At 71.0% G+C, this 49,013-nt stretch carries 42 protein-coding genes, 3 tRNA genes and 3 pseudogenes (1 of these 48 cut by a window edge); 23 read left to right on the top strand and 25 right to left on the bottom strand.

Translation table 11 applies throughout. The annotated features are described in order from the left end of the window. The coding region (locus tag ABT342_RS05335) for an IS701 family transposase (RefSeq protein ID WP_351567267.1) at positions 1–823 on the top strand (823 nt) is incomplete at its 5' end. A gap of 224 nt (positions 824–1,047) precedes the next feature. Continuing rightward, positions 1,048–1,563, top strand: coding sequence for a hypothetical protein (locus tag ABT342_RS05330; protein ID WP_351567264.1), 516 nt, complete (start codon positions 1,048–1,050; stop codon positions 1,561–1,563). On the opposite strand, the gene ABT342_RS05325 is transcribed toward ABT342_RS05330, so the two are convergent. Next, on the bottom strand, positions 1,560–2,498 hold the full coding sequence (locus ABT342_RS05325) for a YncE family protein (protein WP_351567261.1): 939 nt from the start codon (positions 2,496–2,498) through the stop codon (positions 1,560–1,562). The genes ABT342_RS05330 and ABT342_RS05325 overlap by 4 nt on opposite strands. Before the next feature lie 470 nt (positions 2,499–2,968). Between ABT342_RS05325 and ABT342_RS05320 the strand changes: the two genes are divergently transcribed. Continuing rightward, positions 2,969–3,559: an SMI1/KNR4 family protein gene (locus ABT342_RS05320; protein WP_351567258.1), complete on the top strand. Its 591-nt coding sequence runs from the start codon at positions 2,969–2,971 to the stop codon at positions 3,557–3,559. A 15-nt stretch (positions 3,560–3,574) separates the two neighbouring features. Here ABT342_RS05320 and ABT342_RS05315 read toward each other — a convergent pair. The 4 genes and pseudogenes from ABT342_RS05315 to ABT342_RS05300 form a co-directional block, all read right to left on the bottom strand. Beyond that, positions 3,575–3,682: pseudogene (locus ABT342_RS05315) on the bottom strand (IS5/IS1182 family transposase); the annotation flags it as partial. 108 nt (positions 3,683–3,790) lie between these two features. Next, complete coding sequence (locus ABT342_RS05310; protein ID WP_351567255.1) at positions 3,791–5,569, bottom strand: reverse transcriptase/maturase family protein; 1,779 nt, start codon at positions 5,567–5,569, stop codon at positions 3,791–3,793. 530 nt (positions 5,570–6,099) lie between these two features. After that, a pseudogene (locus ABT342_RS05305) lies at positions 6,100–6,843 on the bottom strand (IS5 family transposase); the annotation flags it as partial. 33 nt (positions 6,844–6,876) lie between these two features. After that, positions 6,877–7,215 carry a hypothetical protein gene (locus ABT342_RS05300; RefSeq protein ID WP_351567252.1) on the bottom strand — a complete coding sequence of 113 codons (339 nt, stop codon included), beginning with the start codon at positions 7,213–7,215 and terminating at the stop codon, positions 6,877–6,879. Between the two features lie 65 nt (positions 7,216–7,280). Here ABT342_RS05300 and ABT342_RS05295 point away from each other — a divergent pair. Then, positions 7,281–7,598 (top strand): annotated as a pseudogene (locus ABT342_RS05295) (IS110 family transposase); the annotation flags it as partial. A 408-nt stretch (positions 7,599–8,006) separates the two neighbouring features. On the opposite strand, the gene ABT342_RS05290 reads toward ABT342_RS05295, so the two are convergent. The 3 genes from ABT342_RS05290 to ABT342_RS05280 form a co-directional block, all read right to left on the bottom strand. Continuing rightward, positions 8,007–8,083 (bottom strand) — tRNA-Ile (locus ABT342_RS05290). A 189-nt stretch (positions 8,084–8,272) separates the two neighbouring features. Continuing rightward, a tRNA-Asn gene (locus ABT342_RS05285) sits at positions 8,273–8,345 on the bottom strand. 5 nt (positions 8,346–8,350) lie between these two features. Continuing rightward, positions 8,351–8,423: transfer RNA gene (locus tag ABT342_RS05280), tRNA-Asn, on the bottom strand. Positions 8,424–8,592: 169 nt separating this feature from the next. Between ABT342_RS05280 and ABT342_RS05275 the strand changes: the two genes are divergently transcribed. From ABT342_RS05275 to ABT342_RS05255, 5 genes are all read left to right on the top strand, one after another. After that, positions 8,593–8,895, top strand: coding sequence for a YtxH domain-containing protein (locus tag ABT342_RS05275; protein WP_351567249.1), 303 nt, complete (start codon positions 8,593–8,595; stop codon positions 8,893–8,895). 369 nt (positions 8,896–9,264) lie between these two features. Next, entirely contained in the window at positions 9,265–10,704 is a 1,440-nt protein-coding gene (locus tag ABT342_RS05270) for an FGGY family carbohydrate kinase (RefSeq protein ID WP_351567247.1), read from the top strand. 162 nt (positions 10,705–10,866) lie between these two features. After that, positions 10,867–12,600 (top strand): ABC transporter ATP-binding protein, encoded by a 1,734-nt coding sequence (locus ABT342_RS05265; RefSeq protein WP_351567245.1) that lies wholly within the window; start codon positions 10,867–10,869, stop codon positions 12,598–12,600. Next, positions 12,600–14,525: an ABC transporter ATP-binding protein gene (locus tag ABT342_RS05260; RefSeq protein ID WP_351567243.1), complete on the top strand. Its 1,926-nt coding sequence runs from the start codon at positions 12,600–12,602 to the stop codon at positions 14,523–14,525. The genes ABT342_RS05265 and ABT342_RS05260 overlap by 1 nt, the downstream gene beginning before the upstream one ends. Positions 14,526–14,561: 36 nt before the next feature. Then, positions 14,562–14,780: a hypothetical protein gene (locus tag ABT342_RS05255; RefSeq protein ID WP_351567240.1), complete on the top strand. Its 219-nt coding sequence runs from the start codon at positions 14,562–14,564 to the stop codon at positions 14,778–14,780. An 82-nt stretch (positions 14,781–14,862) separates the two neighbouring features. Here ABT342_RS05255 and ABT342_RS05250 read toward each other — a convergent pair whose 3' ends face one another. From ABT342_RS05250 to ABT342_RS05225, 6 genes are all read right to left on the bottom strand, one after another. Further along, the gene (locus ABT342_RS05250; RefSeq protein WP_351567237.1) at positions 14,863–16,074 is read right to left on the bottom strand and encodes an RNA polymerase sigma factor; all 1,212 of its coding nucleotides are present in this window, start codon (positions 16,072–16,074) and stop codon (positions 14,863–14,865) included. Between the two features lie 551 nt (positions 16,075–16,625). Further along, a complete protein-coding gene (dnaG, locus tag ABT342_RS05245) occupies positions 16,626–18,524 on the bottom strand; it encodes a DNA primase (protein ID WP_351567234.1) in 1,899 nt (632 codons plus the stop codon). Positions 18,525–18,533: 9 nt separating this feature from the next. Continuing rightward, positions 18,534–19,805 carry an NAD(P)/FAD-dependent oxidoreductase gene (locus tag ABT342_RS05240; RefSeq protein ID WP_351567232.1) on the bottom strand — a complete coding sequence of 424 codons (1,272 nt, stop codon included), beginning with the start codon at positions 19,803–19,805 and terminating at the stop codon, positions 18,534–18,536. A gap of 143 nt (positions 19,806–19,948) precedes the next feature. After that, entirely contained in the window at positions 19,949–21,259 is a 1,311-nt protein-coding gene (locus ABT342_RS05235) for a deoxyguanosinetriphosphate triphosphohydrolase (RefSeq protein WP_351567230.1), read from the bottom strand. Positions 21,260–21,295: 36 nt separating this feature from the next. After that, on the bottom strand, positions 21,296–22,243 hold the full coding sequence (locus ABT342_RS05230) for a sirohydrochlorin chelatase (protein ID WP_351567228.1): 948 nt from the start codon (positions 22,241–22,243) through the stop codon (positions 21,296–21,298). Positions 22,244–22,360: 117 nt separating this feature from the next. Continuing rightward, the gene (locus tag ABT342_RS05225) at positions 22,361–23,077 is read right to left on the bottom strand and encodes a hypothetical protein (RefSeq protein WP_351567226.1); all 717 of its coding nucleotides are present in this window, start codon (positions 23,075–23,077) and stop codon (positions 22,361–22,363) included. Between the two features lie 236 nt (positions 23,078–23,313). Between ABT342_RS05225 and ABT342_RS05220 the strand changes: the two genes are divergently transcribed. Continuing rightward, complete coding sequence (locus ABT342_RS05220) at positions 23,314–23,994, top strand: SanA/YdcF family protein (protein WP_351567223.1); 681 nt, start codon at positions 23,314–23,316, stop codon at positions 23,992–23,994. 98 nt (positions 23,995–24,092) lie between these two features. Next, entirely contained in the window at positions 24,093–26,237 is a 2,145-nt protein-coding gene (locus tag ABT342_RS05215) for a molybdopterin oxidoreductase family protein (RefSeq protein WP_351567220.1), read from the top strand. A gap of 250 nt (positions 26,238–26,487) precedes the next feature. Here ABT342_RS05215 and ABT342_RS05210 read toward each other — a convergent pair whose 3' ends face one another. From ABT342_RS05210 to ABT342_RS05180, 7 genes are all read right to left on the bottom strand, one after another. Beyond that, positions 26,488–26,940, bottom strand: coding sequence for a gamma-glutamylcyclotransferase family protein (locus ABT342_RS05210; protein ID WP_351567217.1), 453 nt, complete (start codon positions 26,938–26,940; stop codon positions 26,488–26,490). Beyond that, positions 26,937–27,269: a divalent-cation tolerance protein CutA gene (gene cutA / locus ABT342_RS05205; RefSeq protein WP_502965462.1), complete on the bottom strand. Its 333-nt coding sequence runs from the start codon at positions 27,267–27,269 to the stop codon at positions 26,937–26,939. Before cutA ends, ABT342_RS05210 begins: the two co-directional genes overlap by 4 nt. 24 nt (positions 27,270–27,293) lie before the next feature. Continuing rightward, a complete protein-coding gene (locus ABT342_RS05200) occupies positions 27,294–29,243 on the bottom strand; it encodes a zinc ribbon domain-containing protein (RefSeq protein WP_351567214.1) in 1,950 nt (649 codons plus the stop codon). After that, positions 29,240–29,848, bottom strand: coding sequence for an IS607 family transposase (locus ABT342_RS05195; RefSeq protein WP_351567211.1), 609 nt, complete (start codon positions 29,846–29,848; stop codon positions 29,240–29,242). The genes ABT342_RS05200 and ABT342_RS05195 overlap by 4 nt, the downstream gene beginning before the upstream one ends. 115 nt (positions 29,849–29,963) lie before the next feature. Next, positions 29,964–31,811 carry an ABC transporter ATP-binding protein gene (locus ABT342_RS05190; protein WP_502965461.1) on the bottom strand — a complete coding sequence of 616 codons (1,848 nt, stop codon included), beginning with the start codon at positions 31,809–31,811 and terminating at the stop codon, positions 29,964–29,966. After that, on the bottom strand, positions 31,808–33,544 hold the full coding sequence (locus ABT342_RS05185; RefSeq protein ID WP_351567334.1) for an ABC transporter ATP-binding protein: 1,737 nt from the start codon (positions 33,542–33,544) through the stop codon (positions 31,808–31,810). The genes ABT342_RS05190 and ABT342_RS05185 overlap by 4 nt, the downstream gene beginning before the upstream one ends. Positions 33,545–33,559: 15 nt before the next feature. After that, on the bottom strand, positions 33,560–34,171 hold the full coding sequence (locus ABT342_RS05180) for an NADPH-dependent FMN reductase (RefSeq protein WP_351567208.1): 612 nt from the start codon (positions 34,169–34,171) through the stop codon (positions 33,560–33,562). Positions 34,172–34,226: 55 nt separating this feature from the next. On the opposite strand from ABT342_RS05180, the gene soxR reads away from it, so the two are divergent. From soxR to ABT342_RS05165, 3 genes are all read left to right on the top strand, one after another. Then, a complete protein-coding gene (gene soxR / locus ABT342_RS05175) occupies positions 34,227–34,682 on the top strand; it encodes a redox-sensitive transcriptional activator SoxR (protein ID WP_351567205.1) in 456 nt (151 codons plus the stop codon). Positions 34,683–35,059: 377 nt separating this feature from the next. Then, on the top strand, positions 35,060–35,587 hold the full coding sequence (locus ABT342_RS05170; RefSeq protein WP_351567202.1) for a GVDTG sorting domain-containing protein: 528 nt from the start codon (positions 35,060–35,062) through the stop codon (positions 35,585–35,587). A 229-nt stretch (positions 35,588–35,816) separates the two neighbouring features. Continuing rightward, positions 35,817–36,434 carry a class F sortase gene (locus tag ABT342_RS05165; RefSeq protein WP_502965466.1) on the top strand — a complete coding sequence of 206 codons (618 nt, stop codon included), beginning with the start codon at positions 35,817–35,819 and terminating at the stop codon, positions 36,432–36,434. 44 nt (positions 36,435–36,478) lie between these two features. Here ABT342_RS05165 and ABT342_RS05160 read toward each other — a convergent pair whose 3' ends face one another. Beyond that, positions 36,479–37,258 (bottom strand): sulfite exporter TauE/SafE family protein, encoded by a 780-nt coding sequence (locus tag ABT342_RS05160; protein WP_351567199.1) that lies wholly within the window; start codon positions 37,256–37,258, stop codon positions 36,479–36,481. Positions 37,259–37,455: 197 nt separating this feature from the next. Between ABT342_RS05160 and ABT342_RS05155 the strand changes: the two genes are divergently transcribed. Genes ABT342_RS05155 through nirD form a run of 3 tightly spaced genes read left to right on the top strand, consistent with a single transcriptional unit; the run spans position 37,456 to position 41,700 of the window. Continuing rightward, positions 37,456–38,793 (top strand): NAD(P)/FAD-dependent oxidoreductase, encoded by a 1,338-nt coding sequence (locus ABT342_RS05155; RefSeq protein WP_351567196.1) that lies wholly within the window; start codon positions 37,456–37,458, stop codon positions 38,791–38,793. 1 nt (position 38,794) lies between these two features. After that, positions 38,795–41,311, top strand: coding sequence for a nitrite reductase large subunit NirB (nirB, locus tag ABT342_RS05150; RefSeq protein ID WP_351567193.1), 2,517 nt, complete (start codon positions 38,795–38,797; stop codon positions 41,309–41,311). After that, positions 41,308–41,700, top strand: coding sequence for a nitrite reductase small subunit NirD (gene nirD / locus ABT342_RS05145; protein ID WP_351567190.1), 393 nt, complete (start codon positions 41,308–41,310; stop codon positions 41,698–41,700). Before nirB ends, nirD begins: the two co-directional genes overlap by 4 nt. Here nirD and ABT342_RS38195 read toward each other — a convergent pair. Further along, on the bottom strand, positions 41,618–41,866 hold the full coding sequence (locus ABT342_RS38195) for an EamA family transporter (protein ID WP_502965460.1): 249 nt from the start codon (positions 41,864–41,866) through the stop codon (positions 41,618–41,620). The two genes, nirD and ABT342_RS38195, sit on opposite strands and share 83 nt — an antisense overlap. A 113-nt stretch (positions 41,867–41,979) precedes the next feature. On the opposite strand from ABT342_RS38195, the gene ABT342_RS05135 reads away from it, so the two are divergent. From ABT342_RS05135 to ABT342_RS05115, 5 genes are all read left to right on the top strand, one after another. Continuing rightward, positions 41,980–42,393 carry a helix-turn-helix domain-containing protein gene (locus ABT342_RS05135; protein ID WP_502965459.1) on the top strand — a complete coding sequence of 138 codons (414 nt, stop codon included), beginning with the start codon at positions 41,980–41,982 and terminating at the stop codon, positions 42,391–42,393. 32 nt (positions 42,394–42,425) lie between these two features. Then, positions 42,426–43,010, top strand: coding sequence for a TetR/AcrR family transcriptional regulator (locus ABT342_RS05130; protein WP_351567184.1), 585 nt, complete (start codon positions 42,426–42,428; stop codon positions 43,008–43,010). 77 nt (positions 43,011–43,087) lie between these two features. After that, positions 43,088–44,620, top strand: coding sequence for an MFS transporter (locus tag ABT342_RS05125; protein ID WP_351567181.1), 1,533 nt, complete (start codon positions 43,088–43,090; stop codon positions 44,618–44,620). A gap of 142 nt (positions 44,621–44,762) precedes the next feature. Next, positions 44,763–45,521, top strand: a complete 759-nt coding sequence (locus tag ABT342_RS05120) for an SDR family NAD(P)-dependent oxidoreductase (RefSeq protein ID WP_351567178.1) — start codon at positions 44,763–44,765, stop codon at positions 45,519–45,521. 72 nt (positions 45,522–45,593) lie between these two features. Further along, the gene (locus ABT342_RS05115) at positions 45,594–46,529 is read left to right on the top strand and encodes an oxidoreductase (RefSeq protein ID WP_351567176.1); all 936 of its coding nucleotides are present in this window, start codon (positions 45,594–45,596) and stop codon (positions 46,527–46,529) included. 18 nt (positions 46,530–46,547) lie between these two features. Here the strand turns inward: ABT342_RS05115 and ABT342_RS05110 are convergent, their stop codons facing one another. Beyond that, positions 46,548–46,958, bottom strand: coding sequence for a VOC family protein (locus ABT342_RS05110; RefSeq protein ID WP_351567174.1), 411 nt, complete (start codon positions 46,956–46,958; stop codon positions 46,548–46,550). Between the two features lie 357 nt (positions 46,959–47,315). Between ABT342_RS05110 and ABT342_RS05105 the strand changes: the two genes are divergently transcribed. Continuing rightward, a complete protein-coding gene (locus ABT342_RS05105) occupies positions 47,316–48,476 on the top strand; it encodes an alkaline phosphatase PhoX (protein ID WP_351567171.1) in 1,161 nt (386 codons plus the stop codon). Here the strand turns inward: ABT342_RS05105 and ABT342_RS05100 are convergent. Further along, a protein-coding gene (locus ABT342_RS05100; RefSeq protein ID WP_351567168.1) for an ArsR/SmtB family transcription factor crosses the window boundary here: on the bottom strand, positions 48,442–49,013 show its 3' portion. The gene runs 550 nt beyond the window's last position; only the last 572 of its 1,122 coding nucleotides appear in the window; its start codon lies beyond the right edge, outside the window; the stop codon is at positions 48,442–48,444. The genes ABT342_RS05105 and ABT342_RS05100 overlap by 35 nt on opposite strands.

Genomic DNA, 49,013 nt, shown 5'->3' with positions numbered 1-49,013 from the left:
GTTCCTCCCCGAGACCTGGGATGCGTCCTCGCCGAAAGCCGATCCTGCCAAGGTCGCCCGCCGCACCAAGTGCGGCATCCCCGCCGGAACCGGCCATGTCGAGAAGTGGCAACTTGCCCTGGACATGATCGACGAGACACGGTCCTGGGGCCTGGACGTCCCGCTGGCCATCGCCGACGCCGGATACGGAGACACCGCTGCGTTCCGCCTGGGCCTGCAGGAGCGAGGACTCCATTACGTGGTGGGCATCTCCAGCAGGGTGACCGCCCACCTGGGCAGCGCAGTGCCGTCCATCCCGCACTACAGCGGAACCGGCCGCCCGTCGGCAGCGCGATACCCCGACCCGGCCCAGAGTGTGAAGCAACTGGTCATCGATGCCGGGCGGGATGCGGCCAAGGGGGTGCAGTGGCGCGAGGGCTCCCGTTCGGGCTCCGGCCGCAGTGGTCTCAAGCGGATGTACGGGCGGTTCGTCGCCTTGCGAGTCCGTCCCGCCGGCCGGGAGATCCGCAAGGCCGTCGACGGTCCGGAACTGCCCGCTTGCTGGCTGCTGGCCGAATGGCCCGCCCAGGAACCGGAGCCGGTCCAGTTCTGGCTCTCGGACCTCTCTGCGGACACCGCGCTGACCACGCTGGTGCGGCTCGCCAAGCTCCGGTGGCGGATCGAGCACGACTACCGCGAGATGAAACAGGCCATGGGCCTGGCCCACTTCGAAGGCCGCACCTGGACCGGCTGGCACCACCACGTCACCCTCGTCTCCGCCGCCCACGCCTTCTGCACCCTCCAGCGACTGGCCAGAGCCCCAAAAGGAACGGCGCCGGCCTGACCCTCTACCGGATCGTCCGCGAACTGCAGACCCTCCTCGCCACCTGGACCGGCGCCTGCCCCACCTGTCACCGCGACATACCCGCCCCAATGCCAACCTGACCAAGCCCTACTAGTGCGTGTCCGGTGAGTCACTCATGCCCCACCGGACAGCCCCTAGCTAGGCCGCCGTCCAACGGCAACCCCAGTTGATGTGGACACTTCGTGAAGCGCGATCATGGGGGCATGAGGAACGAAGAGGCGAACGGCCCGGTGGCGTGCCCCGGATGCCAGACGCGGGAGAACGTGCCAGTGGCCGAGGCACGTACAGACAAAGGGGGACGGCGCGAGGACCTGACGACCAAGCTCGCTTCGGCACCGAAGGACACCGGTAACGGCTGCATGCACGTCGTCGAGGGCATCGTGCTCGCCTTGGTGGCCGGCCTCGCCGGGAAGTATTTTGCCGACGAACGGGACCTGCCGTGGCTCACGGCAGTTGGCGTCGTCGTCGGGGTACTCATCGTGGTGGCCACGATCGCCATCGTCCGTGGCGAGACCCAGAACGCACGGCGAGCTCCAGACGGAGCGGCCCGTGCGGCCGCACTCACCGCCGAGGCACGCTTCTGCTACACCTGCCAGGGCGTATTTTACCCGTCCGGGCAGCCATCGCCGGGGATCGTGACGCCGGAGCAGTTCCGCCAGCATGTGCGGACGGCAGCCGGCCAGGGTCTGTCCGCCCCTGACCCATCGGACAGACCCTAGCCGACGACGGCGATGCCGAACGGGCCGTTGCTGCCGCTGAGGGAAATCGTGGCGTAGAGCGTGCCGTCTGCGGTGTTGATCACCGACACCGTGCTGTCGGAGAAGTTGGTCACGTAGGCGCGAGGGCGACGCTGTTCCAGCGCCACGAACTGCGGGCCGTTGCCGACACCGAACGTTCCGATCGCCTGGTTGGTTCGGGTGCTGAACACCGACACGTTGTCGTCGCCGATGTTGGCCACGACGGCGCGGGAGCGGCGCTGGTCCACTGCCACCCCCTGCGGGCCGTCCCCGACGTTGATGGAGAGCGGAAGCACCTGGTTGGTGTTGGTGTCGATGACCGACACGCTGTCGTTGTTGAGGTTGGTCACGTAGAGGCGGGCACGGCGCCGGTCCTCCGCCACCCCGGCAGGTCCGTCGCCGGCGCCGGTGATGGTCGTGACCAGCGCGTCGGTGCTGGTGTCGATCACCGTGACGTCATCCGAGCCGAAGTTGCCCACGTAAGCGCGTGCGCGGGCCGGGTTCACCTCGATCGCGGTCGGCCCGTCGCCGGCGTTGAGGGTGCCGATCACCTGATCGGTGCTGGTGTTGATCACGGACACGGTGTCGACGTTGCTGTCGGTCGTGTAGGCGCGGTTTCGCCCCGGGTCCAGTGCGATCGCGTTCGCGCCGCTGCCGACACCGGTGATGGTCAGGTCCACCTGGTTGGTGAGGGTGTTGATCACCGACACGCTGCTGGGAGCACCGCCGTTCGCCACATAGGCACGGGCGCGGGACACGTCCACCGCCACCCCCTGCGGGGCGTCGCCGACGTTGATGGTGGTGATCAGCTGATTGGTCCTGGTGTTGATTACCGACACGGTGTCCGAATCGCGGTTGGCCACGTAGGCGCGATCGCGCGGCGATTGGGTCTGAGTCGCCGAGGCGCTCGAGGCCACGGCGGGGAGGGTCGCGGTGCACAGCACCATCAGGGCCCCGACCGCCCAGGTGCGTCGCCGGTGGCGCGGCTGCCTCGATCTCTGGTTCGCGGGTCCTTCGGGAACAGACGTGGTGGTGTGCCCATCCGAGGTGGGGGGCATGGGCGTCTCCTTGCTGTCGCGTCTCGCCTTTCGACAGCATCCTGAGACGGCGATGCCGCGCCCCGCCGCCCGGCGGCGGCCGAACGGCCGCGCTTCGCGGCCGAACGTGTAACGCGAGAGCCCCTCGGGATCTCTCCCGAGGGGCTCTCGTCCGTGTCCCACTCGCCAGGACGGCCTGCTAAGCCGTTCTTTAGAACTCCCGCCTGGCCCACGACGCCAGTTCTAAAACACGGCCTAGGGCCTGTCTCTTGGATCAGTCTCACTCCGCCTTGGCGCTGGCATCTGTGTGAGCGGGCCGATGGTCTGCACGACACCTTTAGGCTCGTCCCATGACAGAGTCGCCCCTCACCGAAGCTGAGATCGTCGAGGCCGAACGGGAACTCGGTGTTTCCTTTCCCGATGAGTACCGGGTGTATCTGCGCGAGGTGAGCGCCGGCGGGGCACTCTTCCGGCTTGAGCGGACCGGGCGTGGTTGGTGGTGGGCTGGGAACGATGAGGGGCGGCGCGAGCTGCTGGCTACTCCCTTTCCGCATCCCGACTCCTACGTCGGCGCGGACGACGAGCTGATGGCGCGTGAGCCACAGCCTGAGGCGTTCGAGGACGATGCCGCGTACCGAGAGGCTCGGTGTGCCTGGGACGACGAGGCCGACAGGTTCGAGGACCTGAAGACGGCCGGTGCGGTCGTCATCCAGGAGCATGGCTGCGGCTTCTCCACCTTGTTGGCCCTGACCGGCTCTCTGGCTGGCACGGTTTGGTGGGATGGACGGGCTACCTGTGACCTGATCGTCCCGCTGTCCTTGGATCACGTCGGCGGCGCCCAGCCCGTTCAATTCGGGCAGTGGTTGGATTACGGTTCCTGGGCACTCTTGCCGCCGGGCTGGGGGCCATACGTTCCCCCAAGTCCTGTTATTCACCGTTAAGTTTTGAGTTTGTGGTCAGCGTCGGCTCCAGATAAGGATGCCTGCGAGGTGCAGTGCGGCCTGGTAGGCGATCGCGAGCTTGTCGGTTCGTGTGGCCAGGCCGCGCCACTGCTTGAGGCGGTTGGTTGGGTAGGCCGCGCGACGAGGTACCTGCCATGTGCAGGCCCTTTTCCGCACGGCCCCCCTCCGAACCCGCCGTACGAGTTTCCCCGTAACGGGCTCTCCAGTGACCTATTTCGTGACGCTACCGGTTGGCTTTCCTGAGTGGATCGTGTCATGGCAGCCGGTGCAGACAACCAGAGTCTTGCGCCGTTTCTTCACCATCGCCTGATGCCATTCGGTAGGCGGCTCTACCCTGTCGAGGTCAGCGAGTTTTCGGATGTGATGCACCCGCACGTCTTCCGACGTCCCGCATAGCTCGCACTTCCCCTTCAAGAGCCGGGTAATAAGCTCTTTTCTGGGGTGAGGGTTGGCCGCTTGACGGTCCGTGAGGACCGCTGCCTTCTGTCGCGTCAGTGAGATTCCGCCGAATCGTGCGACCAGTGGCTTCCTGCCTGTGCTGCGGGGGACCTTAGCTTCGAAGCATGTGCGGGGCCCATTCGGTGTCTCGATCTTGGCCTTGTAACGGGCCGCCATCTTGGAGACCGTCGAGCCATGCTTCGCTGCCAGTGTCTTGAGCAACGAGGTTTCCATGGCCCAACGCAGCCGATGCAATCGGCATACGTTGCCGGCCAGGAGGTAGTACTGGACGATGCCCCGGTATTCGGCCCCGTAGACGTTGACGATGGTGTAGTCGTCGTCATTCAAGAGTTGGGGCCGGTGCGCGGGTTTTCCGCGACTGAGGTATGGGGCTGCCTTGTCTCGGATCACCTTTGCTGGCACACGCAGAGCAATCGAACCGTTAGCCGTCCTGCGGCCTCGGGTTGCCTGCCTGTCGTTGTGTTGCACGGTGATCTCGTATCCGAGGAACGATGTCGCACCCTTACGGGCATGGGTGATCAGTGTCTTCTCTGGCGATAATTCCAGCTTGAGGTCTTCACGAAGGAATACCGCGAGACGACGTTTGATCTCCTCGGCCTCGGATCTCGGCCCGATGAACCCTAGAAGGGTGTCATCGGCGTATCGCACATAGCGCAGTCTCCGGAAGCCCGGATCGTTCGGATCCACGCTGGGGATACTGCGCTGCTGCTTGCGAAGTGACCGGACCTCGGCCCGGTCTCCGCGCCTGCGGGCGCGTGCAATCGCGTTGACCACCTCCAGGTAGGCAGGGTTTCGCGCCCTGCTTCGCCCTCGGGTGTAGTGCGGAATTAGAACCTTCTCGACAAAGCTGTCCAGTCGGTGCAGGTAGATATTGGACAGCAGCGGAGAGAGTACTCCGCCTTGAGGTGCCCCGCTGAGCGTGGCACCCCAGGTCCAGTCTTCCATGTACCCGGCCTCAAGCATGTTGCGCACGAGTCGAAGAAACCGGCCATCGTGAATTCGTTCTGCCAGCGTCTCGATGACGACTTGATGGTCGATCGAGCCGAAGCAGTCAGAGATATCGCCTTCGATGAACCAGGTTGTACCCGTCCAGGTATTGCCCACCTCCGTCAAGGCGGTGTGGCAGCCCCGTTTGGGTCGGAACCCGTGGGAGCGGTCGGAAAACTGCGGCTCGAAGTACGCCTCCAGGAGGAGCCGCATCACCTCTCCGACGAGCTTGTCCGACCAGGTTGGCAGTCCAAGCGGCCGGGTCTTCCCATTCTTCTTGGGAATGTTGACTCGCTTGACCGGGCTGAACCGATAGCGCTCGTGACGCATCGCATCAATGATGCGACCGATCTTGCCCAGCGACATGCCATCCACGGTTCCTTGCGTAACTCCCGGCGTCATCGCTCCCTTGTTGGAGTAGATGCGGCCGTAAGCCACCAGATACAGCTGGTGATTGAACATTTGTCGATACAGTTCACTGCACGGCAGACCACGTCTGCCGCGCTCACGAAGGATGCCTAACACCGTGTCGGCACTCTGCATTTCGCATACCTCCCGGTCTCGTTCGCATCCAGTCACCTGTGCCCCTTCGCCCTGCGAGCGGCTTTCCCGCTCTCCTTGGCAAGTCGTTACTCCTGCGACTACTACGGGCACTCCGTCGCCCTAGGGTTCGCACCCCGTAGGCGATCCCACGTTCGTCCTTGTTGTACGTCATAGCGTGACGTAGGCGCCCCACTCATCTCCTTCAATGTCCTCATTGGACATCGTCCCATGTCTCGGAAGGTATGTCGGCCATGCATCAAAGCCGTCACAGGACATGGCATCGGTTTCAGTAGCCTTTCCGATGGATGCGAACTTTCATCGACTGGAGATTGGGGTTCAGGCAATCCAGCTTTCGCCTTATCACGCGGGCCCCTCAGCGCACCGTCCCTGGCAACTGAGCCCGATCGCTGATTCTCTGGCATGCTCTGGTCCCCATCACCTTTCGGATCCAGGTGAGCCATCAGGCCCAGGAATATCCCTCCAATTCCTCCCGGCTGAGCCGGGGATACAACAAGGCGCCTCGTGGCGCACATGCACCGTTCGACGGTGTTGCGCCGCTTGTATGCCTCGCGGTCCAAGGCGGGTGGGCGGCCTCCGTGGCGGCCCTTGCGCTTGCGGTTGGCGATCTGGTCGGCGGGCTGCGGGATCACCGCCCGGATGTTGCGCCTGCGCAGGTACTCTCGGATGGCCCGCGACGAGTAGGCCCGGTCCGCCAGGACCACGAGGGGCCGGATGCGCGGTCGGCCGACCGCTCTGGGCGCAGTGCGGCCATGACGTGCTCGAACGAGGGTGCGTCGTCGGCCTGGCCCGGCGTGAGGACAAAGCACAACGGGTGGCAGCGGCCGTCGGCGGCGAGGCGGATCTTGGTGCTCAGGCCGCCGCGGGAGCGCCCGATCGCATGGTGCCGGGCTCGCCGGCCGGGGCCCCTTCTGACGGGCCCCCGCCGCGCCCTGGTGCGCGCGCACGATAGTCGAGTCGACGGAGACGACCCAGTCCAGATCACCCTCGGCATCGGCCTGGGCGAGCAGGGCGGTGACGACGCGCCCCCAGGTGCCGTCGATCGCCCAATTCCGCAGCCGGGTGTAGACGCCCTTCCAAGAGCCGCATTCGGCGGGCAGGTGCACCCACTGCGAGCCGGTCTGAAATTTCCACGCGATCGCGTCGATCACCTGCCGGTGATCGCGCCACCGCCCTCCCCGCTTCGGTGTCCGGTTCGGCAACAACGGCTCTATCCGCGCCCACTGCGCGTCCGTCAACGGCACGACCGGACCAATGATCGCATGGTCGGATCGGCGCGGCCGGGAGGATCAGCCCAGCCCTGAAGGCCGGTCAAGGTCGAGCGCCGGGGCTGGCCCCAGGTCGAACTCACAGATCTCCATCCCGGCGAACGAAGTACTGTCCTGGCCGAATTGAAGCCACACGCGGGGCGCCTCGTCGTCGAGATGAATCCAGGTGCTGTCAGCACAGTCAGCCGGAGCCGTTCGAAGGTAAGTGCAGGTCGGACTGCACCCGCACCACCCGTGGAAACGCAACCCCACCACGGCCTGGGCCATGGCGGACTCACCCTCAGAGACCAGCGCCGCATCGAGGAACGACACCAGCGCGGGATAGACGTCCGCAAGCAGCGGCGGCTCAGTCTCGGTCACATAGTCAGGCCAGCTGTCCCCAGCGCGCCCCAGTCTCGTCAGCACCTAGATCCATAAGAAAGGCCCTAGACCCGCGCATCCAGCACCCGGCCGTGCTCACGCTGCTGGAGCGGTTCGGTTTTCCGACCCAGATCCGCAAGGCGGGACGGCGACGGCTGACCAGCCTGCTCCGGCCGAAGGCACCGCGGATGGCCGGGCGGCTGGTGGAGGACATCTTCACCGCGCTGGACGAGCAGACCGTCGTCGTCCCGGGAACGGATGCTGCCGCGCTGATCGTCCCGAGCCTGGCCGGCTCACTGACCTCCGTTCTCGAGCAACGCAAGCTGCTGGCCGGGCGGATCGAGGAACTGCTGGAGAGCCACCCTCTTTCGACGAGGCTCTCCTGAAAAACCTGGCTCAGGGCTCGCGCGTGCATCGGGTGGACGCCTTCGAGGAGGGCGAACGGACGCGCCGACTGTGGCGGATCACCCAGACCAAGCGATAGCCGACGGCGTTGTACGGCGGCGTGTGCGCCGACGGAGCCTTCGGTCAGGCCACCCAGCCTCCTGCGACCCTTCCATTTCCTCGTGTCCCCTGAGCGTCCACTGGATCTTGCTTTTTCGGCTCCGCTGCGTAACTTCCAGCGGCCGAGCTTGTTCTGCATCGCCGCAGGTCAGAGCCTTGGCAGGAGCGTCCACGCGCCCGCCGGGACGCCTCAAGCGGTACTCGTGAGCAGCGGATTCTCTCCGTTGGACCCGAGTTTGTGACTCAGAGCCACCGGAGAGACGTTTCTGCAGGTCAGGGCACATTACTGGTGGGGCGGGTGGGACTCGAACCCACGGCCGACGGATTATGAGTCCGCTGCTCTAACCGGCTGAGCTACCGCCCCTAACGGCGCGTCGCGCACATTTGTGCGCGCCGTCTGCCGCAGCATAGCCGCTCATACGATCTCCTGCCTCAGCTGGTCGGCGTCGCACGACCATGAGGACTGCGCTGCCGCCTGCCCGGTTCCACCGGCAGTCGAAAACATGGGAAAAAATGGAAAGAGGACCCCGAGGGGTCCTCTGTTCCGCTTCCGCTCCCCCGGCTGGACTCGAACCAGCAACCCTCCGGTTAACAGCCGAATGCTCTGCCAATTGAGCTACAGGGGATCGCGCTCCCCCGACTGGACTCGAACCAGTAACCTGCCGGTTAACAGCCGGCTGCTCTGCCAATTGAGCTACAGGGGATTGCTGCGTGTGCACCGAACGTACCTACCTGGGGCTTCCCGGGCGGCGCTCGCTCGCTGCGACACATACATTAGCGCAAGCAGGGGGGTGCTCCGCCAATCGGTTCCCCTCGTGACCTCGTGACCTCAGATCCCGGCGCCGGGGACGGCGCAGGCGAAGGGTGGCAGCGATGCGGTACCGGCTCACGTTCATCACCGGAGTGGCACTCGGGTACGTGCTCGGGACGCGGGCCGGCCGGGAGCGTTATGAGCAGCTGAAGAAGTCCGCACGGGAGTTCACGCGGAATCCCGCCGTCCGCAACGCCGCCGAGACGGCGGCGATGACGGGCCGCGAGGTCGCCGGCAAGGCGTACCACGCGGTGAGCGAGAAGGTCGGCGACCGGATGCCCGACTCGGTGGCGTCGCGGGTGCGGTCCCTGCGCGAACGGAGCCAGGGCGGCGGCGAGGACGACTGGGGCACGAGCAATACGTAGGCCCTTGGCCGGGCCGGGGGCGGTGGAGGATCGCGGGCCACGGGCCCGGGGGCGGATCCGTGTGGGCCTGGGGGATCCTGGCCCCGGCCGCGCCGACACGGGACGTGGTCCCGGGTCGGGCCTGTGTACGCCGCCCCGGCAGGCCCGGGACCACCCCGTGCGCGATCCCGGGCCCGGGTCAGTGATCCCGGTACCCCCCGCGTCACCCATCCGGACCTCCGGGCGGGACCTTGGGGGGTGGGACCAGGGGAGTCCCGGACAGGAGCGCGACATCTATCGGCCGACCCTTGGCCAGGAGCTGGCCGGAACCTGGTCAGTTACCCGGGCCGGGCCCGGAGCAGCGGCGGGCGTGGGGCAGAATCTGACGGCATGGGGATAGTCGCCGGGCTGGACAGTTCGTCCGCATTCACTCGCATCATCGTCTGCGACACCGACACGGGCGCCGTGCTGCGCCAGGGATACGCGCCACATCCCATCGAGGCGAAGGCGAGCGACGTCGATCCACAGGCGTGGCTGCTGTCGCTGGGTGAGGCGGCGTCGGGCGGACTGCTGGAGGGCGTGCAGGCCATCGGCGTGTCCGCGCAGCCGCACGGGCTGGTTCCGCTGGACGCGGCGGGGAGCCCGGTGCGGGGCGCACTGGTCGGGAACGACAAGCGGGCGCAGGTCGCGGCGGCGGATCTGATCGAGGGGTTCGGCGGGCGGCAGGCCTGGGCCGAGGCCGTCGGGTGTGTGCCGCAGTCGGGGCATCCGGTGGCGAAGCTGCGCTGGCTGGCGCGGACCGAGCCCGAGGCGGCGCAGCGTACGGCGGGACTGATGCAGCCCCACGACTGGCTGGTCTGGCAGCTGCTGGGCCGCCCGGCGCGCAGGACCACGGACCGGGGCGCGGCGTCCACGACCGGCTACTGGTCGACGGGTACGGGGGCGTACCGGCCGGATCTGGTGGAGCTGGCGCTCGGCCACCAGGCGGCGCTGCCCGAGGTGCTGGGTCCTTCCGATGCCGCCGGGACGACGCCGGAGGGGCTGCTGATCTCGGCGGGCACGGGCGAGACGATGGCGGCCGCGTTCGGGCTCGGGCTCGCGCCGGGGGACGCCGTCGTGTCGCTGGGCGCGTCGGGTTCGGTGATGGCCGTGCACCACGAGGCGCTGGCCGATCCGTCCGGGATGATCACGTCCCTCGCGGACGCCACGGGGATGCATCTGCCGGTCGTGTACACCCTCAACGCGGTACGGGCGTTGCGCGGCACCGCCGAGCTGCTGGGCGTGAGCGACCTGGAGGAGTTGTCGGCGCTCGCGTCGAAGTCGACTCCGGGCGCCTCCGGGCTCGTTCTGCTCCCCTATCTGGAGGGTGAGCGCACCCCGCACCTTCCGCACACCGCGGGCACCCTGACCGGGCTGCGGCGCGAGTCGATGAAGCGCGAGCATCTGGCGCGGGCGGCCTTCGAGGGCATGCTGTGCGGGCTCGCCGACGCGCTGGACGTGCTGCGCGGGCGGGGCGTGGAGGTGCGGCGGGTGTTCCTGCTCGGGCAGGCGGCCGAGCTGCCGGCGGTGCAGGCCGCGGCCCCGGCGATCTTCGCCGCGCAGGTCGTCGTACCGCAGCCCGCCGACTACGCCGCCCTCGGCGCGGCCCGCCAGGCGGCCTGGGCGCTGGGTGTGGCACAGGGGACGCTCTCCCCGCACACCCCGCCGGCCTGGCAGGGCGCAGCCGCTCAGGTCTTCGAGCCGGGCGATGAGCTGGCGGTGGGGCAGGCGGTGCGTCAGCAGTACGTGGCGACGCGGGATCAGGTGCACCCGGGGGCGTTCGGCGCATGACCCGGGCGGCGGCGTAAGGCGTCCGGGGCGGCGGCGTGCGGCGTCCGACCGCCCCGGACTCTTGACCGGGGTTTGGCGTAATCCCTTGGGCGCCGACGAGCGTGGTGTCGGAAGATTGGGGCGACTCCACGATTTCGCCGACCCGACCGAGAGACACGACGCGTGCTCATCAGACTCCTCCGGACGTTCCTGCGTCCGTACCAGAGACCGCTGGCCCTGCTGGTGGCGCTGCAGCTGTTGCAGACCAGCGCCACCCTCTATCTGCCCACCCTCAACGCGGACATCATTGACAACGGTGTCCTCACCGGCGACACCGGCTACATCCTCACGTACGGCGCCCTCATGATCGGCGTCAGCGTGATCCAGGTGGTGTGCAACATCGGGGCCGTGTTCTACAGCGCCAGGACCGCCGCCGCGCTCGGGCGGGACGTGCGGGCCGCCGTCTTCGACCGGGTGCAGTCGTTCTCGGCCCGCGAGGTGGGGCACTTCGGCGCGCCGTCCCTCATCACCCGGACGACCAATGACGTCCAGCAGGTCCAGATGCTGGTACTGATGGCGTTCACCCTGATGGTCTCCGCGCCCATCATGTGCGTCGGCGGCATCCTGATGGCGCTCGGCCAGGACGTGCCGCTGTCGGCGGTGCTGCTCGCGGTCGTGCCGGTCCTCGGCATCTCCGTGACGGTGATCGTGAAGAAGATGCGGCCGCTGTTCCGGACCATGCAGGAGCGCCTCGACACGGTGAACCGGGTGCTGCGGGAGCAGATCACCGGCAACCGGGTGATCAGGGCGTTCGTGAAGGACACCTACGAGGAGAAGCGTTTCCGCGTCGCCAACTCCGAGCTGACCGACGTCTCCATGTCGACCGGCCGGCTGATGTCGCTGATGTTCCCGGTCGTGATGACGGTCGTGAACGTGTCCAGCGTCGCGGTCGTCTGGTTCGGTGCGCACCGCATCGACAGCGGCGGGATGGAGATCGGCGCGCTGACCGCGTTCCTCGCCTATCTGCTGCAGATAGTGATGGCGGTGATGATGGCCACCTTCATGTTCATGATGGTGCCCCGCGCCGAGGTCTGTGCCGAGCGCATCGAGGAGCTCCTCGGGACCGAATCGAGCGTCGTACCGCCGGTGCGGCCGGTGCGGGAGCTGGCCCGGCGGGGGCATCTGGAGGTGCGGGGCGCGCACTTCCGCTACCCGGGCGCCGAGGAGTCGGTGCTGCGCGATGTGGAGCTGGTGGCCGTGCCCGGTGAGACGACCGCGATCATCGGGTCGACGGGCAGCGGCAAGTCGACGCTGCTCGGGCTGGTCCCGCGGCTGTTCGACGTGACCGGCGGGGAGGTGCTCGTGGACGGTGTGGACGTACGGGAGCTGGATCCGGCGCTGATGGCGCGGACGGTCGGGCTCGTGCCGCAGAAGCCGTATCTCTTCTCGGGGACGGTGGCGACGAATCTGCGGTACGGGAATCCGGACGCGACGGACGACGACCTGTGGCACGCGCTGGAAGTGGCCCAGGCCGCCGACTTCGTACGCGACCTCGACGGCGGGCTGAACGCGCCCATCGCGCAGGGCGGTACGAACGTGTCGGGCGGTCAGCGGCAGCGGCTCGCGATCGCGCGGACGCTGGTGCAGCGGCCCGAGATCTACCTCTTCGACGACTCGTTCTCGGCGCTGGACTACGCCACCGACGCGGCCCTGCGCGGCGCGCTCTCGCTGGAGACGGCACAGTCGACGGTCGTGATCGTCGCCCAGCGGGTGTCGACCATCCGTGAGGCCGACCGGATCGTGGTCCTCGACGAGGGCCGGGTGGTCGGGACCGGACGGCATCAGGAGCTGATGGCGAGCAACGAGACCTACCGGGAGATCGTGCTCTCCCAGCTGACCGAGGCGGAGGCTGCCTGATGGCCGGTCCTGGCGGACGCATGATGATGGGACAGTCCGGCGAGCGGTCCATGGACTTCAAGGGCTCGGCCAAGCGGCTGCTGCGGCAGCTCGCGCCGGAGAAGCGCACGCTGTGGGCGATGCTCACGGCCGCTGTGCTGAGCGTGGCGCTGTCGGTGGCCGGGCCGTGGATCCTGGGCAGGGCGACGGACCTGGTCTTCGCGGGGGTTGTCGGGCGCGGGATGCGGGAGGGCGCGACGAAGGAGCAGGCCCTCGCGCGTATGCGGGAGAGGGGCGACGCGAGGCTCGCCGACATGTTCTCCGGCGTCGACTTCACCCCGGGCCAGGGCATCGACTTCGACGCGGTGGGGAGCGTGCTGCTGGCGGCGCTCGCGGCGTTCGTCACCGCGGGGCTGCTGATGCTGGTGTCGACGCGGCTGTCGATCAGGGTGATCAACCGGACCGTGTACCGGCTGCGTGAGGACGTGCAGACGAAGCTGTCGCGGCTGCCGCTGTCGTACTTCGACAAGGCCAAGCGCGGCGAGGTGCTCAGCCGCGCGACGAACGACATCGACAACATCTCGCAGACCATGCAGCAGTCGATGGGCCAGCTGATCAACTCGCTGCTGACCATCGTGGGCGTGCTGGCGATGATGTTCTGGGTCTCGCCGCTGCTGGCGCTGGTGGCGCTGGTGACGGTGCCGTTGTCGGTGTACGTGGCGGCGAAGGTCGGCAAGCGCTCGCAACCGCAGTTCGTGCAGCAGTGGAAGTCGACGGGCAAGCTCAACGCGCACATCGAGGAGATGTACACCGGCCATGCGCTGGTGAAGGTCTTCGGGCGGCAGGAGGAGTCCGCGAAGGGCTTCGCCGAGCAGAACGAGGCGCTGTACGAGGCGGGGTTCAGGGCGCAGTTCAACAGCGGTGTCATGCAGCCGCTGATGTTCTTCATCTCGAACCTCAACTACGTGCTGGTGGCCGTGGTCGGCGGGCTGCGGGTCGCCTCGGGCTCGCTCTCGATCGGTGACGTCCAGGCGTTCATCCAGTACTCGCGGCAGTTCTCGATGCCGCTGACGCAGGTGGCGTCGATGGCGAACCTGGTGCAGTCGGGCGTGGCCTCGGCGGAACGGATCTTCGAACTGCTGGACGCGGACGAGCAGGCGCCCGACCCGGTCGTCGGGGGCCGCCCGGCCGAGCTGCGCGGCGCGGTCGCGCTGGAGAACGTGTCGTTCCGCTACGAGCCGGAGAAGCCGCTCATCGAGGATCTGTCGCTGGCGGTCGAGCCGGGCAACACGGTCGCGATCGTCGGCCCGACCGGGGCCGGAAAGACCACGCTGGTCAATCTGCTGATGCGGTTCTACGAGGTCACGGGCGGCCGGATCACCCTCGACGGCGTCGACATCGCCACGATGACCCGGGACGACCTGCGCTCCGGGATCGGCATGGTGCTCCAGGACACCTGGCTGTTCGGCGGGACGATCGCCGACAACATCGCCTACGGGACCGCCCGTCCGGTCTCCCGCGAGGAGATCGAGGAGGCGGCACGGGCGGCCCACGCCGACCGTTTCATCCGGACCCTGCCGGACGGCTACGACACCGTCATCGACGACGACGGCGCCGGGGTCAGCGCCGGCGAGAAGCAGCTGATCACGATCGCGCGGGCGTTCCTGTCCGATCCGGTGATCCTGGTGCTGGACGAGGCCACGAGCTCCGTCGACACGCGTACGGAGGTGCTGATCCAGAAGGCGATGGCACGGCTCGCCCACGGGCGTACGTCCTTCGTGATCGCGCACAGGTTGTCCACGATCCGAGACGCAGACGTGATCTTGGTGATGGAGAATGGTGCGATCGTCGAGCAGGGGACGCACGACGAGCTGCTGCTCGCGCGGGGGGCGTACGCACGGCTGTACGCGGCGCAGTTCGCGCAGGCGGTGGCCGAGGTCGACTGACCGTCGACCGACCAACAGGAAACGGGGAGGACGGACATGGGGAAGATCACGGACGGCGAGGGCGGCGGCGCTTCGGCGGGTACGGGGATGGCGATGGGGCTCTCGATCGGCCTGGCCCTGGGGGTCAGCTTCGGGCTGATGTACGACAACCTGGGGATGGGACTCGGGATCGGGATGGGACTCGGTGCCGCCGTCGGCGCCGGCATGGACGCCGCCCGCACGAAGAAGCAACGCGCGGGCGGCGACGACGCCTGAGGGGTGTGACGCCTGAGGGGTGTGACGCCTGAGGGGTGTGACTCTTGAACGGGAGCGGGAGCGGGAGCGGCAGCGGTCCCGCTCAGTCCAGGTAGCCGCGGAGCTGGTCGGCGAAGGCGTGGTCCCGCAGCTTGTTGAGGGTCTTGGACTCGATCTGGCGGATGCGTTCGCGTGTCACGCCGAAGATCCGTCCGATCTCCTCCAGGGTGCGGGGCCGCCCGTCGGCCAGCCCGTAGCGCAGCTGGACGACCTTGCGTTCACGCTCGCCGAGCGTGGAGAGCACGGCTTCGAGGTGCTCGCGCAGCAACAGGAACGCCGCGGACTCCACCGGGGACGCGGCGTCGCCGTCCTCGATGAGGTCGCCGAGGGCGACATCGTCCTCCTCGCCGACGGGCGCGTGCAGGGACACCGGTTCCTGGGCCAGCCGCAGGACCTCGCCGACCCGTTCGGGCGCCAGGTCCAGCTGTGCGGCGACCTCCTCGGCGGTCGGTTCGTAGCCGCGCTCCTGGAGCATGCGGCGCTGGACGCGGACGACGCGGTTGATGAGTTCGACGACATGGACCGGGACGCGGATCGTCCGGGCCTGGTCGGCGAGGGCCCGGGACATGGCCTGGCGGATCCACCAGGTCGCGTACGTCGAGAACTTGTAGCCGCGGGCGTAGTCGAACTTCTCCACGGCCCGGATCAGGCCGAGGTTGCCTTCCTGGACCAGGTCGAGCATGGTCAGACCGCGGCCGACGTACCGCTTGGCGACGGAGACGACGAGGCGGAGGTTGGCCTCGATGAGGCGGCGCTTGGCCATCCGGCCCATGACGACGAGTTTGTCGAGGTCGACGGCGAGCTGTGAGTCCAGGTCCGGGGTGTTGCCGAGCTTCGCCTCGGCGAACAGGCCCGCTTCGACGCGGCGGGCCAACTCGACCTCCTCCACGGCGGTGAGCAGCGGGATCCGGCCGATCTCGCGCAGATACTGCCGGAAGAGGTCGGACGAGGGGCCGGTTCCGGTGTCCGCGCGGCTCTGTGGCCCGGGTGGCTCCGGTGGCTCGGGAGTCTCGGTCAACTCCGGCGGCTCGGCCTCCGGGTGGTGCGCGGCCCGGCTCTGCGGTGGTACGGCCGCGACCGTTTCGGCTTCCGACTCTGTCAGGGTCTGGGTCTGCACGGGGGCGACCTCCAGGGCAGGCGGCAGCGGAACGGCGAAGGCGGCCGGGCCGCTGTCCGTCCCGTACACGATGAGCGGATCCGCGGGGGTGAGTGGCCCACCTTCGGTGAACCGGCCGCGCTCCGGGGACTCAGGCACCGCCACCCAGTGTGGGGTACGACACATCTCTCCCACGAGGGGCGTGCGGTGACTTTTTGGGGGCGGTCCGTGACGGGCCGGTTACGCCGGGCGGGGCCTCCGGGTCCGGTCCGAGCGACCGGGCCCCGAGGCCACGTCCGGGTCGGCTCTGGGCCCCGACTGGGGCGGGGGCCGACCCGGGGGCCGGGGCGCGCCGAGGCGTGGGCCCGACCTGTGGCTGGGGCCGACCCGGGGCTGGGGCCGGGGCGGGGCGGTCGGCGCCAGGGTCCGACCCGTCGCCGGGGGCGCGGGGCCAGGGTCAGGGCCCGGTGGCGCCTGCGGCGGGCCTTCCCCCACCCCTCCCCTTCCGGGAACTGGGGGCTTCGCCCCCAGACCCCCGCACGGCCTTCGGCCGTGTCCTCAGCCGCCCCCTATGCCCTGCAGGCATGGGGGACCGGGAGCCCGGGGTCGAGGATCCGGCCAAGGGGTCCGGGGTGTCTCGGGCGCGGCGCTGGGTCAGAGGGCCTCGGCGCCGCGGTTGCGCAAGGGGCCCGGGGCGCGGCGCCGGTGGGTCAGAGGGCCTCGGCGCCCCGGTTGCGCAGGGACTGGCCGTACTGCTGGAGCACCCACAGCTCGTTCTGGACGGCCGCGAGGTGCTCGGGGTCCGCGTGGGGGCCGAGGCGGGCCAGGGTGCCCTGGACGTCGCGGATGCGGCGGTCGACCGCGCGCAGGCGGACCTGGACGAGCTGGTCGCCCGCGTAGGTCTCGTCGATCGTGCGGCCGTGGACGGCCTCCACCGCGAGCTCGGTGATCATCGCGCGGACGGTGTCGTTGGGCGCGGCGTCGCGGACCCGGGCCAGGTACTCGGGCGGCTCCGGGACGCCCGCTTCCGCTCCCCCGGCGTCCAGGATCGCCTGGCGCACGGCGGCGTAGGGCGGGGCGGTGAACTCGTCGACCCCGTACGCGTCGAACGCCGGGGACACCAGCTGCGGGTACTGGAGGGCGAGCTTGAGCAGCTCGCGCTCGGTGCGGTGGGCGGGGCTGCGGAGGTTGAGCGCGGGGCCGCTGGGGGCCGGCTGCGGCGCCGGGACGTTGTCGTACGACCTCGCCGGGCGCGCCGGGCCCTGGCCGCCGCGGTCGCGCGCCCAGCGGGCGAGCTGGGCGACCCGCTTGACCACGAACTGGGTGTCGAGGATGCCCAGCATCCCCGCGAGCTGTACGGCGACCTCGTGCTGCGAGGCGCTGTTCTTGATCCGGGCGACGATCGGCGCGGCTTCGTCGAGCGCGGCGGCGCGGCCGACGGGGGTCTCCAGGTCGTAGTTCTTCACAATGTGGCGGATCGCGAACTCGAACAGCTGGTTTCGCGGCTCCGCCAGCTCCCGCACGGCCTCGTCGCCCTTGGCGAGGCGCAGCTCGCACGGGTCCATGCCGTCGGGGGCGACCGCGATGAAGGTCTCCGCGGCGAACTTCTGGTCGTCCTCGAAGGCCCGCAGCGCGGCCTTCTGTCCGGCCGCGTCACCGTCGAAGGTGAAGATCACCTTCGCGCTGCCGTTGTCCATGAGCAGCCGCCGGAGAATCTTGATGTGGTCGCCGCCGAAGGCCGTGCCACAGGTCGCGATCGCCGTCGTCACCCCGGCGAGATGGCAGGCCATCACGTCCGTGTACCCCTCGACGACCACGGCGCGGCTGGACTTGGCGATCTCCTTCTTCGCCAGGTCGATCCCGTACAGCACCTGGGACTTCTTGTAGATCGCCGTGTCGGGGGTGTTCAGGTACTTCGGGCCGTTGTCGTCGTCGCGCAGCTTGCGCGCGCCGAAGCCGACGACATCGCCGGAGATGTCGCGGATGGGCCACATCAGCCGGCCGCGGAAGCGGTCGATGGGGCCGCGGCGGCCCTCCTGGGAGAGCCCGGAGAGGACGAGCTCCTTGTCGGAGAAGCCCTTGCCGCGCAGGAAGCGGGTCAGGTGGTCCCAGCCCGCCGGGCTGTAGCCGACGCCGAAGTGCTGGGCCGCGGCCTGGTCGAAGCCGCGCTCGGCCAGGAACTTCCGGCCGATCTCGGCCTCGGCCCCGTTCTCCAGCTGCTCGATGTAGAACTGCGCCGCGGCCTGGTGCGCCTCGACCAGGCGGATGCGCTCGCCGCGCTGGTGGCTCGGGTTGTACCCGCCCTCCTCATAGCGCAGCGTGATGCCCGCCTTCGCGGCGAGCCGCTCGATCGCCTCGGAGAAGGAGAGGTGGTCGATCTTGCGGACGAAGGCGATGGTGTCCCCTCCCTCCTGGCAGCCGAAGCAGTGGAAGAGACCCTTGCTGGGGCTGACCTGGAAGGAGGGGGACTTCTCGTCGTGGAAGGGGCACAGGCCCTTGAGGTTGCCTCCGCCCGCGTTGCGCAGCTGGAGGTACTCGGACACGACGGAGTCGATCGGGACCGCGTCCCGGACCGCCTTCACGTCGTCATCATTGATCCGTCCTGCCACCCGTAAAGCTTAAGGGGAAGGAGTGACAGCGCTGAGCGGCGTCGCCGGGTTCGCGAGCGCCTCCGGGTCCACCGGCCTGCCCGAGCGGATGAGCTGCTGGATCTCCTCGGTGACGTCCCACACGTTGACGTTCATCCCGGCCAGGACCTTGCGGTCCTTGAGCCAGAAGGCGATGAACTCGCGCTTGCCGACGTCGCCGCGGAGGACGACCTGGTCGTACGTGCCCGGCGGCGCCCAGCCCGAGTACTCCATCCCGAGGTCGTACTGGTCGGAGAAGAAGTACGGGATCCGGTCGTAGGAGACCTCCTGGCCGAGCATCGCGCGGGCGGCGGCCGGGCCGCCGTTCAGCGCGTTCGCCCAGTGCTCGACGCGCAGCCGGATGTCGAGGAGCGGGTGGTGCACGGCGGCGACGTCACCGGCCGCGTAGATGTCGGGGTCGGAGGTGCGCAGCGAGGCGTCGACGGCGACGCCTCCGCCGTGCGCCCGGTCGACCAGGGCGAGTCCGGCGGCCTCGGCGAGGCCGGTGCGCGGGGCGGCGCCGATGGCGGCGAGGACGCTGTGGGCGGGGTGCTCGTCGCCGTCGTCCGTCCGGGCGGCGAGGACCATGCCGTCCTGGCCCAGGATCTCCGTGAGGCGGACACCGAAACGGAAGCGGACGCCGTGATCCTGGTGCAGATCGGTGAAGATCTGGCCGAGCTCGGGGCCGATGACCTGGTGCAGCGGGGTGGGCAGGGGCTCGACGATGGTGACCTCGGCGCCGTAGAGGCGGGCGGCGGCCGCGACCTCCAGGCCGATCCAGCCGGCCCCGGCGATGAGGAGGTGACCGTTGTCGCGGCCGAGGGTGGTGAGCACCTGCTTCAGCCGGTCGGCGTGGGCGAGGCGGCGCAGATGGTGCACGCCCGCCAGGTCGGTGCCGGGGATGTCGAGGCGGCGCGGCTCGGCGCCGGTGGCGAGCAGCAGCTTGTCGTAGTGGATGACGGTGCCGTCGCCGCCGAGCCGCACCGATTTGCCCGCGCGGTCGATGGAGGTGACGGGCTGGCCGAGGTGCAGCTCGACGTCGTGCTGGGCGTACCAGGCGGGCTCGTGGACGAAGACGCTCTCGCGCTCCTCCTTGCCGGCGAGGTAGCCCTTGGAGAGGGGCGGGCGCTCGTACGGGTGGTCGCGTTCGTCACCGATCAGGATCACCCGGCCGCTGAAGCCCTCGGCACGGAGGGTCTCCGCCGCCTTGGCCCCGGCGAGTCCACCGCCCACGATGACGAATGTCCGATGCGCGTCGACCACTTGATGCCTCCTCTTAAGTTGCCCGCCACGCTACGGCGTCTGCTCTGCGAGCTTCCCGCACGCAGCGTGATCGCGAAAGAGGGAGAACCGCGACGGGCGTGTCGGCTCCGGGCACCCCCAGGGCCTGTCTTGTGGATCAGGCCCTAGGCCCGGCGCCTCGTCGTCAGGCGGGCGTGCAGCGTGCGGGCCGAGGCGTCCGTGAGCGACGCGATCTGGTCGACGATCACGCGCTTGCGGGCCCGGTCGTCGGGCGCGGCGTCGAACAGCGCGCGGAACTGCGGGTCCAGGCCCTCCGGTGCGCGGGTGGCCAGGGCGTCGGCGAGCTCGGCGACGACGACGCGCTGGTCGGCGCGGAGCACCTCCTGTTCGGCGCGCTGCATCACATAGCGGTCGGCGACGGCCTTGAGGACCGCGCACTCGGCGTGGGCCTCGCGGGGGACGACCAGCTCGGCGGCGTACCGGGTGAGCCGCCCGGTGCCGTACGCCTGCCGGGTGGCGGTCTCGGCGGCGAGGCAGAACCGGCCGATGAGCTGGCTCGTCGCGTCCTTCAGGCGCGCCTGGGCGATGGCCGTGCCGTCGTAGCCGTGCGGCCACCACTCCTCGTCGACGAGCCGGTCGAGGGCGTCGGCCAGCTCCTGCGGGTCCGTGTCGTCGGGGACGTAACGGCCGATGGCGACGTCCCAGATCTCCTGGCGCTCGTGGTCGGAGAGGAGGACGTTCGGGTCGATGTGGCCGGCGTGCAGGCCGTCCTCGAAGTCGTGGACCGAGTACGCCACGTCGTCCGACCAGTCCATGACCTGGGCCTCGAAGCATTTGCGGTGCGCCGGGGCGCCCTGGCGGGCCCAGTCGAAGACCGGCAGGTCGTCCTCGTACACCCCGAATTTCGGCGAACCGGGGTCGGTGGGGTGACCGCCGCGGGCCCACGGGTACTTGGTCGCCGCGTCCAGCACCGCGCGGGTGAGGTTGAGGCCCACGCTGACCAGTTCGCCGCTCTCCCCGTCGTGCACGAACCGCTTGGGCTCGATGCGGGTGAGCAGCCGCAGCGACTGGGCGTTGCCCTCGAAGCCGCCGCAGTCCTTGGCGACGTCGTTGAGGGCCTGTTCGCCGTTGTGCCCGAAGGGCGGGTGGCCCATGTCGTGGGCGAGGCAGGCGGCCTCCACCAGATCGGGGTCGCAGCCGAGCGCCGCGCCCAGCTCCCGGCCGACCTGGGCGCACTCCAGGGAGTGGGTGAGGCGGGTGCGCGGACTGGGGTCCCAGGCGGCGCTGCGCGAGCCGGGGGTCACCACCTGGGTCTTCCCGGCGAGGCGGCGCAGGGCCCCGGAGTGCAGCACGCGTGCGCGGTCGCGCTGGAAGGCCGTGCGGCCGGGGCGTTTGTCGGGCTCGGCGGCCCAGCGCTCGGTGGCGGTGTCGTCGTATCCGGGATCGGCCGAGGTGGTGCCAGTGGTGCCTTCCATGCTCCTGACGTTAGCCGCTGCCGCCGACCGTGTGACTCAGGCGGTGACGAGTTGACGCCCTCTGCGCATGGTCGCGGTGGCCGTAGCGGTGCGCGCCAGCGTCTCGTCGTAGCGGTGCAGTACGAGCCGTGCGAGCGCGGGATGCGCGCCCAGCGGGGCGGCGGCGAGGTGCGCGGTGGCGTTCGCGGCCGCCGTCGCGAACCGTCCGGGCGCGGTGAAGTACGAGGCCACGGCGGTACGGTGACGGCCGCGCGCGGCCAGGGCGCGCAGCGCGTCGGGCACGGTGGGCGCGGCGGCGGAGGCGTACGCCGGGAGGACCGGCACCCCGCCCAGGCGCTCGCCGAGCAGCGCGGCGGTGCGTCGGGCGGCGGCGGCCGACTCGGGGTCGCGCGAGCCGGCGGCCGCGAGGACCACGCCCGCGCTGCGGCTGCCGTTGTCCTCGGCGCGCCATCCGGCTTCGGTGAGCCGGTCGTACAGCGCCTCGACGAGCAGCGGGTGCGGGCCGAGCGGCGCGGCGATCCGGGCCCGCAGGCGGGGCGCGGCGGCGACGGCGTCGGGGATGTCCCGCTTCACGTGGTGGCCGGGTCCGAGCAGCAGCGGTACGAGGACGGCGTCGCGGGCGCCGAGGGCGGCGAGGGTGTCGGGCAGGAGCGGTTCGTCGAGCTCGATATGCCCGAGTCGTACGTCGAGCCCGGGGCGCAGCTCCCGGACCCGGTCGAGCAGCTGGTTCACCGTGCGCGGGGCGCGTGGATCGCGGCTGCCGTGCGCGACGGCGACGAGGGCGGGCGCGGGAGCGGAAGCGGACTCGGGGGCGGGGAGGGCATGTATCTCGGGAGAACTCATGGGCCTGCGCACTCCATTGAGCCGGACATGACTGAGCTGTGCCCCGAGCTCCGTGGTGATGCGGGTGAGCAGTTGCGCGGTGCTGTCGAGGAACAGCGGGTTCGGGGCCAGGGACGCGTGAGGGTGTACCGACTCCGTCATGAACCGATCCTGGCGGGCGCAGATTGCCGCGTGATTGCGTGGGGGTGACGGGTGTTTTCCGGGCGCTCACCGGTCCCGGCCGGGCGCTGTCAGACCGCCGCCTCCCGCATGGAGGGACTACGCCGCCAGCCAGACCCGGAGCACCCCGCCGGGGACGCAGCCCTGGCGGGTCGCGGCGGCCAGGGAGTCGCCGTGCTCGTAGCCGACGACCGGCATTCCGGGCCACAGGTGGGCGACGGTCGCGAGGCAGCCCGCCCAGGCGCTGTCGAGGTCGCCGTCCGAGCCGAAGAGGTTCGAGACGCCGACGACGGACTCGCTGCGGGTCACCACCGCACCGGCGACGGTGCGACCGTCCTTCGCGGTCCCGGCGAGCACCGTGGTCGCCCGGTCGGCGAGGAGCTCGGGCCGGAAGAGTCCGGCCAGGGAGTCGTCGCCGTCGCGCCACGCGGTCGCCCACGCGGCCAGGCTCCGCGCCGTGCGCACGGGCCTCCAGGTGACGTCGTCGGGTGAGACGGGCGCGATGAGGACGGCCGGCCGGTGCAGCCACCGGGCCTCGAAGAGGACGTCGAAGCCGTCCGCCGACAGGTCCAGCTGCCCGAAGCTGTCCTTGACCGAACAGCCCGGCGCGTCGCGGTCGATCTCGCCCAGTACCTCGCCCGCCGTGGCGCCCTGCGTCAGGGTCACGGCGTCCGGGTAGAGCGGTGGAGTCCGCCGCTCGCTGCTCCAGACCCGCTCGCCGAACACTCCCGGGGTCCCGTGGGCCCGGCACATGGCGTCGCACCACTGCGCGTTGTTCCGTGCGGCGGCGTAGATGTCGTGCGACTGACTGATCATGAAACCGATGATGCCGGATCACCCGCTCGGAGCGGCACCACACGAGCATTCCCTTACGCATGCTTTGTCCGGCAGGAGTTCGTGCCCTTTCCCATCCGTACGCCCACAAGACGCCCCTCGAACGAGTGATCCGAGTCTTCCTGATCACATCCGCGCCCCTCGGTGAACCATTGCGCCCCCTGGGGCGTCGGACGGGGTGAACCATCGAACGGGGTACGAAGACCAGGGGGCAGTCCATGCGCAAGCTCACGCTCGTGCCGAGGAGCCGGCGCGGCAAGCGCCGTGCCGTGCAGGCCGTGATGCTCGGGTGCGTGCTCGCGCTGGCCCCGGCGACCTGGATGCACGCGGTCGCGGACAGCCGGATCCGTACCGTCGCGGACGTGCCCGCGCAGGACGTCGCCGTCGTCTTCGGCGCCGGCCTGTGGAACGGGAGGCCGACCCCGTATCTGGCGCACCGCCTCGACACGGCCGCCGAGTTGTACCGGGCGGGGAAGGTCAGGGTGGTCCTGGTGACGGGGGACAACAGCCGGGCCGAGTACGACGAGCCCGACGCGATGCGGACGTATCTGACCCAGCGCGGCGTGCCGGACGGGCGGATCGTCAGCGACTACGCCGGCTTCGACACCTGGGACTCGTGCGTCCGCGCCAAGAAGATCTTCGGCGTGGACCGGGCGGTGCTGGTGACGCAGGGCTTCCACATCCGCCGCGCGCTCGCGCTGTGCGACGCGGCGGGGGTCGAGTCGTACGGCGTAGGGGTCACCGAGCCGCACGACTCGGTCTGGTACTACGGCGGGGCGCGGGAGCTGGTCGCGGCGGGGAAGGCGGCGCTGGACGCGGCGATCGAGCCCGATCCGACGTTCCTGGGCCCGCGGGAGCCCGGGGTCACCGAGGCACTGGCGTCGGCCGTCGGGCCCTGAGGGCTCACCGCTCCACCGGCGGCGGGCGGAGGTGCGTGTACCGGGCCCGTAATACGACGAGGCCGCATCCGTAACACCGGCGACGCACGCTGGGTGCCATGTCCCACGCACCGTCCCACGCCCCCGCCCCCGCCCCCGCGCTCGTTCCGACGCACTGCCCGTACTGCGCCCTGCAGTGCGGCATGAATCTGCGCGGGTCCGGGACCGGGACCGGGACCGGCTCCGGAGACGCGGTCGAGGTCGAGGTCGTCGAACGCTCGGACTTCCCCGTGAACCGGGGCGCCCTGTGCGGCAAGGGACGTACGGCACCCGCCGTGCTCTCCTCCCGGGTGCGGCTGACCGGGCCCCTGGTCCGACACCCCGCCACAGGCAGGCTCGAACCGGCCACCTGGGAGGAGGCCCTGCGGGCGACGGCGGAGGGTCTGCGGCGGACGAGGGAGCGGTACGGCGCCGACGCGGTCGGTGTCTTCGGCGGCGGGGGCCTGACGAACGAGAAGGCGTACGCGCTCGGGAAGTTCGCCCGGGTCGTGCTCGGCACCTCGCAGATCGACTACAACGGGCGCTTCTGCATGTCGTCGGCCGCGGCCGCGCACCAGCGGGCGTTCGGTCTCGACCGGGGGCTGCCGTTCCCGCTGGAGGACATTCCGCGGACCGGCTGCGTGATCCTCGTCGGGTCGAACCTCGCCGAGACGATGCCGCCCGCGCTGCGCTATCTCACCGAGCTGAAGGCGAACGGCGGCACGCTGATCGTCGTCGACCCGCGGCGTACGAAGACGGCCGAGCAGGCCGATCTCCATCTGGCGCCGCGCCCCGGCACCGATCTGGCGCTCGCGCTCGGGCTGCTGCACCTGGTGGTGGCGCAGGGGCGTACGGACGAGGAGTTCATCCGGGAGCGTACGACGGGGTGGGAGGAGGCCAGGGCGGCGGCGATGGCCCACTGGCCGGAGCTCGTGGAGCGGATCACGGGCGTCGGCGTGCCCCAACTGCGGGCGGCGGTGGAGATGTTCTGCGACGCGACCGCCGCGATGGTCCTCACGGCGCGCGGGCCCGAGCAGCAGTCGAAGGGCACCGACACGGTCGGCGCCTGGATCAATCTCGCCCTCGCGACGGGGAACGCGGGCCGGCCGCTGTCCGGTTACGGCTGCCTCACCGGGCAGGGCAACGGCCAGGGCGGCCGCGAGCACGGCCAGAAGGCGGACCAGCTGCCCGGGTACCGGAAACTGGACGACCCGGCGGCGCGGGCGCACGTGGCCGGGGTGTGGGGCGTGGACCCCGACTCGCTGCCGGGGCCGGGGCGCAGTGCGTACGAGCTGCTGGACGCGCTCGGGGGTGATGTGCGGGCGCTGCTGCTGATGGGCTCGAACCCGGTGGTGTCCGCGCCGCGCGCCGCGCACGTCGAGGAGCGGCTGCGCGCGCTGGACTTCCTCGCGGTCGCCGATGTGGTGCTGTCGGAGACCGCCGAGCTGGCCGATGTGGTCTTCCCGGTGACCCAGTGGGCCGAGGAGACGGGGACGATGACCAATCTGGAGGGCCGGGTGCTGCTGCGGCGGCGCGCGGTCACTCCGCCGACGGGGGTACGCAGCGACCTGGAGGTCCTGGAGGCGCTGGCCGCGCTGCTGGGGTGCGAGAAGGGGTTCCCGGCCGACCCGGAGGAGGTCTTCGAGGAGCTGCGCCGGGCGTCGGCGGGCGGCCTCGCGGACTATGCGGGGATCAGCTACCGGCGGCTGGAGGAGGAGCAGGGCGTCTTCTGGCCGTGCCCGGAGGAGGATCGTCCCGGGACCCCCCGGCTGTTCCTGGACCGCTTCGCGACGCCGGACGGGCGGGCGCGGTTCGTGCCCGTCGTGCACCGGGAGGCCGGGGAGTCGACGGACGCCGAGTACCCGGTGCTGCTGACCACCGGGCGCGTCGTCGCCCAGTACCAGTCCGGTGCCCAGACCCGCCGGGTGCCCGAGCTGAACGCCGCCGCGCCGGGCCCCTTCGTCGAGCTCCACCCGCGCCTCGCCGCCCGGGTGGGCGTCGCGGACGGCGACCCGGTCGCGGTGGTGTCGCGGCGGGGGCGGGCGGTGGCGCCGGCGCGGGTGACGGACGCGATCCGGCCGGACACGGTGTTCATGCCGTTCCACTGGCCGGGGGCCGGCCGGGCCAACACCCTGACGAATCCGGCCCTCGACCCGACGTCGCGCATGCCGGAATTCAAGGTGTGCGCGGTCCGCCTGGAGCCGGGTGCGGGTGCGGGGGGCTGACGGGGCGCGGGTGGGGGCGGGGGGGGCGCCTGCGGCGGGCTTGTTCCCCTCCCCGCCCCTTCCCGAACTGGGGCTCCGCCCCAGAACCCGCGCCTCAAACGCCGGCGAGGCTGGATATGAGGCTGCGCCCCATTCCAGCCCGTCCGGCGATTGAGGACACGGCCGAAGGCCGTACCGGGGGTCTGGGGGCTTGCCCCCAGTTCGGGAAGGGGCGGGTAGGGGAAAGGCCCCGCGCAGCGGCCCCCCACCGTCACCCCGTCGCCCGCGCCGCCCAGTCGCCGCCCGGGATCGGCGTGCCGTGGGCGCGTAGGGCGCGGGCCGTCGGGGGTGAGGCCACGTACACCCACGCCGCGACCGTCCCCGTGGCCGTGCGGACGTCCCGGGCGACCCGTTCGTAGAGGTTGCGCGGGTCGCCGGGAGCCACGTACTCCTCCAGGTGGTCGAGGACCGCGAGGAGTTCGGCGTAGTGGGCGGGGGCCGCCGTGACGAGGTCGCCCAGGACCTCGCCGGGGGCCTCGACCGCGTACGGATAGCCGGGGCCCTCGTAGAGGACGGCCCCGCTCAGCCAGGCCGGCTGCTCCGCGGCGGTGCGGCCGCGCAGGAAGAGGTCGTGGTTGGGTTCGCCGGGGCGCAGCGTGCCGTAGACGAAGAAGGGGAGGAGAGGGGCGCCCCCCGCCTCACCCCCCGCCGCACCATCCGTCACGACGTCTCCGCCGCGACCCACTCCAGATACGCCTCGCTGCCGCGCACCACGGGCGTCGCGATGATCTCCGGCGTGTCGTAGTCGTGGTGCGCCCGCAGATGCGCCTCCAGCGCGTCGTAGCGGGCCTCGGTGGTCTTGAAGAGGATCTGCCACTCCGCGCTCGTCTCGATGGCGTCCTGCCAGCGGTAGACGGAAGTGACGGGCCCGGAGATCTGCGCGCAGGCGGCGAGGCGGGCGTCCACCGCGCCGCGTGCCAGTTCCCCGGCCTTCGCCTCGCTGTCGGTCGTCGTCAGGACGGTGATGGCGGTGATGACGGTCACGTGGGTCACGCCTCCAACCTAAAGCGTCTCTGATCAGCTAAGCGATCCCATGTGAACCGTAGGGCCCGATGTGGGTTCTGCCCACCTGGGCGGGGAAGCGTGAGCGTGGAGGTGGAATCCCGCGCCTCGTGCTGCTCCGCGTGGCCGGTGGCCGGTGGTGGGTGTGCTGATCGTGGCCGCGCTCTGGTGCCGGTGGGCCGCACGGGGCAGCCGGGTCCGGTCCGTTGGTGCGTGTCCCTCCGGACGCTGGCCAGCGCGACCCGAAGGCCGTGCTGGGGAGGGAACCTCACGTCGCCTGGGCGTGAGGCGGTTGGTTCGTGGCCGGGTGGGGCCGGTCTTGGACCGGTCTGTCCGGCTGGTCTTCTCGGTGGCCACGATGACGGCCTTGGTCTCCATGGCTTCGACTACCGAGCGGATGGCCATGGTGCCGGTGGCGCGGTCTGTGACGGTCTTGGTCTGGTGGGCGAGGCCGCGTGCTGCGATCCGCCGCCAGGCTCCTTGGTCGCGGTCGCCCTGCCACGCGCAGCCGGGACAGATGGCCCACTTCCATCCGGCGGTGGTGGGTCGGTCCGGGGCTTTGCGGTGACGGAGCGGGGTGAGACACATGGGGCAGTGCTTGGAGGTGTCGCGCGGCGGCACGATGACGACGGCTATGCCCGCTTCGGCCGCCAGGTGGCGGATGCGGTCGGTGATCTGGCCGCGCACCGTCTGGGACAGACGCGTGTTCATCGTGCGGCTCATGCCGCCTGCTTCCATCGACCGCAGGTCTTCCAGGTAGATGGCCGTGGCTCCGGCCGCGACGGCTTGGTCCACGGTCCAGCGGGCAGCCGACCAGGCCAGGGCGTCGTTGAGGTTGGAGCGGCGTGCCGAGACGCGCCGGATCTCCTCCGCCAGGATCGCGGCCTTGCTGTCCAGGGCGGGGCTGGCGAGCCGGGCGTACTGGTCGGCCTTGGCGTGGAGGCGTTCGGAGTCGCGGCGGAGCCGGTATTGCTTGGCCAGAACGCCGCCGGCGCGGAACTGCGCACCCGTTCCGAGGGCGGTGATCCGGCCGTCTTCGTGGAGCTGGGCCGCGCCTGCGCTGAGGAGAGTGTTCAAGCCCCAGTCCACACCCAACGCCACGGCGTGGCCAGTGCGCTGAGCTTTGGGCACGGGGTGGGTGTAGGCGAGATCGGCGCGTACCTTCCCGCTCGTGATGCGCAGGTTGGGCAGGTGGATCACCGCGCATCCGGGAACGGTCGGGGGCAGGGTGACGGGGCAGGACACCCAGGTCCAGTCCCGGTACGCCTGGGGGTCGGGCCGGACGGGGAGCTGGAGCCGAAGCAGTGCCCGCTGTCCGTCGTCGGAGCGTTCGATGGTGGCCTGCTGCCCGTCGCAAGCGGCGAGCAGCAGCATGCGCGGTACACGCGGTGTGGCCTCCAACTCGAACACATCGGCCGGGAGCCGCCCGTTCTTGCGCGCGAATGCGGTGATCTGCCGGGTGCGGGAGCGGATCACGCTGGAAGGCAAGGACTCCCCGCCCGGTATCGCGGCCCGTACCGCGTCCCACTCCGCTGCGGTGCGCTTGTCCGGATCGGCGGGCCAGACCGCCAGGACCCCGGCGACCAGGTCGGCACGCCACTTGACCAACCGCAGCGCCCGCCCGGCAGTCTCCTGCGCCATGCGCACGATCCGGTCGTTCACCTTCACCGGGGCGGCGACGGTCCATCCGAGGCGGCGCAGCGCCATCCAGGCATTCGAGGGGAGCTTGCGGCCTGCGGCGTCCTCACCGGATGCCAGGCTGTCGACGTCTTCGGTGTTCCAGTGCTCGGCGATGAGACGCCCGGCCATGCCGGAGGCGAGATCAAGGCACCACCCGATCCGCTCCGCCAGCGCGGCGGCGGGGATGATCTCGCCTGTCTTCTCGTCCACGCCCGATCGGATCAGGGCGCGGGCGCAAGCGGTGCGGTAGGTCTCGCCTTCTGCGAGCGGCAGTTTCCGGCTCACGCGGCCCTGCCCTCGTTGTCACACTGACCGGACTCGGCCAGCAGACGGCGACGGTTCTGCGCGCTACGCATCCCGTACAACCGGCCGGCGAACGTGGTCACCAGGGAGATGAAGTCTTCCAACAGTTCATCCCGGCCGCCGAGCTTCTTCGGGTGCAGCACCTCCACAGTGACCCCATACACGGCGAACAGGCGCTTGAGCCAGCCGACCCCGAACCGGGCCAGCCGGTCCTCGTGGGTGACGCGCACGACGGTCACGGAGCCGTCCGACACCATCGTCAGCACCCGGTTCAGGCCAGGCCGGTTCTCCTTCAAGCCCGAGCCTCGGTCCTTGACGACCTTGACGACCTCACCGGTCGCAGTGGCCCGTAGCTCGGTCTCCTGGGCCTCCAGAGAGGACTCCTGCCCGGACGAGCCGGACACGCGTACATACAGCAACTCCAAGCGCGGACGGGCAATCGAGGAGGAGCCACGCTTCATGTTCTCGATATCCACGGAGGAGAACCGGCGCTCGCGACCGACCCACGTGAACGGAATCTTGCCGTCCAACGCCCACTGACGAAGCGTCATCGGGTGTATCCCGAGACGCTTCGCGGCCTTGGACATACGCAGCAACTCCATGCGCACAACAATACATGCACAACACTATTGATAACTAAGGAAGTTGATGAGCCTGTCCGGCGGATCTCCACGGGCTCGGGCCCGATCCGTAGGACGCCCCCTAGGCCACCGCCGCGAACTGCGCCTCGTACAGCCGCGCGTACGCCCCGCCCGCCGCCAGCAGTTCCTCGTGCGTGCCCTGCTCGGCGATGCGGCCCTCCTCCATCACCAGGATCACGTCGGCGTCCCGGATCGTGGAGAGCCGGTGTGCGATCACGAAGCTCGTGCGGCCTGCGCGCAGCGAGGACATCGCCCGCTGGATCAGCACTTCGGTGCGGGTGTCGACCGAGCTGGTCGCCTCGTCGAGGACGAGGATCGACGGTTCGCCGAGGAACGCCCGCGCGATGGTGAGGAGTTGCTTCTCGCCCGCGCTGAGCCCGCCGCCGTCCTCCTCCACCACGGTGTCGTAGCCGTCCGGCAGGGTCCGGATGAAGCGGTCGGCGTGGGCCGCCATCGCCGCCTCGACGACGCGCTCCCGGGAGACCTCGCCCGGCACTCCGTAGGCGATGTTGTCGGCGATCGTCCCACCGAACAGCCAGGTGTCCTGGAGCACCATGCCGATGCCGGAGCGCAGGTCCTCGCGCGACATCGCCGCGATGTCGGCGCCGTCGAGGGTGATCCGGCCGCCCGTGGCCTCGTAGAACCGCATCAGCAGATTGACCAGCGTGGTCTTTCCGGCCCCGGTGGGGCCGACGATCGCGACGGTCCGGCCCGGCTCGACCGTCAGCGACAGGTCGTCGATGAGCGGCTTGGCGGGCTCGTAGCGGAAGGACACGTTCTCGAACGTGACCCGTCCGGCCCGCCTCCCGGTGCGGCCGGGAAGACGGGTGGCGACCGGCCCCTCGGTCTCCTCCTCCGCGTCCAGCAGGTCGAAGACCCGCTCCGCCGAAGCGACTCCCGACTGGAGCAGGTTGGCCATCGACGCGACCTGGTTGACGGGCCCGTTGAACTCGTACAGGTACTGGACGAAGGCCTGGACGTCGCCGATCGACAGCGAGCCCGACGCGACCCGCAGTCCGCCGACGACGGCCACCAGCACGTAGTTGAGGTTGCCGACGAAGCTCATCGCGGGCTGGATGACGCCGGAGACGACCTGGGCGCGGAAACTCGCCGCGTACAGCTCGTCGCCCAGCGCGTCGAAGGTCTCCACGGCCTGTCGCTGCCGGCCGAAGACCAGCACCTCGGCGTGCCCGCTGTACATCTCCTCGACATGGCCGTTGAGCTTGCCGGTGACGGCCCACTGCTTGACGAACTGCGGCTGGGCCCGCTTGCCGATCGCGACCGCCAGCAGCAGCGACACCGGCACGCTCGCCAGGGCGACCAGCGCCAGCAGCGGCGAGATCCAGAGCATCATCACCAGCACGCCGACGATGGTCAGCAGCGCCCGCATCATCTGGCTGAAGGCCTGCTGCATGGTCTGGGTGATGTTGTCGATGTCGTTCGTGGTGCGGGAGAGGATCTCGCCGCGCGGCTGCTTGTCGAAGTACGACAGCGGCAGCCGCGCCAGCTTCGCCTCGGCGCGCTCGCGCAGCCGGTAACCGGCCCGCTGGACGACGTGCGTGGCCAGCCGCAGCTGCGCCCAGGTGAGGGCGGCGGAGCCCGCGACCACCCCGAGCACGACCGCGAGCACCTCCCCCACGGCGCGGAAGTCGACGCCACCGGGGCTCCTGGCACCCGCGACGACCAGGTCCGTCGCGTGGCCGAGGAGCTTCGGGCCGAGTACGGCGAGGGCGACGGCGGCCGTCGCGGCGGCGACGACGGCGAGGAGCAGCGGCCGGTCCGGTCCCATCGTTCGCAGCAGCCGCAGACCGGAGCGGCGGAAGTCCAGGGACCGTTCGAGGGACGGGGTGGTGGATGCCATGCCCGGTCCGCGCTGCTGCGGCGGTCCCTTCCGCTCGGGCGCTGTCATGACGCCTCCTCCTCGGTCAGCTGGGAGAGCACGATCTCCCGGTAGGTGGGGTTGTCCCGCATCAGTTCCGTGTGGGTGCCGCTGCCGGCGATCCGGCCCTCGTCGAGGACGACGATCCGGTCGGCGCCGCGGATCGTGGCGACCCGCTGGGCGACGATGACGACGGTCGCGTCCGCGGTCTCCTCCGCGAGCGCCGCGCGCAGCGCCGCGTCGGTGGCGTAGTCGAGGGCCGAGAAGGAGTCGTCGAAGAGGTAGATGTGCGGCCGGGCGACGAGTACGCGGGCGATGGCGAGCCGTTGGCGCTGGCCGCCGGAGAGGTTGCCGCCGCCCTGGGCGACCGGCGCGTCGAGCCCGTCCGGCAGGGCTTCGACGAAGTCGCGGGCCTGGGCGATGTCGAGCGCGTGCCACAGTTCCCGGTCCGTCGCGTCCGGGTTTCCGTAGCGCAGGTTGGTGGCGACGGTCCCGGAGAAGAGGTACGGCTTCTGCGGTACGAGGCCGACGGTGCGGGACAGCACGGCCGGGTCGATGTCCCGTACGTCCGTGCCTCCTACCAGGACCTGCCCCGCGGTCGCGTCGAGCAGCCGCGGCACCAGGCCCAGCAGGGTCGTCTTGCCGCTGCCGGTGGAGCCGATGACGGCGGTGGTGCGGCCGGGGCGGGCGGTGAGGTCGATGGCGCGCAGGACGGGTTCCTGGGCGCCGGGGTAGCTGAAGTCGGCGCCGCGGATCTCCAGATGGCCGGGGGCGCGCAGCTCGCGTACGACGCCGGAGCCCGCTGCCCGGGTGTCCTGTCCGGTGTCGAGGACCTCCTTGATCCGTTCGGCGCTGACCTCGGCGCGCGGCAGCTGCATCGCGAGGAACAGCGTCATCATCACGGCCATCATGATCTGCATGAGATAGCTGAGGAACGCGATCAGTGAACCGGGCCGCATGGCGCCGGAGTCGAGCTGATGGCCGCCGAGCCAGATGACGGCCACGGTCGCGAGCTCCCACACCAGCAGGACCGTCGGGAACATCAGTGCCTGGAGCCGGCCGGCGCGCAGCGCGACGGTCATCAGATCGCCGTTGGCCTCGGCGTACCGGCGCTGTTCGTGCTCGTCCCGCACGAAGGCGCGGATGACGCGGATGCCGGTGATCTGCTCCCGCATCATCCGGTTGACCTGGTCGACACGCTCCTGCATGCCCCGGAACAGCGGTCGCATCCGGCGGATGATCAGGGCGACGGGGACGGCGAGCAGGACGGCGAACAGGAGCAGGAGCAGGGACAGCGGTACGTCCTGGCTCAGCGCCATCGCGATGCCGCCCAGGGCCATCAGCGGGGCGGCGACGAGCATCGTCAGGACGAGGACGGTCAGCGTCTGTACCTGTTGTACGTCGTTGGTGGTGCGGGTGATCAGCGAGGAGGCGCCGAAGCGCCCCATCTCGCGGACGGAGAACCGCTGTACGTGGCGGAAGACGTCGCCGCGCAGATCGCGGCCGATTCCCATGGCGACGCGGCCGCCGAACCAGACGGCGGCCGCGGCGCTCCCGACCTGGAGCAGGGTGAGGGCGAGCATCCGGCCGCCGGTGGCGAGCACATGGCCGGTGTCGCCGGCCAGGACGCCGTTGTTGATGAGATCGGCGTTGAGGGTGGGCAGGGAGAGCGACGCGAGGGTCTGGACGAGCTGGAAGAGGACGACGAGGGCGAGGGGGACGGTGTACGGGCGCAGCCGGGGCCCGAGGAGTCGTAGCAGCATCATGGTCCGCCGCCGTCAACCGGCGTAGGGGCGGCGGGCCTTGGCCTCGCGCAGCGCGGTGGCCCACCAGGCGAGCTGGTCGAGCATGGTCTTGGCGGCGGCGTCGGGGCCCGCCGGGTCCTTGTGCTGTCCGTCGGCGTCGAACTGGGAGTGGGCGTTGGGGAAGGGGACGCCGTCGCGCATGGTGACGGCGTGCATCTCGGCGAACACCTGGCGGAGCTGTTCGACGGCGCGCAGACCGCCGGAGATACCGCCGTAGGAGACGAAGCCGACGGGCTTGGCCTGCCACTGGGTGTAGTGCCAGTCGATGAGGCTCTTGAGGGGGGCGGGGAAGGAGTGGTTGTACTCGGGGGTGATGACGACGAAGGCGTCGGCGTCCTCGAGCCGGGGCGAGACCTTGGCGAGTTCGGCCTTCACGTCGTCGTCCGGCCGGTAGGAGAGGGCAACGGGCAGGTCGACGTCGGCCAGGTCGATGACGTCGATGGTGAAGTCGTCGTGGGTGGTGGCCCGGGAGAGGAACCAGTCGGTGATGACGGGCGCGAAGCGGCCCTCGCGGTTGCTGGCGACGATGACGGCGAGCTTGAGGGATGCGTGAGAAGACGCCTGCTCGGGCGTGTTGATGTCCATGTCGAAGAGCCTCTTACCTCAACCATGGTTGAGGTCAAGCGCTACTCTGGAGAACATGACGCATCTCGCCTGGGACGCCAAGGAAGCCACTGTCGGTGAGCTGGCGGAACGCAGCGGAGTCGCACCCTCCGCACTGCGTTTCTACGAACGCGAGGGGCTGATCAAAAGCCGCCGCACCTCGGGCAACCAGCGGCGCTACAGCCGGGACACGCTCCGCCGGGTGGCCTTCATCCGCACCTCCCAGCGACTCGGCATCCCGCTCGCCACGATCCGCGAGGTACTGGGGCTGCTGCCGGACGACCGGACGCCCACGCGGGAGGACTGGGCGCGGATCTCGGAGTGCTGGCGCGAGGATCTCGACAAGCGGATCCGCACACTTGAGCGACTGCGGGACAATCTCACGGACTGCATCGGGTGCGGGTGCCTGTCGATCGACCGGTGCGTCCTGTCCAACCCCGCCGACGAGCTGGCCTCGCACGGGCCGGGCCCGCGACGACTCATCGAGGACTGACCGGGCCGGCCCCGCCGGGGCTCCGACCCGCCCGACCGCGTCGGGCGCGCCGACCGGATCCGGCGAGCCCGGCCGGGTACGGGAAGCCCTGCCGAGCCCAGGAGCCCGCGCCGAATCCGGCACGCCCGACGGGCCCGGCGCGCCCGTCCGGTGGCGGCGTCACCCTTGTGGCAGCGCGGCCCCCACGAGTGGGCCGCGTCCGCTCGTACGCCCGTGACCTGCGAGGACGCGTGCTGTCCAGGGCGACACACCACGCGATACGAGGGAATCTGATCACCCATCAGCAGGCGTGGACGGCGCGCTGCCTTTTACCTCGGAGTTGAGGATCCGTCCGCCGCCGCCGAGCGGCGGACGCCATCGCCCCGGAGGACGACGACATGCGCACCACCGCCCGCCTGCTGACCGGCCCCGCGCTGGTGACCGCGGCCGTCTGTCTCGGCAGTGTGGTCGCCGCCCCGGCGCCGGCCGCGTACGCCGAGGACTTCGCGGTGCTGGAGATCTACCCCCAGGCCGCCGGACCCGGCGAGACCGTCACGGTGAACACCACCGCCTGCGGCAAGAACGCCCACGGCACCGGTGACGCGCACTCGCTCGGCGCGGGTGACTTCAAGGCGGCGCCCGCGACGCACAAGGAGGTCGTGGTGGGCCAGTTCAAGGTGCCCAAGGGTGCCAAGCCGGGCACCTACAGCATCGGCCTGCTGTGCGACAACGGCAAGGAGGCCACCGGCGACCTCGTGGTGCGGTCCCACGGGCAGCAGCCGAGCGGCCATGTACAGACAGGGGTCGGCGGCAGCGTCGGCCCCGACACCACCCAGATCGCGGCGGGTGTGGCCGTTGTGGCCGCGGCCGCCGTCGGCGGGACCTGGCTCCTGCGCCGTCGGGCGAGCGGCGCGCAGGGCAGCTGACGGGCGGCTGCCGGGCGGCCTCCACCGCCTCGTACGCCGGTCCGATGTCCCGCCCTCCCCCGCCTCCGTCATGCGTTGCGCTGACGGAGGCGGGACGTATTTGCCCGTCGGATGCCGCCCGTCGGGTGTCGTCCGTCGGAAGTCGTCCTCGGACGCCGCCCCGTCGGGTGTCGTCCGTCGGGTGTTGTCCGTCGGGTGTTGTCTTCGGATGTTGTCGGAGGGTGTGCGGATGAAGGCCAAGGGCTGGCTGATAGCCATCGCCTTCTGTATCGGAGCGTGGCTGATACAGAACGGCTCGCAGCACATCACCCCGCCGACCCCCTCCGCCGCCCAGGCCTTGGCGGCCTTCTCGGCCGGCTGGCACACGGAAGCGGCCGCCGACCCGCTGCCACCCTCCGAACCGGTCCGTTTCCGCATCCCCCGGCTCGACGTGGACGCCCCCGTGATGGGGCTCGGGCTCGCCCCGGACAACAGTCTCGTCGTACCGCCCGCGGCGGACCCCGATCTGACCGGCTGGTACGAGGACGGCACCGCCCCGGGCGCGAAGGGCACCGCGATCGTCGTCGGCCATGTCGACAACGCGGACGGCCCCGCCGTCCTCTACCACCTGGGCACGCTGAAGAAGGGCCACCGGATCGAGGTGCTCCGCAAGGACGGCCGCACCGCCGTGTTCACCGTCGACGCCGTGGAGGCGTACGAGATCGACGACTTCCCGGACCAGAAGGTGTACGGGCCCGCCGACCGGGCCGAGTTGCGCGTGATCACCTGCGGCGGCCGCTTCGACGCCAGGACCGGCTACCAGGGCAATGTGGTGGCGTACGCGCATCTCATCGGCGTACGCGAGTAGGCCGTCTGGTCACGCCCGCCGGACCGCGCCGCTGCGCCGCCTGGTCACGCCCACTGGTCGAAGGCCAGCTTCGCCACCAGCGAGAACACGACCACGAGCAGCACCCCACGCACGAACTCCGCCCCCTTGCGCAGCGCCATCCGCGCCCCGAGCTGGCCGCCCGCCAGATTGAACACCGCCATCAGCACGGCCAGCTGCCACAGCACGCTGCCCTGGTAGGCGAACATCGCGAGCGCCCCGGCGTTGGTGCAGACGTTCACGATCTTGGCGGTGGCGGAGGCCGTGACCATGTCGAGGTGGAGCACGGCCGTGAGCGCGAGGACCAGGAAGGTGCCGGTGCCGGGCCCGAAGAGCCCGTCGTAGAAGCCGAGCCCGCCACCGACGAGGACGATCGCGGTGACGACCCGGGCGCGGGTGACCGGGCCCCGGGCCTCGGTCGCCGTACCGAAGGCCGGACGGAACAGCACGAACGCGGCGACGCCGAGCAGCACCACCATGATCACGGGCCGTAGGACGTCGCTGCTGATGCCCGCCGCGAAGAACGCCCCTCCCATCGACCCGGCGAGGGCGAAGAGCCCGATCCGTACCGCCGTCTTCACACTGACCGGGGCCTTGCGGACGTACGTCACCGCCGCACCGGTCGTGCCGACGATGGCCACCGCCTTGTTGGTACCGAGCGCGTGCGCGGCCGGGACCTGCGGCAGCCCGAGCAACAGCGCGGGGATGAGGAGCAGCCCGCCACCGCCCACCACCGCGTCGATCCAGCCGGCCAACGCGGCGGCGAGGCAGAGGAGCAGCAGGGTGGTCAGCGATATGTCAGGCATGCATGCGAGCTTAGCCCCTTACATGATCTCCCGTCCGGCAAGATCGGGAAGGCGGACGGGAAGGTGAGCGGGCAGCCGGACGGGAAGACGGACCCGCCCGGCCCTCACACTCCGGCGGGCCGTCCGCTGAGGGCAGCGTTCCTCGCGGGAAACAGCCGGGATGCGGGCGGGTAACAGCAGCGGCGCAGGCTGCCTGCATGGACTCCAGGATCGTGGTGATCGGCGCCGGAATGGCGGGGACGCGGCTGGCGCGACAGCTGTCCGCGTCGTCCCCGTCGTCCTCCCCGTCGTTCGACGTCACGCTGCTCGGCGAGGAACCGCACGACCCGTACAACCGGGTGCTGCTGGCGGAGGTCCTCGCCGGGCGGTACGGGCCCGAGGTGGTCGCCCTGCCGCCGGTGCCGGTGCGGCGCGGCGTCCGGGCGGTCTCGATCGACCGGGCGGCCCGGGTGGTGCACTGCGCGGACGGCGCGGAGGCTTTCGAGCTGCCGTACGACCGGCTGGTCCTGGCGACCGGCTCGAACCCGGTGCTGCCGCCCTTGCGCGGCATCGGCGGCGGGCGCCTCCCGGACGGCGTCCACCCCTTCCGCACCCTCGACGACTGCCTGGCCCTCGCGGCCGCCGCCCTCCCCGGCACCCGCGCCGTGGTCGTCGGCGGCGGCCTCCTGGGCGTCTCGGCGGCCCGCGCCCTGGCCGAACGCGGCGCGGACGTGGTCCTGGCCCACCAGGGCCCCCACCTGATGGACCGCCACCTCGACGCGGCGTCGGGCGAGCTGGTCCGGCGCCACGTGGAGGCCCTCGGGGTGGAGGTCCACACGGAGTGCCACGCCCGTGGCCTGCGCGCCGACGGGGCCCGCGTGTGCGGCGTCGAACTCGCCGACGGCTTCGTCCTGGACGCCGAAACCGTGGTCCTGGCCTGCGGCGTCCGCCCCCGCACGGGCCTCGCGGCGGAGGCGGGCCTGGAGGTCCGTCAGGGCATCGTGGTCGACGACGAGCTGCGTACGTCGGACCCGTACATCCACGCGATCGGCGACTGCGCGGAACACGGCGGGCGGGTGTACGGGCTGGCGACTCCCGCGCTGGAGCAGGCGGACGCGCTGGCGGGCATCCTGGCCGGTGACGGGCAGTCGACCCGCACAGGAGTGACGCACCCACCGGCCCGCACGGGTGGCTCCATGCCCGCCCCCGAGGCATCCGGGCCCGCCCCCCGAACCGAGCCCCCCCGCTACACGGGCACGCGCGCCCTCACCCGCCTCACCCTCTCGGGCCCCGTCCCGGACCACGCCCCCTTCGACCTCGCCACCTTCGGCGAGCCGACCCCCCGCCCCGGCGACGACGTCGTCCAACTGACCGACGCCACCCGCGGCGCGTACCGGAAGGTCGTCGTCCGCGGCGACCGCCTCGTCGGCGGCGTACTGCTCGGAGACCTCGCCCGGGTCGGCACGCTCGCCCGCGCCTGGGAGGCCGACGAACCCCTCCCCGATCACGACGACGCCCCCCTTCTCCACCTGCTCACCACCGACGGAGGACTCTGAGATGACGACGACCACCCCCACGATCGTGCTCGTCGGCCACGGAATGGTCGGCCAGCGCTTCCTGGAGGCCCTCGCCGAGCGGGGCGTGACGAGCCGCGCGCGGATCGTCGTCCTGTGCGAGGAGCCCCGCCCGGCATACGACCGCGTCCAGCTGACCTCGTACTTCTCCGGCCGGACCCCCGACGACCTCTCCCTCGTCGAGGACGGCTTCATGGCCCGGCACGGCATCGAACTCCACCTCGACGACCCGGCGGAGACGGTCGACGTCACCACCCGCACGGTCACCTCCCGCGCCGGCCGGACCTTCAGCTACGACAGCCTCGTCCTGGCCACGGGCTCGTACCCGTTCGTCCCGCCCGTCCCCGGCCGGGACGCCGAGGGCTGCTTCGTCTACCGCACCATCGAGGACCTCCTCGCGATCGAGGAGTACGCGAAGACCTCCCGCACCGGCACGGTCGTCGGCGGCGGCCTCCTCGGCCTGGAGGCGGCGGGGGCGCTCAAGGGCCTCGGCCTGGACACCCACATCGTCGAGTTCGCGCCCCGCCTGATGCCGGTCCAGGTGGACGACGGCGGTGGCGCGGCCCTCCTGCGCACGATCGAGAACATGGGCCTGACGGTCCACACGGCCGTCGGCACCCAGGAGATCGTCACGCGGGACTCCACCGTCACCGGCATGAAGCTGTCGGACGGCTCCACCCTCGCCACCGACCTCGTCGTCTTCTCGGCGGGCGTCCGCCCGCGCGACCAGCTCGCCCGCGACGCGGGCCTCGCGGTCGGGGAGCGCGGCGGCATCGTGGTCGACGAGCGATGCCGTACGTCCGACCCGTCCGTGTACGCGATCGGCGAGTGCGCGCTCGCGGCGGACGGCAGGGTGTACGGCCTGGTCGCGCCGGGCTACGAGATGGCGAACACGGTCGCGTCCGTCCTCGCGGACGAGGAGTCGGAGTCCGGGTTCACCGGAGCCGACCTGTCGACCAAGCTCAAGCTCCTCGGCGTGGACGTGGCGTCCTTCGGCGACGCGCACGGCACGGCCGACGGCTGCCTCGACGTCGTCTACTCCGACTCCCGCGCCGGCGTCTACAAGAAGCTCGTCGTCAGCCCGGAGGGCGAGCTCCTCGGCGGCGTCCTGGTCGGCGACGCCGAGTCGTACGGCATGCTCCGCCCGCTCACCGGCTCGGTCCCGCCCGTCCCGCCCGAACAGCTCGTCCTGCCGGCCGGCGTCGGCGCGCCCGTCGCGCTCGGCCCGTCCGCGCTCCCCGACGACGCGGTCATCTGCTCCTGCCACAACGTCACCAAGGCCGAGATCTGCGCCTGCTCCTCCCTCCCCGAGGTGAAGAAGTGCACCAAGGCGGGCACGGGCTGCGGCAGCTGCGTGAAGGTGATCGGCCAGCTCCTCCCCCAGCCCGAGGACACGGGCCTGTGCGGCTGCTTCCCGCACACGCGCAGTGAGCTGTACGAGATCGTCCGCACCCGGCGCCTGACCTCGTACGCGGCCCTCCTCGACGGGCACGGCCGCGAGGAGGCGCGCGGCGGTGACGGCTGCGAGATCTGCAAGCCGACGGTCGCCTCGATCCTGGCGTCCCTGAGCAACGGCTACATCCTCGACGGAGAGCAAGCCGCCCTCCAGGACACCAACGACCACTTCCTCGCGAACATCCAGCGCAACGGCTCCTACTCGGTCGTCCCCCGCATCCCCGGCGGCGAGATCACCCCCGACAAACTCATCGTGATCGGCGAGGTGGCTCGCGACTTCGGCCTCTACACGAAGATCACCGGCGGCCAGCGCATCGACCTCTTCGGCGCCCGCGTCGACCAGCTCCCCGCGATCTGGACCCGCCTCGTCGACGCGGGCTTCGAGTCGGGCCACGCGTACGGAAAGGCGCTGCGGACGGTCAAGTCCTGCGTCGGGCAGACCTGGTGCCGCTACGGCGTCCAGGACAGCGTCCGCATGGCGATCGACCTGGAGCTGCGCTACCGGGGCCTGCGCGCCCCGCACAAGCTCAAGTCGGCCGTCTCGGGCTGCGCCCGCGAGTGCGCCGAGGCCCAGTCGAAGGACTTCGGCGTGATCGCCACCGCGTCCGGCTGGAACCTGTACGTCGGCGGCAACGGCGGCGCCACCCCCCGCCACGCGGACCTGCTCGCCCAGGACCTCTCCGACGCCGAACTCGTCCGCCTCATCGACCGCTTCCTGATGTTCTACATCCGCACCGCCGACCGCCTGGAGCGCACCTCGGTGTGGCTGGAGCGCCTGGAAGGCGGCCTGGACCACCTCCGCGACGTGGTCGTCCACGACTCGCTCGGTCTCTGCGACGAACTCGAGTCCCTGATGGCCGAGCACGTCGCCGGCTTCCGCGACGAATGGGCCGAGACCCTGGACGACCCTGACCGGCTGCGCCGCTTCGTGTCGTTCGTGAACGCCCCGGACGTACCCGACCCGTCGGTGAAGTTCGTCCCGGAGCGGGACCAGATCAAGCCGAACCTGACCACCCTGACCCTGGAAGGCACCCTCACTCGATGACCCTCCAACTCGACCTCGACGGCACCTGGTTCCCGGTCTGCGACCCCTCCCGTCTGACACCCGGCCGGGGCGTCGTGGCCCTCCTCCCCGACGGCCGCCAGGCCGCCCTCTTCCTGGACCGCGCGGGCCGCGCCTTCGCGATCGACAACCGCGACCCCTTCACCGGCGCCCAGGTCCTCTCCCGGGGGCTGCTCGGCTCCGCGTCCGGCCGCCCCTTCGTCGCCTCACCGCTGCTCAAGCAGCGCTTCGACCTGGAGACGGGCCGCTGCCTGGACGACGATTCCGTGTCGGTCTCCACCTTCCCGGTCAGGAGGTCCGACGAGCGGTCTCCGCGTCCGGGCGGTACGGCGGCCGGGCCTCCGTCCGGGTCCGGGTCCGCCTCGCGCTGAACGTCCGGCCGGCACCGCTCATGGCCGCGAGCAGCCCGCCCGCCAGCAGCACGACCGCCCCGGCCGTCTGCACCGGCCCGAGGGACTCGCCCAGGAAGACGTAGGCGCAGAAGGAGCCGAAGACCGGGACCGTGAACATCATCAGGGAGGCGGAGGCGGGGCCCACCGCCGCGACTCCCCGGTAGTAGAAGAGGTTCGCGACGGCGGCCGGGCGACTCCGTCCTGCGCGGCACGCTGCTCCGGCTTCATACGGCGCCGGCCGGCGGGGCGGACGCGCTGGTGCGGGACGAGCGGCTGACGGCCGCGGTGACGGCGATGGCACGGCGGGGCGCGCACGGGCCTGCCGTGCTGCGCGAGGCGTCGGACGGGGCCCGGCAGCGGGCCGCGCGGCGGGCGCGGGCGGTGCTGCGGGAACGGTTCGTCGAGCAGGTGCCGGGACAGGAGCTGGCGGATGCGACGGGGTTGAGCCGGTTCGCGCTGTACCGGGCGTTCCGCGCCGAGTACGGGATGACGCCGAGCGAGTACCAGCGCCTGCTGCGGCTGCGCCGGGCGCGGGAGCTGCTGACGGCCGGCGGGACGGCGGCGGACGCGGCGGTGTCGGCCGGGTTCGCGGACCAGCCGCACTTCCACCGGTGGTTCGTGCGGTGTTACGGGGTGACGCCGGGCGCGTACCAGCGCGCCGGCATTACTTGACCGACCGTTCCAGATAGACGTAGGGTCACACCGTGGCCAGAACAAGGGAATTCGATCCGGACGCCGCACTCCAGGCAGCCCTCGAGCTGTTCTGGAGCCGCGGCTACGAGGCGACGTCCATGGCGGACCTCGTCGAGCACCTGGGGATCGGCCGCGCCAGCATCTACGCGACCTTCGGCAACAAGCACGAGCTCTACCTGAAGGCGATGGAGCGGTACACGGAGGTCCGCGACCCGTCGATGCTGACGGAGCTCTCCCAGCCCGGCCCCGCCCTGCCGGCCGTCCGGGCCCTGGTGCGCCGGTTCGCCGCCGAGGCGGCGTCCGACGAACACCGGCTGAACGGCTGCTTCATCACCAACACGGCGGCCGAACTGGCCCCGCACGACCGGACCGCCACCCGGCGGGTCGAGAGCAGCTGGGAGTACGTCGAGACGCTGCTGCACTCCGCCCTGGTGCGCGCCCGCGCACAGGGCGAGCTGCCCGAGGACCGCGATCCGCGGGCACTGGCCAGGATGCTGCTCGTCCTGATGCAGGGCCTCCGGGTCGTCGGCAAGGCCTCCAGCGACCCGGCCCGGGTGCGCGACGCGACGGAGCAGGCGCTGGCACTGCTGGACTGACCGGGGCGCGGTCCCGCGCCCGACCGGGGCAGTTTTCGCTGCCTCAATAACAGAACGATCGTTCAAGTATGAGGGGGATGTACGAGATGGTCAGGAACCGCTCGCAGGCAGGTTCGAGGGAAGGCGGCGTCACCGACGCGCAGCGAGCCCTGGGCAGCACACACGAGAAACCCGGTGCGGGTACCGGCCGCGGCCCGGGGCGCGGTACGGCCACGCTCACGCCGCCGCCGTCGCCCTCGTCACCCCCGGCGTCGGTCTCGCCGTCCACATCGCCGTCGCCCTCTGCCGCGGCCCCGGACCCGGCCCCCGAGAAGCCCGCCACCGCGCGGAGCGCCTTCGCGCTGCTCGGCGCCGTGCAGGTCACCCTCATCTTCACGCTCGCGTCGATCGCCGTGCCGCTCCCCCGCATCGGCCAGGAGTTCGGCATCGGCCGCGGCGAGTTGCTGCTGCTCAGCGCCGCGTACGGGCTCACCTTCGCCGGGCTGCTGCTCCTCGGCGGGCGGCTCGCCGACCGGTACGGCGGGCGGGCGGCGCTCACCGCCGGGCTGCTGGTCTTCGCCGCGGCGTCGGCCGCCGCGCCGCTCGCGACGACGTACGACGCGCTGCTCGCGGCCCGCTTCGCGCAGGGCGTCGGGGCGGCGCTCGTCGCGCCCGCCGCGATGGGGGTGCTACGGGCGGTGTTCCCGTCGGCCGCCTCGTACGGGAAGGCCATGGCCACCTGGGGCGGGCTGTCCGTACTCGGGGCGACGGCCGGGAACCTGCTCGCCGGGGTCATCGCGGCGCTCACGTCGTGGCGCTGGGCCTTCGCCGTGCCGCTCGTCGTCGCGGGTCTGGCGCTCGCGCTCGCACCCCGGGTGCTGCCCGCCACCCCGCCGGGGGCCGGGCGGGCGCTGGACATCCCCGGAGCCGTACTCGCCACCGCCGGGATCACCCTCGCCGCGTACGGGCTCGTCCTCGAGGCGACCGTTCCGCTGCTCGTCGGCCTGGCGCTCCTCGTCGGCTTCGCGGTCGTCGAGCGGCGCGCCGCCGACCCTCTCCTCCCGCCCCGCTTCCTGCTGGACGCACGCCGGGCGCTCGGCCTGGCCACGGTCGCGCTCGTCGCGGCCGGGACGGCGACGACGTTCATCCTGTTCTCGCTCCACCTGCAGCAGGAGCGCGGCTACTCGCCCCTGCAGACGTCCGCCGCCTTCGTGCCCTTCGCCGTCGCCCTGCTCTCCGCCGGCCGCGCCGCCGGGCCGCTCATCGGGCGGTACGGAGCGCGCAGGGTCACCGCCGCCGGGCTGGTCACCGGCGGCGCGGGGCTCGGGCTGCTCGCCGCACACGGACTCGAGTACACGTACGCCCTCGGCCTGCTGCCCGGCCTGGTCCTGCTGCCCGCCGGGGCCGCCGTCTCCTTCGCCGGGGCCGCGGTCCTCGCCACCGACGGCGTACCGCTCCGCGACACCGGTCTCGCGGGAGGCGTCATGAACACCGCGATGGAGCTCGGTCCGACCGTGGTCTTCGCCCTGCTCCTCACCCTCGGCAGCGACAGCGCGTCGCTCGCCGCGACGGCGGGCGCCTTCGCCGCCCTCGCACTGTCCCTCCTCCGCACGAAGGAACGGGCGAGGTAAGCCGGTAGCACACCGAACAAGCCGGTAACACACGAAGCAATCCACCCAAAAGCAATCCGCATCCGCATCCGCACAGAAAAATCCGCGCGAGCAATCCGCGATCCGCAATCCGCGCGAACAACCCGAAACAGGAGTTTCACAGATGTCTCGTTTCACCGGTCGCTCCGTCCTCGTCACCGGCGCCGGCACCGGCCTCGGCCGCGCCATCGCCCTCGCCTTCGCCGCCGAAGGCGCGAACGTCACCGTCGCCGGACGCACCCTCGCCCGCCTCGAAGAGACCGTCGCCCTCATCGAGAAGGCGGGCGGCACCGCGGCCGCCCACACCGCCGACATCACCCGCTCCGACGACGTACGCGCCCTCGTCGCGGCGGCCGTCGACCGGTTCGGCGGGCTCGACATCGCCGTGAACAACGCCGGCGTACTGCTCGGTGCCGGGCCGCTCGACGAGGTCGGCGAGGAGGACTGGGACACGGTCCTGCGCACGAACGTCACCGGCGTCTTCCTGGCGATGAAGCACCAGATCGCGTACATGAAGGAGCACGGCGGCGGCGCCATCGTGAACGTCTCCTCCAACCTCGGCGCCCATATGCGCATCCCGAACCTCGCCGCGTACATCACCTCCAAGGCCGCCGTCTCCGCGCTGACCCGGGCCGCCGCCCTGGACCACATCCAGCAGGGCGTACGGATCAACGCCGTGAGCCCCGGCGCCGCCGAGGGGCCCATGTCGCTGGCGCCCGGTCAGACCGAGGCCGACCGCGCCGAGCGGGCGAAGTCGGAGAACCCGCTCGGCCGGATCGCGTCGGCGGAGGAGGTCGCCGAGGCCGTGCTCTACCTCGCGTCGCCGCTCGCGGGTTCCGTCGTCGGCACGGACCTGGTGATCGACTCGGGGTCCGCCGCGTAGGCCCTGTCCGCCCGGCCCGTTCCGGACGGTCGTACGCTGGCGGCACAGGTCTTCCCTACCGAGGAGTAAGGCATGCCGAAGACGGCCGGCTGGACCGCACGCGACATCCCCGACCAGAGCGGACGCACCGCGGTGGTCACCGGAGCCAACAGCGGAATCGGCCTCGTCACGGCCCGTGAGCTGGCCCGCCGCGGCGCGCGAGTGATCCTCGCGTGCCGCAGCGAGGCACGGGGGACGGAGGCCGAGCAGCTCGTCAGGCGGCAGGTCCAGGGCGCGGACGTCGAGTTCCGGCCGCTGGACCTGGCCGACCTCGCCTCCGTACGGCGGTTCGCGGAGGCGTACGAGCCCGGGACGCTGGACCTGCTCGTCAACAACGCGGGCGTGATGGCACTCCCGTACGGCAGAACCGCCGACGGCTTCGAGACCCAGTTCGGGGTCAACCACCTCGGGCACTTCGCCCTCACCGGACTGCTGCTCCCGAAGCTGCTGGAGACTCCGGGCGCCCGCGTCGTCACCGTCTCCAGCGGGCTGCACGCGCTGGCGAACATCGACATGGGCGATCTCAACAGCGAGCGCCGCTACCGCAAGTGGGTGGCGTACGGGCGCTCCAAGACCGCGAATCTGCTGTTCACCCACGAGCTGGCGCGGCGGCTGCGCGGCGCGGGCTCGGACGTCGTGGCGGCGTCGGCGCACCCGGGCTACGCCGCCACCAACCTGGCGACCGCGGGCGCGCGGATGGAGGGGCGCCGGGCGGCCGAACGGATCATGGAGTTCGGCAACCGGATCATCGCCCAGCCCGCCGAGGCGGGCGCGCTGCCCACCCTGTACGCGGCGACCGCGCCCGGCGTACGCCCCGACTCGTTCACCGGGCCGCGGCTCCAGGGCTGGCGGGGCGCGCCCACGGAGTCCTGGCGGACCCGGTGGACGCTGAACGATGTCGCCGGTGAGCGGCTCTGGGTGGCCTCGGAGCAGCTCACGGGCGTGGCGTACGACGATCTGAAGCGATAGCCGGGCCGGTCGGGCCCGTCAGGACTGGCTCTCGACGGCCTTGGGGTCCATCCAGACGACCTCCCAGGTGTGGTGGTCCGGGTCCTGGAAGGAACGTCCGTACATGAATCCGTGGTCCTGGGTCTCGTTCGCGGGCGACCCGCCGGCGGCGAGGGCCGCGTCCGCCAGCTCGTCGACCTTCTCGCGGCTCTCGACGCTGAGCGCGAGGAGCACTTCGGTGCTGGTGGTCGCGTCGGCGATGTCCTTCTTGGTGAACTCCTTGAAGCGCGGCTCGGCCAGGAGCATCGCGAAGATGGTGTCGCTGAACACGAGACACGCGGTGCTCTGGTCGCTGAACTGCGGGTTGAAGGAGTAGCCGAGCGCGCTCCAGAAGGCCTTCGACTTCTCGAGGTCCTTCACCGGCAGGTTCACGAAGATCATCTGCGCCATCGTTCTTCTCTTCTCTTCCCTCGTCGTCCCGCCGTGGTGGCGGTTTCGAGGGGTAGACCCAGGGGTCACCCGGAACTCATCGCTCGCGCCGAAAAAACTTTCGCCCGGCGTCAGGCCGCGCCGCAGCGCTCCCGGACCCGCTGCCTGACGGTCTTTCCGGCGGACGGCCCATGCCGGCACAGGTCGCTACGCCGCACGGGTCGTGTTCCTGGCCCGACAGCGGCATTCCGGCACCTCGACTCTTCCGCTTCATCGGCCGTTGCCGCACCGTCAATTCAGTGCTCCTAGGTTCCTTCAGCGCGCGACCCTGTGCCGCCGGCCGGCGGCACAGGCGGTCACGATCCTCATGGAGTGACAGTGGAACGACGCAGCTTCCTGCGCGGAGCGGTCATCGGCACGTCCGCCGCAGCGTTCGGCAACACCCTGTGGCAGGGCGCCGCCTACGCGGCCCCCGCCCAGCCCGGCCCCGGCCCCTACGGGGCGCTGGGCGCGGCGGACGCGAACGGCATCATGCTGCCCAGCGGCTTCACCAGCCGGGTGATCGCCCGGTCCGGCCAGACCGTGAGCGGCACCTCGTACACCTGGCACAACGCCCCGGACGGCGGCGCGTGTTTCGCCGACGGCTCGGGCTGGATCTACGTGTCGAACTCCGAGATCAACCCCTCCGGCGGTGCGAGCGCCGTCAAGTTCAACTCGTCCGGCACGATCACCGGCGCGTACCGGATCCTCTCGAACACCCGGCAGAACTGCGCGGGCGGCAAGACCCCGTGGAACACCTGGCTGTCCTGTGAGGAGGTCAGCCTGGGCTATGTGTACGAGACCGACCCGTACGGGGTGAACGCGGCCGTGCGGCGGTCGGCGATGGGCCGGTTCAAGCACGAGGCCGCTGCCGCCGACCCGGTGCGCCAGGTCGTCTACCTGACCGAGGACGAGTCGGACGGCTGCTTCTACCGCTTCATCCCCACCACCTGGGGCAACCTCTCCTCCGGCACCCTCCAGGTCCTCAAGGCCGGCAGCGGCACCTCCGGCTCCTTCACCTGGCAGAACGTGCCGGACCCGGACGGCTCCCCGACCGTGACCCGCAACCAGGTCTCCGGGGTCAAGCGGTTCAACGGCGGCGAGGGCTGCCACTACGCCAACGACACCGTCTGGTTCACCACCAAGGGCGACAACCGCCTCTGGCAGCTGAACCTGGCGAACAGCACCTACGAGCTGGCCTACGACGACTCCCTCGTGGTGGGCGGCGGCGCGCCGCTGACCGGCGTCGACAACGTCACCGGATCCTCCTTCGGCGACCTGTACGTGGCCGAGGACGGCGGCAACATGGAGATCTGCGTCATCACGCCGGACGACGTGGTCGCGCCGTTCCTGCGGATCACCGGCCAGTCCTCCTCGGAGATCACCGGCCCGGCCTTCTCCCCCGCCGGCAACCGCCTGTACTTCTCCAGCCAGCGCGGTACGAGCGGCAGTTCGTCGGGCGGCATCACCTACGAGGTGACGGGCCCGTTCCGCGCGTAGGCGAAGCCGCGGCCGGAGCCTGAACCGGACCCTGTGCCTGTGCCTGTGCCGGAACCGGAGCATGGGCATGGGCATGGGGGGCCTGGGCCGGAACCGGCGCCGGGTCCCGCTGGGCTCCGCCCCTGAGCAGGGCGGTGCCCAGCGGGGTCATCGTGTGCAGCACCGCGTTCCCGTTCCGCAGGGTGATCACCAGGCCGGCTTCGCGCAGCACGCACGCGTGCTGGCTGGCCGACGCCAGCGACACCCCGGCCCTGCGGGCGAGTTCGCTCGTCGTACAGCCGTTGCCGATGGAGTGCAGGACGGCCGAGCGGGTGTGGCCGACGAGCCGCCCCAGCGACACCCGGTCCCGCTCGGCGTCCACGGGGGCCGCGGCGCCGCAGTGGGTGACCGGGTAGACCAGGACGGGCGGCAGCGCCGGATCCCGGCGGACCACGGGCGTACCGCGGCAGAAGTACGACGGCTGGAGCAGCAGCCCGCGCCCTTCCAGATGGACATCGCGGTCGACGGGGTAGTCCGCCTCCAGGACGGGGGCGCTCC

Source organism: Streptomyces sp. NPDC000410, assembly GCF_040300305.1.
Classification (GTDB): domain Bacteria; phylum Actinomycetota; class Actinomycetes; order Streptomycetales; family Streptomycetaceae; genus Streptomyces.
Note: the sequence above shows the minus strand (reverse complement) of the source record. Positions and strands in the feature narration are given on the sequence as shown.

Bases quoted from the DNA above. Each gene is read 5' to 3' on its own strand.
- ABT342_RS05275 (WP_351567249.1), top strand. From the start codon at position 8,593: ATGCGGTACCGGCTCACGTTCATCACCGGAGTGGCACTCGGGTACGTG.
- nirB (WP_351567193.1), top strand. From the start codon at position 38,795: ATGACGACGACCACCCCCACGATCGTGCTCGTCGGCCACGGAATGGTC.
- ABT342_RS05125 (WP_351567181.1), top strand. From the start codon at position 43,088: ATGTACGAGATGGTCAGGAACCGCTCGCAGGCAGGTTCGAGGGAAGGC.
- ABT342_RS05310 (WP_351567255.1), bottom strand. From the start codon at position 5,569: ATGCAGAGTGCCGACACGGTGTTAGGCATCCTTCGTGAGCGCGGCAGA.
- ABT342_RS05110 (WP_351567174.1), bottom strand. From the start codon at position 46,958: ATGGCGCAGATGATCTTCGTGAACCTGCCGGTGAAGGACCTCGAGAAG.
- ABT342_RS05155 (WP_351567196.1), top strand. From the start codon at position 37,456: ATGGACTCCAGGATCGTGGTGATCGGCGCCGGAATGGCGGGGACGCGG.
- ABT342_RS05260 (WP_351567243.1), top strand. From the start codon at position 12,600: ATGGCCGGTCCTGGCGGACGCATGATGATGGGACAGTCCGGCGAGCGG.
- ABT342_RS05190 (WP_502965461.1), bottom strand. From the start codon at position 31,811: ATGACAGCGCCCGAGCGGAAGGGACCGCCGCAGCAGCGCGGACCGGGC.
- ABT342_RS05115 (WP_351567176.1), top strand. From the start codon at position 45,594: ATGCCGAAGACGGCCGGCTGGACCGCACGCGACATCCCCGACCAGAGC.
- soxR (WP_351567205.1), top strand. From the start codon at position 34,227: ATGACGCATCTCGCCTGGGACGCCAAGGAAGCCACTGTCGGTGAGCTG.
- ABT342_RS05225 (WP_351567226.1), bottom strand. From the start codon at position 23,077: ATGATCAGTCAGTCGCACGACATCTACGCCGCCGCACGGAACAACGCG.
- ABT342_RS05270 (WP_351567247.1), top strand. From the start codon at position 9,265: ATGGGGATAGTCGCCGGGCTGGACAGTTCGTCCGCATTCACTCGCATC.
- ABT342_RS05185 (WP_351567334.1), bottom strand. From the start codon at position 33,544: ATGCTGCTACGACTCCTCGGGCCCCGGCTGCGCCCGTACACCGTCCCC.
- ABT342_RS05330 (WP_351567264.1), top strand. From the start codon at position 1,048: ATGAGGAACGAAGAGGCGAACGGCCCGGTGGCGTGCCCCGGATGCCAG.
- nirD (WP_351567190.1), top strand. From the start codon at position 41,308: ATGACCCTCCAACTCGACCTCGACGGCACCTGGTTCCCGGTCTGCGAC.
- ABT342_RS05320 (WP_351567258.1), top strand. From the start codon at position 2,969: ATGACAGAGTCGCCCCTCACCGAAGCTGAGATCGTCGAGGCCGAACGG.
- ABT342_RS05160 (WP_351567199.1), bottom strand. From the start codon at position 37,258: ATGCCTGACATATCGCTGACCACCCTGCTGCTCCTCTGCCTCGCCGCC.
- ABT342_RS05230 (WP_351567228.1), bottom strand. From the start codon at position 22,243: ATGACGGAGTCGGTACACCCTCACGCGTCCCTGGCCCCGAACCCGCTG.
- ABT342_RS05255 (WP_351567240.1), top strand. From the start codon at position 14,562: ATGGGGAAGATCACGGACGGCGAGGGCGGCGGCGCTTCGGCGGGTACG.
- ABT342_RS05165 (WP_502965466.1), top strand. From the start codon at position 35,817: ATGAAGGCCAAGGGCTGGCTGATAGCCATCGCCTTCTGTATCGGAGCG.
- ABT342_RS05170 (WP_351567202.1), top strand. From the start codon at position 35,060: ATGCGCACCACCGCCCGCCTGCTGACCGGCCCCGCGCTGGTGACCGCG.
- ABT342_RS05215 (WP_351567220.1), top strand. From the start codon at position 24,093: ATGTCCCACGCACCGTCCCACGCCCCCGCCCCCGCCCCCGCGCTCGTT.
- ABT342_RS05220 (WP_351567223.1), top strand. From the start codon at position 23,314: ATGCGCAAGCTCACGCTCGTGCCGAGGAGCCGGCGCGGCAAGCGCCGT.
- ABT342_RS05195 (WP_351567211.1), bottom strand. From the start codon at position 29,848: ATGTCCAAGGCCGCGAAGCGTCTCGGGATACACCCGATGACGCTTCGT.
- ABT342_RS05120 (WP_351567178.1), top strand. From the start codon at position 44,763: ATGTCTCGTTTCACCGGTCGCTCCGTCCTCGTCACCGGCGCCGGCACC.
- ABT342_RS05180 (WP_351567208.1), bottom strand. From the start codon at position 34,171: ATGGACATCAACACGCCCGAGCAGGCGTCTTCTCACGCATCCCTCAAG.
- ABT342_RS05235 (WP_351567230.1), bottom strand. From the start codon at position 21,259: ATGGAAGGCACCACTGGCACCACCTCGGCCGATCCCGGATACGACGAC.